This window comes from Streptomyces sp. Da 82-17, assembly GCF_046098215.1.
In the GTDB taxonomy this organism is placed as follows: Bacteria; Actinomycetota; Actinomycetes; order Streptomycetales; family Streptomycetaceae; genus Streptomyces.
In genome coordinates this window covers 57,133-114,803 of record NZ_JBJURH010000001.1, presented here as the reverse complement: position 1 = coordinate 114,803, position 57,671 = coordinate 57,133, and the positions used below count along the sequence as shown (strand labels likewise).

Here is a 57,671-nt window from a genome sequence, read left to right as displayed (position 1 = left end):
TGACCACCTGCGCCCTGAACAACATCCCGATCAAGGTCGCCGTCATCAACAACGGCGCCCTGGGCATGGTCCGCCAGTGGCAGAACCTGTTCTACGACGGCCGGTACTCCAACACCGTCCTGCACGCCGACGACACCGGCCACGAGAACACCGGCTCCCAGGTCGGCGCCAGCACCTCCGCCCGCAAGGGCACCCGCGTCCCGGACTTCGTGAAGCTGTCCGAGGCCATGGGCTGTGTCGCGCTGCGCTGCGAGGACCCGAACGACCTCGACAAGGTCATCGCGGAGGCCAACGCCATCAACGACCGCCCGGTCGTCGTCGACTTCATCGTCCACGAGGACGCCCAGGTGTGGCCGATGGTCGCCGCCGGCACCTCCAACGACGAGGTCATGGCCGCCCGGGGCGTCCGCCCCGACTTCGGCGACATGGCCGACGACTGAGAACCGAGAGAGACGAAGGAACAGACACCATGTCCAAGCACACGCTCTCCGTTCTCGTCGAGAACACCCCTGGCATCCTGGCCCGGATCGCCGCCCTGTTCTCGCGCCGCGGCTTCAACATCGACTCGCTCGCCGTCGGCGTCACCGAGCACCCCGACATCTCCCGCATCACCATCGTGGTCAACGTCGAGGACCTTCCCCTCGAACAGGTCACGAAGCAGCTGAACAAGCTCGTCAACGTCCTGAAGATCGTGGAGCTCGAGCCCGGCCAGGCCGTCCAGCGCGAGCTGGTCCTCGCCAAGGTCCGCGCCGACAACGAGACCCGCTCGCAGATCGTCGAGATCGTCCAGCTGTTCCGCGCCAAGACCGTGGACGTCTCGCCCGAGGCCGTCACCATCGAGGCCACCGGATCCAGCGACAAGCTGGAGGCGATGCTCAAGATGCTGGAGCCGTACGGCATCAAGGAACTCGTCCAGTCCGGCACGATCGCCATCGGCCGCGGCTCGCGCTCCATCACGGACCGCTCGCTGCGCGCGCTCGACCGCTCCGCCTGAGCCCCGGCGCGCACCGCCGCGCCCTCTCGGATACCGAGACCCGCCGACCATCCAACCCACGCCCGCCGTACGGTGGGTCGCACAACCAGCACACCAAGGAGAACCCCAGTGGCCGAGCTGTTCTACGACGACGACGCCGACCTGTCCATCATCCAGGGCCGCAAGGTCGCGGTCATCGGCTACGGCAGCCAGGGCCACGCCCACGCGCTGTCGCTGCGCGACTCGGGCGTCGACGTCCGCGTCGGCCTGCACGAGGGCTCCAAGTCCAAGGCCAAGGCCGAGGAGCAGGGCCTGCGCGTGGTGACCCCGTCCGAGGCCGCCGCCGAGGCCGACGTCATCATGATCCTGGTCCCGGACCCGATCCAGGCCCAGGTCTACGAGGAGCACATCGCCCCCAACCTGAAGGACGGCGACGCGCTGTTCTTCGGCCACGGCCTCAACATCCGCTACGGCTTCATCAAGCCCCCGGCTGGCGTCGACGTCTGCATGGTCGCCCCGAAGGGCCCGGGCCACCTGGTCCGCCGCCAGTACGAGGAGGGCCGCGGCGTCCCGTGCATCGCGGCCGTCGAGCAGGACGCCTCGGGCAACGCCTTCGCCCTGGCCCTGTCGTACGCGAAGGGCATCGGCGGCACCCGCGCCGGCGTCATCAAGACGACCTTCACCGAGGAGACCGAGACCGACCTGTTCGGCGAGCAGGCCGTCCTCTGCGGTGGTACGGCGGCGCTGGTCAAGGCCGGTTTCGAGACCCTGACCGAGGCCGGCTACCAGCCGGAGATCGCGTACTTCGAGTGCCTGCACGAGCTGAAGCTCATCGTGGACCTCATGTACGAGGGCGGCCTGGAGAAGATGCGCTGGTCCATCTCCGAGACCGCCGAGTGGGGCGACTACGTCACCGGCCCGCGGATCATCACCGACGCCACCAAGGCCGAGATGAAGAAGGTCCTCGCGGAGATCCAGGACGGCACGTTCGCCAAGAACTGGATGGACGAGTACCACGGCGGCCTGAAGAAGTACAACGAGTACAAGTCCCAGGACGAGAACCACCTCCTGGAGACCACCGGCAAGGAGCTGCGCAAGCTCATGAGCTGGGTGAACGAGGAGGCGTAAGCCTCAGCGGCACGGGGCCGGACCTTCGGGTCCGGCCCCGTTGTCCACCCCGTCCCACACGGACGGGTGATCCTTCCGCAGAGGCGTAAGACGCCCTCCGCAGCGGCACTACACTGCCGTACTACATACGCGTCAGGCCCACAGCGTCGTGCGTCTTCCACGCGGCTCCGCGACACCGGGAGGGTGCGCTCCCCGGCGCCGCTTCCCCCCTCCACCGCCTGCGGCCGTCGGGACGGCCGTCCGCACTGGACTTGTGAGGACACACGTGAGCTCGAACCCCGCCAAACCCGTCGTACTCATCGCCGAAGAGCTGTCGCCCGCGACCGTGGACGCGCTGGGTCCGGACTTCGAGATCCGGCACTGCAACGGCGCCGACCGCGCCGAGCTGATCCCCGCGATCGCCGATGTCGACGCGATCCTGGTCCGCTCCGCCACCAAGGTGGACGCCGAGGCCATCGCCGCCGCCGGCAAGCTCAAGGTCGTCGCCCGCGCCGGAGTCGGCCTGGACAACGTCGACGTCTCCGCCGCCACCAAGGCCGGCGTGATGGTCGTCAACGCCCCGACGTCCAACATCGTCACCGCCGCCGAGCTCGCCTGCGGCCTCCTCGTCGCCACCGCGCGGAACATCCCGCAGGCCAACACCGCGCTGAAGAACGGCGAGTGGAAGCGGTCCAAGTACACGGGCGTGGAGCTCGCGGAGAAGACCCTCGGCGTCGTCGGCCTCGGCCGCATCGGCGTCCTGGTCGCCCAGCGCATGTCGGCCTTCGGCATGAAGGTCGTGGCGTACGACCCGTACGTCCAGCCCGCGCGGGCCGCGCAGATGGGCGTCAAGCTGCTCTCGCTCGACGAGCTGCTCGAGGTCTCCGACTTCATCACCGTGCACCTGCCCAAGACCCCGGAGACCCTCGGCCTCATCGGGGACGAGGCGCTGCACAAGGTCAAGCCGAGCGTCCGCATCGTCAACGCCGCGCGCGGCGGCATCGTCGACGAGGAGGCGCTGTACTCGGCGCTGAAGGAGGGCCGCGTCGCCGGCGCCGGCCTGGACGTGTACGCCAAGGAGCCCTGCACCGACTCGCCGCTGTTCGAGTTCGACCAGGTGGTCTGCACCCCGCACCTCGGCGCGTCCACCGACGAGGCGCAGGAGAAGGCGGGCATCGCCGTCGCCAAGTCGGTGCGCCTCGCCCTCGCCGGTGAGCTCGTGCCGGACGCGGTCAACGTCCAGGGCGGTGTCATCGCCGAGGACGTCCGCCCCGGCCTGCCGCTCGCCGAGAAGCTCGGCCGGATCTTCACCTCGCTCGCCGGCGAGGTGGCCGTCCGCCTGGACGTCGAGGTCTGCGGCGAGATCACCCAGCACGACGTGAAGGTGCTCGAACTCTCCGCGCTCAAGGGCGTGTTCGAGGACGTCGTCGACGAGACGGTGTCGTACGTGAACGCCCCGCTGTTCGCGCAGGAGCGCGGCGTCGAGGTGCGGCTGACGACCACGTCCGAGTCGCCCGACCACCGCAACGTCGTCACGGTGCGCGGCACGCTCTCCGGCGGCGAGGAGGTCGCGGTGTCCGGCACGCTCGCCGGGCCCAAGCACCTGCAGAAGATCGTCGCGATCGGCGAGCACGACATCGACCTGGCGCTCGCCGACCACATGGTCGTGCTGCGGTACGCGGACCGCCCCGGCGTCGTCGGCACGGTCGGCCGGGTCCTCGGCGAGGGCGGCCTGAACATCGCCGGCATGCAGGTGTCGCGTGCGGCGGCCGGGGGCGAGGCGCTCGCGGTCCTCACCGTCGACGACACGGTTCCGGCGCAGGTCCTGACGGAGCTGGCGGCGGAGATCGGCGCGACGTCGGCCCGCTCGGTCAACCTGGCGGAGTAGTACGGAAGTTGGGCGGGGTCCAGGGTGCGGTTGCGTGCCCCGGGCCCCGCTTTGTGTTCCCCTGCCCGCCCCTTCCCGAGAGCCTGCGGCGCTGTTCGTTCGTCTACCGCGCCGTCGTGGCCGGTCGCGCAGTTCCCCGCGCCCCTTTCGGGGCCCGCAGCGCCCGCGCCGACACCACCGCCGCCCCGGCCAGCACCACCGCCCCCGCCAGCGCGGCGACCTGCATGCCGGACGTGAACGCCTCCCGGGCCGCGCGGGCGAGGGCGGCGCCGCCCTCCCCGTGGGCCAGCGCCAGCGCGCCGCCCAACGTCTCCCGGGCCTGGTCCGGTGCGGACGACGGCAGCTGGGTGCGGTAGACCGCCGTACCGATCGAGCCGAGCAGGGCCATGCCCAGGGCGCCGCCGAACTCCTGGCCCGTCTCCAGAAGTGAGGAGGCGGAACCGGCACGCCCCACCGGTACGGCGCTCAACGCCAGATCGGTGAGCTGCGACATCACGGTGACGATGCCCGCGGCCAGCACCCCGCATCCCGCCAGGACCAGCCACAGCGAGTCGGCGCCGACCGGCACGAGCAGCCCGTACCCGACCGCGGCCGTGCCGAAGCCGCCCGCGACGACGTGCGCGCGCCGTACCCCGCGCTGCACCAGGGCCGTGGCCGCCGGCGCGGCGAAACCGATCAGGACCGAGGGCAGCAGCGCCCACAGCGCGGCCTCGATCGCGCTCTTGCCGAGGACCGACTGCAGGTACTGCGTGGTGAAGTACGCCGAGCCCATCATCCCGAAGGCCGCGACGAGGTTCAGGGCCGCGCCCGAGCCGAAGCCCCGGCCGCGGAACAGCTCGGGGGAGACCATCGGGGACGCGGTCGTGCGCTGCCGGTGCACGAACAGCGCGGCGAAGCACAGGCCGACGGCGACGGCGATCACGTACGACGTCCCGACGCCCTCGGCGGCGGTCTCCTTGACGCCGTAGACGAGCGGAAGCACCGCGGCCATCGACAGCGGCACGCTCAACAGGTCGAATCCGCCCGGGGCTTCGGACCGGGACTCGGGGATGAGCGCCGGGGCGAGGGCGAGCAGTAGCAGCATCGCCGGCAGGTTCACCAGGAAGACCGAACCCCACCAGAAGTGCTCGACGAGGACGCCGCTGAGCACCGAGCCGAGGGCGACGCCGCCGGTCATCACGGCCGACCAGATGCCGATGGCCTTCGCGCGCTGGCCCGCGTCCGTGAACATGCTGCGGACCAGCGCCATCGTCGACGGCATCAGCGTGGCCCCGCCGATGCCGAGCACCGCGCGGGCCGCGATCAGCATCTCGGCGCTCTGCGCGTACGCGGCGGCGAGCGAGGCCGCGCCGAAGGCGGCCGCCCCGAACAGCAGCAGGCGCCGCCGGCCGATCCGGTCGCCGAGCGCGCCCATGGTGAGCAGCAGCCCGGCGAGCACGAAGCCGTAGATGTCGAAGATCCACAGCTGCTGGGTGCTGCTCGGGGCGAGGTCCGCGTTGATCGCCGGGACCGCGAAGTAGAGCACCGAGACGTCCATGGAGACCAGGAGCAGCGGCAGCATCAGCACGCAGAGCGCGGTCCACTCCTTGCGCCCCGCCCGGCCGGACGGGGACGGAGGCGGGGACGCGGCGAGGGTCTTGCTCGTCGGGTTCGTCGTCATGCCGGTGAATGTACGCGCGTATTAAACGGTTGTCTAGAACGGCTGTGTAATACGTGCGTCTAGAACTTCCGTATAAGGTGGGCGCATGGGACATCGCGAGGATCTGCTGGAGGGCGCCAAGCGCTGCCTCCTGGAAAAGGGCTTCGTGCGCACGACCGCGCGCGACATCGTCAAGGAGTCGGGGACCAACCTCGCGTCCATCGGCTACCACTACGGCTCGAAGGACGCCCTGCTCGCGCAGGCCTACGTCGACCTGGCCGAGCACGCCTCCGAGGAGTGGGGCGAACCCGATGAACTCCCGGGCGCGCCGGGCTCGTTGGAGCGGTTCCGGGCCGTGATGGCGGGGATCACCGACAGCCTCGGCAAGCCCGACTCCATCTGGCACCTGAGCGTCGAACTCGTGGCGATGGGCGACAAGCTGCCGGCCGTGCGGGAGTACGTGTCGGCCGCGCAGCGGCGGGCCGGGAGCGGGTTCATCGGCATGGTGATGGGGGAGGAGCCGGCCGACGGCGACCCGAGCGTGGACACCCTCGGCAAGTTCTTCTCGGTCCTCGTCCTCGGCCTGGTCTCCCAGCACACCTTCGACCCCGGCTTCTCGCCGACGGCCGACCAACTCGCCGAGGGACTCCGGGAGTTGGCGGAGGCCGTCACCGGGACGCAGGGCTGAAGGCTGTCACCGGACGCAGGACCGAAGGCTGTCACCGGGGCGAGGGCCGAAGGCCGTCACCGGGGCGAGGGGCCGACCGCTCGCCTCAGAGGCGGGACGCCTTGAGCGCCATGTGCAGCAGCAGCCGGTCCTCGCCGCCGTCCAGGTCGAGCCCGGTGAGCTGCTCCACGCGCGACAGGCGGTAGTAGAGCGTCTGCCGGTGGATGCCGAGCGCCGTCGCCGTACGCCCCGCCTGGCCCGCCTGGTCGAGGAACACCTCGGCGGTGCGGGCCAGTTCGGGCCGCGCCAGCAGCCGCTCCACCACCGGGTCGTGCGCGGCCTCCACCGGCAGCGCGGTCAACAGCCGGTACGGGCCCAACTCGGCCCACTCCGCGACCCGTTCGGCCCCGACCGCCGTACCGCCCGGGCCGCCGCTCGTCGCCGCCGCCCGCCGGGCCGCCGCCGCCCGGGCCGCCGCCGAGGCCTCCCGCCAGGCGGCCGGCAGCTCCGCGAGGCCGGGCCGCGGCACCGCGATCCCCGCCGTGCCCGCACCGCCCACCGCGTCCACGAGCCGGCCCGCCACCGTACGGGCCGGGCCGAGCACCTCCGCCGAGCGCAGCCGCACGAGCGCCGCCAGGGTCTGCGGCGCGGGCGGCGCCCCGGCCGTCGCCCCCGGCGCGCCCGGCACCGTGCACACCGCGACCGTGCCCGGCGCGCGCCGCGCACCCGGCGACGCCGACGCGGGCCACGGCGCCACGCACACCAGGGCGTGCAGCTCGTCGGCCGCGGCGCCGAGCGCGTCCCGCAGCGCCGTCGTCGCCGCCTCGCGCTGCCAGCCTGCCGGTGCGGTGAGCAGGGCGCGCAGCTCGCGGGCCACGTCGTCGCCCGCCGAGGCCTCCGCCGCGAGCAGCACCCCGATCCGTTCCGTCACCTGGAGGGCCGCGTCCAGCTGGGCGGCGGTCGGGCCCGGCTCGGAGTCGAGCAGCCACACATACCCGTGGACCACGCCCCGGTGGCGTACCGGGAGGCAGATGCGGGCCCGCAGCACGCCCGCGTCCGGGGCCGCCGGGATGCGCACCGGGCCCTCCGCGCGGGTGATGCCGAAGCCCTCGAACCAGGCCCGCACCGCCGCCGTGGACTTCCGGGTCAGGATCGACCGCGTACGCACCGGGTCGAGGTCCAGCTCGTCCATGCCGTCGCTGTCCTGCGCGCCGAACGCGATCAGCTCGAAGTCCCGGTTCTCCAAGGTGGCCGGGGCGCCGAGCAGTGCGGAGATCTCGTCGACCAGGTCCTGGTAATCGCCCTTCACGGGGCCATTGTGCGGCACCCGAAGAGGTGTCCCATACAGATGTCTGAGATGCAGGGCACGGATGCGTGACACCTGTCGATGGTTCAGGATCGGAGCGAACCTTAGGTTTCACGGTGGTTCTCCGTGCCGATCCCTGTCGATCCCCGATCGTTCGGGTTCGGACCCCTTCACATCATTTCTGGAGGTGCCCCGTGCTGGCTCCCGTGATTCTCGCCGCGTCGCGCAGCGACAAGATGCGCCGCTTCGTGTCGGCCGCGCCGGGCACCAAGCAGGTCGTCGAGCGGTTCATCCCCGGCGAGACCGTCGACCAGGTCGTGCCGGTCGTGCAGGACGCCGTCGCCAAGGGCCTCGAAGTGACCCTGGACGTCGTCGGCGAGGACATCACCACGCCCGAGCAGGCCGCCGCCGCGCGGGACGCGTACCTGGAGCTGATCGAGCACCTCAAGGGCCTCGGCCTCGGCACCAAGGCCGAGATGTCCGTGAAGCTGTCGATGTTCGGCCAGGCGCTGGAGGGCGGCCACGAGCTGGCCCTCGCCAACGTCCGCCCGGTCGTCGAGGCCGCCGCCGCGATCGGCACCACGGTCACCCTGGACGCGGAGGACCACACCACCCTCGACTCGATGTTCGCCATCCACGAGGAGCTGCGGAAGGACTTCCCGCAGACCGGCTGCGTCATCCAGGCCTACCTGTTCCGCACCGAGGACGACGCCCGCCGCCTCGCCGAGAACGGCAGCCGCGTCCGGATCGTGAAGGGCGCCTACAAGGAGCCGGCCGAGGTCGCGTACCAGGACAAGGCCGAGATCGACAAGGCGTACGTCCGCATCCTGAAGATCCTCATGGACGGCGAGGGCTACCCGATGATCGGGTCCCACGACCCGCGCCTCATCGCCATCAGCCAGGAACTCGCCCGCCGCGCCGGCCGCAAGCTGGACGAGTACGAGTTCCAGATGCTGTACGGCATCCGCAGCGAGGAGCACGTCCGGCTCGCCGCCGAAGGACACCGCATGCGGGTCTACACCGCGTACGGCACCGACTGGTACGGCTACTTCATGCGGCGCCTCGCGGAGAAGCCGGCGAACCTCCTCTTCTTCGGCCGCTCCATCCTCACCAAGGGCTGAGCCCCACCCCGGCAGATACGACACCCCTCACCAAAGGAGTTCAGGAACTCATGGACGCTGTGACCCAGGTCCCCACTCCCGTCAACGAGCCGGTGCACGGCTACGCCCCCGGCTCGCCCGAGCGCACCCGCCTCGAGACCAAGCTCAAGGAGCTGGCCGAGAACCCGATCGACCTGCCCTGTTTCATCGGCGGTGAGCGTCGCATGGGCGGCGGCGAGTCCTTCCAGGTCGTCCAGCCGCACAACCACCAGAAGGTGCTCGGCACCGCCCGCAACGCCACCACCCAGGACGCGCAGGACGCCATCGACGCCGCCCTCGCCGCCGCCCCGGCCTGGCGCGCGATGTCCTTCGACGACCGCGCCGCGATCATCCTGCGCGCCGCCGAGCTGCTCTCCGGCCCGTGGCGCGAGACCATGGCCGCCTCGACGATGCTCGGCCAGTCGAAGACCGCCCAGCAGGCCGAGATCGACACCCCCTGCGAGCTCATCGACTTCTGGCGCTTCAACGTCTCGTACGCCCGCCAGATCCTCGCCGAGCAGCCCCCGGCCAACGCGCCGGGCGTCTGGAACCGCCTGGACCACCGCCCGCTCGAGGGCTTCGTGTACGCGATCACGCCGTTCAACTTCACGGCCATCGCGGGCAACCTGCCGACCGCGCCCGCCCTCATGGGCAACGTCGTCGTGTGGAAGCCGTCCCCGACGCAGACCCACGCCGCCGTGCTGCTCATGCAGCTCCTGGAGGAGGCCGGGCTGCCGAAGGGCGTCATCAACCTGGTCACCGGCGACGGCCTCGCGGTCTCCGAGGTCGCCCTGGAGCACCCGGAGCTCGCCGGCATCCACTTCACCGGCTCGACCAAGACCTTCCAGCACCTGTGGAAGACGGTCGGCAACAACATCGAGAAGTACAAGTCGTACCCGCGCATCGTCGGCGAGACCGGCGGCAAGGACTTCGTCGTCGCCCACCCGTCGGCCGACCCGGCGGTCCTCAAGACGGCGCTGACCCGCGGCTCCTTCGAGTTCCAGGGCCAGAAGTGCTCCGCCTCGTCGCGTGCGTACGTCCCCGCCTCGATCTGGAACAACGGCTTCAAGGAGCAGTTCGCGGCCGAGGTCGACGGCATCAAGATGGGTGACGTCACCGACCTGTCGAACTTCATCGGCGCCGTCATCGACGACCGCTCCTTCGCGAAGAACAAGGCCGCGATCGACCGCGCCAAGGCCGACCCGTCCTGCACGATCATCGCGGGCGGCACCTACGACGACTCGGAGGGCTACTTCGTCCGCCCGACCGTCATCGAGTGCACCGACCCGGAGAACGAGGTCTTCAAGGACGAGTACTTCGGCCCGATCCTCGCGGTGTACGTCTACGAGGACGAGAAGTACGAGGAGATGCTGGCGCAGATGGAGTCCGTCTCGGCGTACGCCCTGACCGGCTCGATCATCGCCGGTGACCGTGCGGCCGCGGCCGACGCGATGGAGAAGCTCCGCTTCGCCGCGGGCAACTTCTACATCAACGACAAGTCGACCGGCGCCGTCGTCGGCCAGCAGCCCTTCGGCGGCGGCCGTGCCTCCGGCACCAACGACAAGGCCGGCGCGCCGCAGAACCTGATGCGCTGGACGCTGACCCGCGCCATCAAGGAGTCCCTGGTCCCGCCGACCGAGTACGGCTACCCGCACATGGGCTGACCCCCACCCGGCCTCAGGGCCACCTGAACACCCGCCCCCGTACGGCCCGTTCGCCGGACGGGGGCGGTGTTTCTTCCCCACCCCGCCCCTTCCCGAAAGCCTGCGGCGCTTATGTGCGTCTGCCGCGCCGTCGTGGCTGGTCGCGCAGTTCCCCGCGCCCCTGTCGGGGCACAATCCAGCCCCTCCGGCGTTCGCAGGACTTTCGGGAAGGGGCGGGTAGGGGAAGAAAACAGCGCGCGGCCAGGACCTAGGCCTCAGACCTCGACGAGCACCTGGTCGAGGGACTTCCGCACCAGGTCCGGGACCTGGCAGTCGGGGGCCGGATAACCGACCGGGATCACCGCGAACGCCTTCTCGTTCTCCGGCCGGTTCAGGACCTGGGACAGGAACCGCATCGGGCTCGGCGTGTGCACGAGCGCCGCGAGCCCCGACAGATGCAGCGCGGACAGCAGCATGCCGACGGCGATGCCGACCGACTCGTCGACGTAGTAGTGCTTGTGCTTGGTGCCGTCCTCGCCGAGCCAGTAGCGCTGTTGGAACACCACCAACAGGGCCGGGGCGTCGGTCAGATGGGCCTTCACCTCGTCCGTGCCGAGCGGCCGGAGGGCGGCCAGCCACTCCTCGCCGAGCCGCCCGTCGTAGCTGATCCGCTCCTCGTGCTCGGCGGCCTCACGGATCCGCCGGCGCACCTCGGGGTCGCGGACGAGCACGAACGTCCACGGCTGCTGATGCGCCCCGGACGGCGCGGTCGACGCGCACGCCACCGCGTCCCGCACGACCTGCTCGGGCACCGGGTCGGGCGCGAACTGCCGTACCGTGCGCCGCTGTTGCATCCGGGCGCGCAGTTCGGCGGCGCGGGTGAGCGACTCGGCGCGCGGCATCCGCGCCGGGCGGTAGGGGACGGGCCGGTAGGGCTCTCCGTGGGCCGGGGCCCAGGCGTCAGCAGTCTCGGTCATACGGCGAGTCTGCCGCCCGGCACGGCACCGGACCAGGCGGTCCTCGGCCGCGTACACCGTTCCCCGGGGGCCGTCGGCGCGGCCTCAACTCGCGTGCGCCGCCCGCACGATGGTCTTGCCGACGTTCGCCCCCCGCAGCATCCCCAGGAACGCCCCCACGATCGACTCGAACCCCACCGTCACCGTCTCGTCCAGGCCGACCCGCCCGCTCTGCAGATGCGGTACGACGAACGCGTACAACTCGTCCTGCGCGTCCCGGTGGTCGCGGACCAGGAAGCCCTCCAGGCGGAGCGACTTCTCCACGACGTCGGCGTGGTTGAACCGGACGGGCGGCGCCGCCGGGTCGTTGTACTGGCTGACCGTGCCGACCCGCACCACCCGGCCGTACTCCCGCAGCCCCGCTATCCCCGCGCCCAGGTGCTCGCCGCCGACGTTGTCGACGAACACGTCGAAGCCGTCCGGCGCCGCCTTCGCCAACTGCTCGGCGACGGGCCCGTCGTGGTAGTCGAAGGCCGCGTCGTACCCGACCTCCGAGGTGAGGTGGGCGACCTTCGCCGCCGAGCCCGCGCTGCCCACGATCCGGCCCGCGCCGAGCAGCCGCGCGAGGCGTGCCGTGGCCGTGCCGACGCCGCCCGCCGCGGCCGAGACGAACAGGTCCTCGCCCTCCTGCAGGCGCGCGATCCGGGTCAGGCCCACGTACGCGGTCAGGCCCGTGCCGCCGAGGATGCCGAGGTGGGCCGAGAGCGGCACCCCGTCGAGGTGCGGCAGCCGGCGGACCTCGTCCGGCGTGACCACGGCGTGCGTGCGCCAGCCCTGCCGGTGGAACACCAACTCGCCCTCCTTCAGGCCGGGTCGGCGCGACTCCACGACCCGCCCGACCGCCCGCCCCTCCAGGGGTGTGTGCAGCGCGTTCCCGCCGGGCACGTCGTCCATCAGCTCGCGGTGGTACGGGTCCACGGACCAGTACAGGTTCTCCACCAGGGCCGTTCCGGGCGCGGGCCGCGGAACCGCCGACTCCACGAACGCGAAGTGGTCGGGGGTGGGGAAGCCGTGCGGGCGGGCGGTCTGGTGGACGGTGAGGGCGGTGTCGTTCGTCATGCCCGGAAACGTAGGAGGGAATCCCCGGGCCGGGCAGAGGGTTGGGCTCATGGAACGCCGCCGGGCATGAACGGTGCTCATAGGCCGAGGTGAGAGGGGTGGGCGACGCGATGGCCGCCGAGCGGGAGAGCGCGCCGCAGGAGCTGGCGCCGCACGAACTGCGGACGCTCGTCGCCGTGGCCGAGGAGGGCGGCTTCTCCGCCGCGGCCGTGGCCCTCGGCCTGACCCAGTCGGCGGTCTCGCACTCGGTGCGCGGCAGCGAACGCAAGCTCGGCGCGGTCCTGTTCACCCGCGGCCGTACGGGAGCGGCGCCGACGGCGGCAGGGGAGCGGGCCGTGGCCTACGCGCGCCGGGTGCTGCACCTGCTGGACGCGATGGCCGCCGAGGTGCGCGGCGCCGAACTCGGCCGTACCGCGGGGCCGTTGCGCATCGCCGCCTTCCGCAGCGCGGCCCTGCATCTGCTGCCCGAGCCGTTGCGCCGGCTCCGCGAACGGCACCCGGACGTCGACGCCCGCGTGAAGGTCGTACGCGAAGTGGGCGCGGGCACGGCCGGGGAGGTGCTGGCCGGGCGGGCGGACGTCGGGATCGCCACGATCGGGCAGACCTCGCCGGTCCCGCCCGGACTCGTCGGGGACGTGCTGCGCGAGGAGCGGTACGCGTTCGTGCACCCGGCCGGGCACCCCGATCCGCGCTCGCTGCCGCTGGTGGACTGGCGGGAGAACTGCGGCTCGTACACCCGGCGCTGGTGGAGCGAGCAGGACTGGATCCCGCAGGCGACCGTCGAGACCGAGGACGACGGAGCAGTGCTCTCGATGGTGAGCGCCGGTCACGGAATGGCGATCATGCCCGAGCTGTCCCTCACCGGAGCACCGCTCTCGGTCGAGATCACCGATCTCGGCCCGGACCGCCCGTTCCGCTCCATCGGCTACGTGACCACCCCAGAGCTCGCCGGAACGGCGCCCGTACGCGCCCTGATCAGGGAGTTGAGGCAGCTCAAGGGCTGAGGGGCGGGAGAGCACGGGTGTGCGGAGAGGCGCCGGAAGTGACTCCCGTCGATGATCGCGTCTCAGATAGTAGGAAGTCCGAGTAATTGTGGAGACAGCAGCTCGATGCTCGCTTAGCTTTGTAGGAGCCGAACGTCTCGCTCGATCCAGCGAATGGCGGTCGTGAGCCGGCCCTCACGCAGGCAACCCCTGCGGGCCCCGGGCTCCCCGCCTGCCTTCCGGCGTCTCGTAGAAAACCCCTCTCCGCACTCCGTCCTGCCTTCAAGGAGTCGATTCCTCATGACCGAGACGACCGTCGCCGCCCGCCGAGTCCGTCGCGCCCCGCGCATCGGTGAGACCGAGCGCAAGAACGCCGCCGCCGCCCTCCAGCGCGCCCTCGACCGCAGGGACAACGGCGGTGAGACGGGCCACTGAGCGCCTGTTCTTCCCCGGCTCCGCCCCGCGTCCCCGAAAGGGGCGCGGGGAACCGCGCAACCAGCCATCGCGGCGCCGCAGACGGCCGACCGACGGGGCAGCCTCCGGCGGTGCGTCCATATAGCGGACGGTTCATGTCACCGGGTAAGACAACCGCGTACCCTCAAAATCATGTCTCGCAGCATCAATCTCGCAGTCATCCCCGGCGACGGCATCGGCCCGGAGGTCGTGGCCCAGGGGCTCAAGGTCCTCTCCGCCGTGCTTCCGCAGGATGTGAAGCTGGAGACGAAGGAGTTCGACTTCGGCGCCAAGCGGTACCACGCCACCGGTGAGACCCTCACCGACGCCGACATCGACGCCCTGAAGCAGCACGACGCGATCCTCCTCGGCGCGATCGGCGACCCGAGCGTCCCGTCCGGCGTCCTGGAGCGCGGCTTCCTCCTGAAGCTCCGCTTCGCCTTCGACCACCACGTCAACCTGCGCCCGAGCAAGCTGCTCCCCGGCGTCGCCACCCCGCTCGCGGGCCAGCCCGAGATCGACTTCATCGTCGTACGCGAGGGCACCGAGGGTCCGTACACCGGCAACGGCGGCACCATCCGCAAGGGCACCGAGCACGAGGTCGCCACCGAGGTCTCCGTGAACACGGCCTTCGGCGTCGAGCGGGTCGTCCGGGACGCGTTCGCCCGCGCCCAGGCCCGCCCGCGCAAGAAGCTGACGCTGGTGCACAAGAACAACGTGCTCGCGTACGCCGGTCACCTGTGGACGGACGTCTTCAACCGCGTGGCCCAGGAGTTCCCCGAGGTCACCACCGAATACATCCACGTCGACGCCGCGACGATCTACCTCGTCACCGACCCGGGCCGCTTCGACGTGGTCGTCACCGACAACCTCTTCGGCGACATCATCACCGACCTCGCCGCGGCCGTCTCCGGCGGCATCGGCGTCGCGGCCTCCGGGAACATCAACCCGAGCCGCGACTACCCGTCCATGTTCGAGCCCGTGCACGGCTCGGCCCCGGACATCGCCGGTCAGGGCAAGGCCGACCCCTCGGCCACGGTCCTCTCCGTCGCGCTCCTGCTGCGCCACCTCGGGTACGAGGCCGAGGCCGTGCGCATCGAGGACGCCGTCTCCGCCGACCTGGGCGAACGCGGCGCCAACTCCCGTACGACGGACGAGATCGGCGACGCGCTCGCCGCGCGAGTAGCCGGCTGACCCGGCCGGTTCCAACCGAGGGAAACCCCCAGCCGCCGGGTCGCATCCGCACCCGGCGGCTTCTCGTATGCGCCGCCGGGTGCCACCATCGACATCCGGACCGCCATCACACCGTTTCAGTCACAGCCCTGCCCGAGCGATAATCGGACCCTGGGCCGCGGAATGCGGGTAAGCGAGTACGAGACAGTCGCCTCAGGGCGGCGTGAGCGCGGTCCGACACACACGAAACGGTGAAGGACAAGCACTCATGACGACGCCCACGATCGAGCTCAAGCCCTCCTCCAGCCCGCTGTCGGACGCGGAGCGAGACGCGATCCTGGCCAACCCCGGGTTCGGCCGCCACTTCACCGACCACATGGTCACGATCAAGTGGACGGAAGGCCGCGGCTGGCACGACGGCCAGCTGGTGCCGTACGGCCCGCTGTCGCTCGACCCGGCGACCAACGTCCTGCACTACGCCCAGGAGATCTTCGAGGGCCTGAAGGCGTACCGCCGGCCCGACGGCACCGTCGCCACGTTCCGCCCCGACGCCAACGCCCGCCGCTTCCAGGCCTCCGCGCGCCGGCTCGCCATGCCGGAGCTGCCCGTCGAGACCTTCGTCGAGGCCTGCGACGTGCTGGTCCAGCACGACAAGGCGTGGGTGCCGGCGCACGGCGGCGAGGAGTCGCTCTACCTGCGGCCGTTCATGATCGCCACGGAGGTCGGCCTCGGCGTGAAGCCGGCGAGCGAGTACCTCTTCGTGGTGATCGCCTCGCCGGCCGGCGCGTACTTCCCGGGCGGCGTGAAGCCCGTCTCCATCTGGGCCTCGCAGGACCGCGTGCGCGCCGTGCCCGGCGGCATGGGCGACGCCAAGACCGGCGGCAACTACGCCGCTTCGCTGCTCGCCCAGGCCGAGGCCGCGGCGCACGGCTGCGACCAGGTCTGCTACCTGGACGCGGTCGAGCACAAGTGGGTCGAGGAACTCGGCGGCATGAACCTGTACTTCGTGTACGGCGCTGCGTCTGATTCGAAGCCCAGGATCGTGACGCCGACCCTGACCGGCTCGATCCTGGAGGGCATCACCCGCGACTCGCTCCTGGAGGTCGCCCGTGACCTCGGCTTCGAGTCCGCGGAGGAGCGCGTCTCCATCGACCAGTGGCGCGAGGACACCGCGAACGGCACGCTCACCGAGGTCTTCGCCTGCGGCACGGCCGCGGTGATCACCCCGGTCGGCACCGTCAAGACCGACGGCACCGAATGGACCCAGGGCAACGGCGAGCCGGGCCCCGTCACCATGAAGCTCCGGGACGCGCTCCTCGACATCCAGCGCGGCAAGTCCGAGGACCGGCACGGCTGGATGCACGTGCTGGGCTAGGGGATCACGCCCGCGCGTACCTCCGCCGTACCCGTGTCAGTGCCCGACTCAGTGCCCGCACCGGACGTCTCCGGTGCGGGCACGGGCGCTTTCAGGGCCAGGTACACCACGCCGCCCACCAGCCCCGACAGCACGAAGCTGCAGTCCACGCCGCCGGTCAGGGGCAGCAGCGGGCCCTCGTACAGCGGGGTCGAGACCGAGGCGAGGCCGACGGCCGCGCCCGCCGCCCAGGCCGCCGTGGCGCGGGGCTCCCAGCCGGCGCGGAACCAGTAGATCCCGCCCCGCGAGCGGCGGTTGAAGACCTGCAGGGCCTCAGGGTCGTACGTGCCGCCGAGCCGTCGGTGGGCGACGAGGGTGATCACCGCCCAGGGCGTGCCGATCGCCGTCAGGAGCAGCACGAAGGACGTCATCGCCGACTGGGCGTCCCAGGCGAAGTGGCCGAGGAAGACGAACGCGGTGGCGACGACGGCGACGATCACCGTGGCCTGCGTACGGCTGGCGCGCGGGACGATCGCGTCCAGGTCGAGGCCCATCGAGTACAGCATCAGGCCCGCGTTGCCGACGGTGCCCGCGGTGGCGGCGAGCAGCAGTGGCACCAGGTACCAGGTGGGCGCCGCGTCGACCAGCGGGCCCGCGTAGTCGAGTCCGGCCCGCGCGGCGAGCGCCGTGAACGTGCCGAACAGCTGCGGCAGGAGCAGTCCGACGGTCAGGCCGAGGCCGGTCGCGCGCAGGACGGTGCGGGGGGTGTGCTTGGTGGGGGAGATGTAGCGGGAGTAGTCGCCGAGCAGGGTGATGAACGCGACCGGTCCGCTGAGCCCGGCGGCGACGGCGGCGAACAGCCAGGTCGGCCAGAACGAGCCGAGCAGATACGGGGTGTCGGGCGGGGCGGAGGTGGTGAAGTCGCCCGCGTACGCGACCAGGCCGAGGGCGAGCAGGACGGTCATGCCGACGGCGAGCGCCTTGCTGAGGCGCAGCAGCAGCTGGTAGCCGAAGACGGCGCCGACGACGGTGGCGCCCGCGAGCAGCGCGTAGACCAGGGTGTGCGCCAGGCCGCCGTCCGGGAGGCCGAGCAGCCGGGTCAGCGTGCCGATGGTGACGTCGCCGCCGATCCACAGGGTCAGGGCGGTGTAGCCGAGGGAGAGCAGCAGGCCGACCACGGAGCCGATGAGGCGGCCGCGGACGCCGAAGGCGGCGCCGCTCGAGGTGGACAGGTTGGTGGCGGTGCGCAGCGAGATCAGGGCGAGCGGCGCGGTGACGAGGACGCCGACGGCGGTGCCCGCGACGATCGCCGTGACGGACGGCCACAGGCCGAGCCCGAAGGACGGCGGCAGCCAGCCGAAGACGATGACGCCGAGGCAGAGGTTGGAGCCGAGCAGGATCGAGACGAGGTCGCGCGGGCCGCTGGTGCGTTCCGCTTCCGGGATGGTGTCTACTCCGCGCTGTTCTATCGGCATGGGCGGTCCCTGTCGGTGGCAGGTGGGCGGGTGGGCGACGAGCGTGGACGGAAGGCACAGTGAGTTTTGAGCAACGCTCTAAACCATCTACCGTGCAGACCGGCGTGGCCGTCAAGGTTTCTGCGTAATCTTTTGCACAGCGCTGAGATGGGTTTAGAGTGCCGTACTAACTGGAAGCGAGGGAGTGCCCGTGCGACTCACCCCCACCGAACGGGACCGGCTGCTGCTGTTCAACGCCGCCGAGCTGGCCCGCGCCCGCCGCGCCCGCGGCCTGAGGCTCAACGTCCCCGAGGCGACCGCCCTGATCGCCGACACCGTCTGCGAGGCCGCCCGCGACGGGCTGCGGCTGAACGAGGCCATCGAGCGGGCCCGCGCCGTGCTCGGCCCCGACGACGTGCTGCCCGGCGTCGCCGACGTCGTCACCGAGGTGCACGTGGAGGCCGTCTTCGACGACGGCTCCCGCCTCGCCGTCGTCTCCGACCCGCTGCAGGGCGGCTCCCTCGGCGACGCCGCCCCCGGCGCCGTGCTCCCCGGCCCGGCGCACACGGAGCCCGAGCCGGCCCTGCACGTCTTCGTGCGGAACACGGCGAGCGTGCCGGTCAGCGTGACCTCGCACTTCCACTTCTTCGAGGCCAACCCGCGGCTCGACTTCGACCGCTCGGCCGCGTACGGCATGCGGCTCGCCATCCCCGCCGGGGCGTCGTTCCGCTTCGACCCGGGCGGCGAGGCGCAGGTCGGGCTCGTGCCCATCGGGGGCGCGCGCGTGGCCATCGGCTTCGCCGGGCTCGTCGACGGGGAACTGGACGCGCCCGGCGCGAAGGAAGAGGCGCTGCGCCGCGCAGCCGCCTGCGGATACCTGGGAGTTGAGCGATGAGCCGGCCCACCAAGCACAGCCCGCACGGAACGCCGCCGAGCGGCGGGCGCATCGACCCGCGCGAGTACGCCTCCGTGCACGGCCCGCGCGCCGGGGACCGGGTCGTGCTCGGCGACTCCGGGCTCGTCGTCCGCGTCGAGTCGGACGCGCAGAAGCACGGGGACGAGTTCCTGGCCGGCTTCGGCAAGACCGCCCGCGACGGACTGCACCTCAAGGCCGCCGCCGTGCGCGAGACCTGCGACGTCGTGATCAGCAACGTGCTCGTGATCGACGCCGTGCAGGGCATCCGGAAGGTGTCCATCGGCATCCGGGAGGGCCGGATCTCCGCGATCGGGCGGGCCGGAAACCCGGACACCCTCGACGGCGTGGACGTCGTCGTCGGCACCGGCACCACCATCGTCTCCGGCGAGGGCATGATCGCCACCGCCGGCGCCGTGGACACCCATGTCCATCTGCTGTCGCCGCGCGTCATGGAGGCCTCCCTCGCCTCCGGCGTCACCACGATCATCGGCCAGGAGTTCGGCCCCGTCTGGGGCGTCGGCGTCAACTCGCCCTGGGCGCTGCGCAACGCCTTCGGCGCCTTCGACGCCTGGCCCGTCAACATCGGCTTCCTGGCGCGGGGTTCGTCCTCCGACGGCGCGCCGCTCGTCGAGGCGCTCGCCGAGGGCGGGGCCTCCGGCTTCAAGGTGCACGAGGACATGGGCGCGCACACCCGCGCCCTGGACACCGCGCTGCGCGTCGCCGAGGAGCACGACGTCCAAGTCGCCCTGCACAGCGACGGGTTGAACGAGTGCCTCTCCGTCGAGGACACCCTCAGCGTCCTCGACGGCCGTACGATCCACGCCTTCCACATCGAGGGCTGCGGCGGCGGGCACGTCCCGAACGTGCTGAAGATGGCGGGCGTCCCGAACGTCATCGGCTCGTCCACCAACCCGACCCTGCCCTTCGGCCGGGACGCGGTCGCCGAGCACTACGGCATGATCGTCTCCGTCCACGACCTGAAGACGGACCTGCCCGGCGACGCCGCCATGGCCCGGGACCGCATCCGCGCCGGCACCATGGGCGCCGAGGACGTCCTGCACGACCTGGGCGCGATCGGCATCACCTCGTCCGACGCGCAGGGCATGGGCCGGGCCGGCGAGACCGTACGCCGTACGTTCGCGATGGCCGGGAAGATGAAGGCCGAGCTGGGCCCGCTGGAGGGCGACGGGGAGCACGACGACAACGCCCGCGTCCTGCGCTACATGGCGAAGCTCACCCTCAACCCGGCGATCGCGCACGGCCTCGCGCACGAGATCGGCTCCCTGGAGGTCGGCAAGCTCGCCGACATCGTGCTGTGGACGCCGCAGTTCTTCGGCGCCAAGCCGCAGCTCGTCCTCAAGTCCGGCTTTCCCGCGTACGGCGTCACCGGCGACCCCAACGCCGCCACCGACACCTGCGAACCCCTCGTCCTGGGGCCGCAGTTCGGGGCGCACGGGGCGACGCCCGCGGAGATCTCCGTCGCGTTCGTCGCGCAGGCCGCCGTCGACCGCGGCCACGACCTGATGCCGACCCGGCGCCGCCGTGTCGCCGTGCGCGGCACCCGCGGCATCGGCCCCGCCGACCTGCGCCTCAACTCCCGGATCGGCGCGGTCGACGTGGACGCGCGCAGCGGCCTCGTCACCCTCGACGGCGAGCCGATGCGCTCCGACCCGGCCGAGTCGACGTCCCTGAACCGCCTGTACTTCCTCTGAGCTCCGCCTCTGACGCTCCCTCAACTCACTGTCGTACGCGAAGGATTCCCCATGACGTTCCGCATGCCCGCCGAGTGGGCCCCGCACGAGCGCACCTGGATGGCCTGGCCCGGCCCCAACACCACGTTCTCCTCCTCCGAGGAGCTGGCCGAGTCCCGGGCCGCCTGGGCCGCCGTGGCCCGTGCCGTGCGCCGCTTCGAGCCGGTCACCGTGGTCCACGGCCCCGGCCAGTCCGCCTCCGCGCGCGCCCTGCTCGGCCCCGACATCGAGCTGGTCGAGCGGGAGCTGGACGACGCCTGGATGCGCGACATCGGCCCGACCTTCGTCACCGACGGCACCCGACTCGCCGCCGTCGACTGGGTGTTCAACGGCTGGGGCGCGCAGGACTGGGCCAGCTGGGAGCACGACTCGAAGATCGCCTCGTACGTGGCCGACCTGGCGGGCGTGCCCGTGCACAGCTCGCCGCTGGTCAACGAGGGCGGCGGCATCCACGTCGACGGCGAGGGCACCGTGCTCCTCACCGAGACCGTGCAGCTCGGCCCGGAGCGCAACCCCGGCTGGACCAAGGAGCGGGTCGAGGCGGAGATACACGCCAAGCTCGGCACGACCAAGGCGATCTGGCTCAAGCGCGGCCTCACCGCCGACTACCCGCCGCACGGCTACGGCACCCTCGGCCACGTCGACATCGTCGCCGCCTTCGCCGGGCCCGGCGTGGTCGTCGCGCACACCCAGCCCGACCCGGAGCACCCGGACCACGAGCCGTGCAAGGAGAACGTCGAGTTCCTGCGCGCCCAGACCGACGCCAGGGGCCGCCGCCTCACGGTCGTCGAGGTCCCGGCGCCCACCAGGATCCGCGAGGAGGACGGCGGCTGGGCCGACTACTCGTACATCAACCACTACCTCTGCAACGGCGGCGTCGTGCTCTGCTCCTTCGACGACCCGCGCGACGAGCTCGCGGCGGGTACGTTCCGCCGGCTCTTCCCGGACCGGACCGTCACCCTGGTGGATGCCCGTACGATCTTCGCGGGAGGCGGTGGCATCCACTGCATCACCCAGCAGCAGCCCAAGGTGTGACCCGAGGAGAGACCCGCATGGCCCCGGCAGCCCGCGCGCGCCGCAACGCACCGCCGCGTGACCAGGTGCTCTCCGCGGCCATGGCGATGATCGCGGACAGCGGGCTCGACCGGCTCACCATGGCGGCGCTCGGCCGCGAGGTCGGCATGAGCAGCGGCCACCTTCTCTACTACTTCAAGACGAAGGACGAGCTGCTCCTGCAGACCCTGGAGTGGAGCGAGGGCCGCCTCGGCGAGGAGCGCCGCGCCCTCCTCGACTCCACCCGCCCGGCCCGCGCCCGCCTGGACGCGTACGTCGACCTGTACGTGCCGGACGCGCCCCGCGACCCGCACTGGACGCTGTGGCTTGAGGTCTGGAACCGCTCGCAGTACGCGGACGCCGAGGCCGAGTCGCGGGTCCGGCAGGCCGCCATCGAGAAGGCCTGGCACCGCGACCTGGTGGCGCTGCTCGCCGAGGGCGTCTCCCGGGGCGAGCTGCGCACGGTCGACCCGGAGCGCTTCGCGGCCCGGCTGCGCGCCCTGCTCGACGGCTTCTCGCTGCATGTGGCGGTGGGCCTGCCGGGCACGGACCGGGCCCAAGTCCTCGCGCACGTACGGGAGTTCCTGGACGACGCGCTGGGGCAGTGACAGCAGAGAGCGGCGCACCCGGCCTCAAGGGGTGCGCCGCTCTCCGTTCTCGGTACGGGATCGGATCAGTAGACGTTGACCCCGTAGGCCGTCAGGGCCTCCTGGACGGGCTGGAACACGGCCGAGCCGACGCCGTTGTCGCAGGTGCCGTTGGAGCCGGAGTGGATGCCGAGGGCCGTGGTGCCCGCGAAGTGCGCGCCGCCGCTGTCGCCGCCGGCCGAGCAGGCGTTGGTGCGCACCATGCCGTACACGTAGTCGCCGTTGCCGTAGTTCACGGTGACGTTGGTCTGCGTGACGGATCCCGTGGTGACCTTGGTGGTCGAGCCGGACTTCTTGATCGCCTGACCGACCACGGCGGTCGCGGCCGAGGTGATGTCCTGGTAGCTGCCGTTGTAGAGGTTCACATGCCCGGCGGGCGTCGAGCCGTCGGTGTACTTGACGATGCCGTAGTCGTTGGTCGGGAAGCTCGAACCGGTGCGCGTGCCGATCACCGGGCCGCCGGAGGAGGCGCTCCAGTTGGCGATCGAGTCGGTGCAGTGCCCGGCCGTGAGGAAGTAGCGGGTCGCGCCGTTGGACACGTTGAACGCGGCCGAGCAGCGGGAGCCGCCGCCGTAGATCGCGTCACCGCCGGCCACCTCCTGCTTGAACTCGCCCGGTACGCGGGTGACTTGGACCGCTCCGTCGAGGCCGACGGCGACCCGCTCGATCCTGGCGAGCTCGGCCTCCGAGACCGTGGAGTCGGCCTCGACGACGACCTGGTTGCGTCTCGGGTCGACGCCCCAGCTGGTGCCGGGGATCTTCGCGTCCTTCTCCAGCGCGGCGGTCGCGGCCGCCAGCTGGGTGCCGCTGCGCTCGACCAGCTTCGGCTTGCCGCCGCGGCTGAGGACCAGCTCGGCGTCCGCCTCCTTGGTGACGGTGGTGACCAGTTCGCCCGTACGGGCGTCCAGATAGCTGCCCGCGCTGCGCCCGCCCAGCTCACGCGCGAGGTCCGCGTTGCGCTGGTACGTGTCGGCGCCGGCGCGGACGCCGGGGGTGGGGGAGGGCTCGTCCGCGGCGGCGGGGGAGCCGGGCAGTAGGAGGGTGAGGGGGAGTGCGACCAGGGTCGCGGCGGTGGCCAGAGTGCGCTTCACGTGCTGCCTCCCGACAGGGTGTGGGGGAGTCGTTCCGGCGGGGCGCCGGGCTGACATCGGTGTCGTGTTCACAACAGAAAGCGCATGCATCATAGGTTCGTACCTGGCCCTGAACACCGCAGCGACGCGTGGAGGTTTTGTGCCCCGACCCAGGTGGGGGCCGCGCGAAGGGTCTCTCGGGGGCTCCCGATGCCGGATCGTTGTATGGGCCAGCTTGTCTCGGAAGCGATCATTCCGGCAGCGTGTGCGGCATGCAGAAACAGCAGTGGAAGAAGATCTGGGTCGGCTCGGCCGGCAACATGGTCGAGTGGTTCGACTGGTTCGTGTACGCCAGCTTCTCGACGTACTTCGCGGCCTCCTTCTTCCCCAGCGGGAACCCCACCGCCCAACTCATGAACACCGCGGGCATCTTCGCGGTCGGCTTCTTCATGCGCCCCGTCGGCGGCTGGCTCCTCGGCCGGGTCGGTGACCGCAAGGGCCGCAAGGCCGCACTCACCCTGACCGTCACCCTGATGTCGGCCTCCGCCGTCCTCATCGCCGTCGCCCCCACCTACGCGGTCGCGGGCTACGGCGGCGCCGCCGTCCTGCTCGTCGCCCGGCTCCTCCAGGGCCTGTCGGTCGGCGGCGAGTACGCGGCCTCCGCGACGTACCTCACCGAGGCCTCCGACCCCAGCCGGCGCGGCTTCGCCTCCAGCTTCCAGTACGTCTCGATGACCGCGGGTCAGATCCTCGGCCTCGGCCTGCAGATCGTGCTGCAGCGCACCATGTCCGAGGACGCGCTGCACAGCTGGGGCTGGCGCATCCCGTTCGTCATCGGCGCCCTCGGCGCGGCCGTGATCTTCTACCTGCGCCGCAACATGCTGGAGACGGACGTCTACGAGGAGTCCGCCGACGACACCGCGGCCGAGGACAAGGGCACCATCAAGGCGCTGCTCCGGCACAAGCGCGAGGCGTTCCTGGTCATCGCCCTCACCATGGGCGGCACGGTCGCGTACTACACGTACACGACCTACCTCACCAAGTACCTCTCCAACTCCGCGGGCCTGCCCAAGCAGACGGCGACCCTCGTCTCCTTCTGCGCCCTGATCGTCTTCGCCTGCCTGCAGCCGCTCGCCGGCATGCTGTCCGACCGCATCGGCCGGCGCCCGCTGCTGATCACCTTCGCGGTGGGCTCGACCTTCCTGACCGTGCCGATCATGACGCTCCTGCAGCACGCGGGCTCCTTCTGGCCGGCCCTCGGCCTCTCGCTCCTCGCCCTCGTGGTGGTCACCGGCTACACGTCGATCAACGCCTGCGTGAAGGCCGAGCTCTTCCCGACCGGCATCCGCGCCCTCGGCGTCGCCCTCCCGTACGCCATCGCCAACGCCCTCTTCGGCGGCACGGCGGAGTACGTGGCCCTCTGGTTCAAGGACGGCGGCATCGAGTCCGGCTTCTACTGGTACGTGGCGGGCTGCGCGGCGGTGAGCCTGGTGGTGTACCTGACGATGCGCGAGACGAAGGACCTGGACCTGAACCGGGTCGGCAAGGGCACGGACACCCCTGCTCCCGCCCCGGTGGACGCCAAGGTCTCCTGATCCGGCCCAGGCGGTCGGCCCGGGGTGACGCACACCACGCCCCCGGGCGACCGCATCGTGAGACCCCCGCCCCAAGAAGGGGCAACTTGTGCAAAGCTCGCCGGGTGTTCCGCAAAGCGATGATTATTCGCAGCGAGCGCGCCGGTCCGCAGTGACCGTCACGTACGAAAAGACCGTACGGGCGGACACCGTCGTCCCAGACCCGCGCGCAGACCTCTCGCACCCGCGAGAGGTTTTTCTGTTTTCCCGGCCCACCGCACACCGGGAGCGGAGCGCGAGGGATCATAGGGGAACGGTGGAACCGGTCATTCCGGTAGGCCGAGATCCGAAAACAGGAGCCAGATCAGCATGACGGCAAGCACGGGGCATCCCGACGACTCGTTCCACGTCTTCGACACCACGCTGCGCGACGGCGCGCAGCGCGAGGGCATCAACCTCACCGTCGCGGACAAGCTGACCATCGCCCGGCACCTGGACGACTTCGGCGTGGGCTTCATCGAGGGCGGCTGGCCCGGCGCCAACCCCCGCGACACCGAGTTCTTCGCCCGCGCCCAGCAGGAGATCAAGTTCAAGCACGCCCAGCTGGTGGCCTTCGGCGCCACCCGCAGGGCCGGTGCGAAGGCCGCCGACGACCCGCAGGTCAAGGCCCTCCTGGACTCCGGCGCCCCGGTCGTCACGCTCGTCGCCAAGTCCCACGACCGGCACGTCGAACTCGCCCTGCGCACCACGCTCGACGAGAACCTCGCGATGATCGGCGACACCGTCTCGTACCTGCGCGAGCAGGGCCGCCGGGTCTTCGTCGACTGCGAGCACTTCTTCGACGGCTACCGCGCCAACCCCACGTACGCGAAGGCCGTCGTCCGCACCGCCGCCGAGGCCGGCGCCGACGTGGTGATCCTCTGCGACACCAACGGCGGCATGCTCCCCGCCCAGGTCCAGGCCGTCGTCGCCACCGTGCTCGCCGACACCGGCGCCCGGCTCGGCATCCACGCCCAGGACGACACCGGCTGCGCGGTCGCCAACACCCTCGCCGCCGTCGACGCGGGCGCGACCCACGTCCAGTGCACCGCGAACGGCTACGGCGAGCGCGTCGGCAACGCCAACCTGTTCCCCGTCGTCGCCGCCCTCCAGCTCAAGTACGGCAAGACCGTCCTGCCCGAGGGCGCGCTCGCCGAGATGACCCGGATCTCGCACGCCATCGCCGAGGTCGTCAACCTCACCCCCTCCACGCACCAGCCGTACGTCGGCGTCTCGGCCTTTGCGCACAAGGCGGGCCTGCACGCCTCCGCGATCAAGGTCGACCCGGACCTGTACCAGCACATCGACCCCGAACTCGTCGGCAACACCATGCGGATGCTGGTCTCCGACATGGCGGGCCGCGCCTCCGTCGAGCTCAAGGGCAAGGAGCTCGGCGTCGACCTGGGCGACGACCGCGCGCTCGTCGGCCGCGTCGTCGAGCGGGTCAAGGAGCGCGAGCTGCAGGGCTACTCGTACGAGGCGGCCGACGCCTCCTTCGAGCTGCTGCTGCGCGAGGAGGCCGAGGGCCGTCCGCGCCGCTACTTCCGCACCGAGTCCTGGCGCGCCATCACCGAGGACCGCCCCGACGGCACCCACGCCAACGAGGCGACCGTGAAGCTGTGGGCCAAGGGCGAGCGGATCGTCTCCACGGCCGAGGGGAACGGCCCGGTCAACGCCCTGGACATGGCGATGCGCGTCGGCCTGGAGCGGTTCTACCCGCAGCTCGCCAAGTTCGAGCTGGTCGACTACAAGGTCCGCATCCTGGAGGGCAAGCACGGCACGTCCTCCACGACCCGCGTCCTCATCTCCACGTCGGACGGCGTCGCCGAGTGGTCCACGGTCGGCGTCGCGGACAACGTCATCGCCGCGTCCTGGCAGGCCCTGGTGGACGCGTACACCTACGGGCTGCTGCGCGCCGGGGTCGAGCCGACGGAATAGCACGCTTCCGGGCCACTCGGATGGACCCGGACAGAGTTACCGTCGAGGTATGAGGCATCTCATATCGGTACGGATCATGGTGCGCGCGTTGCTCGCACTGCTCCTGGCCCTGGGTGCCGCCTTCGCCGTGGCGCCCGGGGCACAGGCCGAGACGCCTGTGTCCGAAGTGGCGCAGGCCCTGCAGAAGAGCCCTGTCTACGTCGACCCGGCCGCCTCCGACCTGCTCTCCGACGCGCAGGCGGACACCCTCGCCACGAAGATCGAGGACGCGGACAAGCCGGTGTTCGTGGCCGTGCTGCCTGAGGACTACCCGAAGACGGACCTCTTCCAGAAGCTGCGCGCCCAGACCGGTGTCACCGGCCTCTACGGCGTCCAGGTCGGCAACGACTTCGACGCGCGGGCGGACGGATCGGTCCTGTCCCGCAGTGCCGTGCAGAACCTGACGGTCGCCATGGAGGGCGACGACCCGGCGGCCCGCCTCGACAGCTTCGTCGGCCTGGCCGTCACCAGCGCCTCCGGCTCCGCCCCCGACTCCTGGGACACCGCCGCCGACGACTTCGACGCCGGTGGCCTGATCGGGCTCGGCGCGGTCGCGCTCGCCGGCGGCGCCGGGGCGTACGCGCTGGTCCGGCGGAACCGGAAGCGGAAGGCCGAGGCCGAGTGGGCGGCGCTCGCCAAGCTGAGGGTCGTCGTCGACGAGGACATCACCGCGTTCGGCGAGGAGCTGGACCGCCTCGACTTCCACCCGGGCGAGCCCGGCGCGACGGACGAGATGCTGGGCGACTACGAGCACGCCCTCGACGCGTACGACCGGGCCAAGTCCCTGATGGGCAAGGCGGAACGGCCCGAGGACGTGCGCGGGGTGACCGAGGCCCTGGAGGACGGCCGGTTCGCGCTCGCCGTCCTGGCCGCGCGCCGCGAGGGCCGTGAACTGCCGGCCCGTCGGCCGCCGTGCTTCTTCGATCCGCGCCACGGCCCCGCCGTAGCGGACGCGTCCTGGGCCCCCGAGGGAGGCACGCCGCGAGACGTGCCGGTCTGTGAGGCGGACCGGGTGCGGATCGAAGAGGGCCAGAGCCCCGACGTCCGCACGGTGGACACCCCGTACGGGCGCCGCCCCTACTACGAGGCGGGCCCGGTGTACGGCCCGTGGGCGGGCGGCTACTTCGGCGGCGGCCTGCTGCCTGGGCTCCTGATGGGCACCATGCTCGGCCACATGATGGCCAGCCCCGCCTACGCGGCCACGGACTACGGCGCGGGCACGGGCGGCATGGAGGGCGGCGACGTCTCCGGCTCCGACTTCGACTCCGGCGACTTCGGCGGCGGCTTCGGCGACGGCGGCGGGTTCGGCGGCGGCGACTTCGGCGGCGGCTTCTAGCCGGGCCGGGGTGCGGCGAGCCCCGGAGGGGTCGGGCGGCGCGGGCGAGCCCCGCAAGGCCCGGCCCCTCCGGTTCTTCGGGTGGTCGGCGGCTGATTGTCAGTGGCGGGTGGCAGGCTCGGTGGCATGACGCAGACCCTGGAATTCGCCGACTTCGCGGCCCTCGACGCCTGGCTGGAGCAGCACCACGGCGTGCCCGAGGGGCTGTGGGTGAAGGTCGCCAAGAAGGGCTCGGGCATCCCGTCGGTGACGGCGGGCGAGGTGAACGACGCGGCGCTGTGCTGGGGCTGGATCACCGGCCAGCGCAAGGGACTTGACGCGTCGTACTACCTGCAGAGGATCACGCCGAGACGCGCCCGCAGCCAGTGGTCGCAGGTCAACGTCCGCAGGGTCGCCGAGCTGGCGGCCGAGGGCCGGATGCGCGCCCCCGGCCTCGCGGAGGTCGCGGCGGCCGAGGCGGACGGCCGCTGGGACGCGGCGTACGCATCGCAGAAGGACGCGACGGTCCCGGACGACCTGCGGGCGGCCCTCGACGCGGACCCGGCGGCGAGACGGGCGTACGAGAAGCTGGGCCGTACGGACGCGTATCTGGTCCTACTCCCGCTGCTCAAGGCTCGTACGTCGGAGGAGCGCGCGTCCGCGCTGCGCAGGGCGATGACCCGGCTCGCGGGGGAAGGGCAGGCGTGACGGAGGGCGGACGGCCATGCATGAGCGCCCGCCCTCCGACGGGGGATTCCGGAGGGCGGGCGCAGCTCATGGGGCGGGGAGGCGTGCTCCCCGAGTGGGCTCCCGGGTCGGGCTCCCCGAGTGGGGCTCCCGGGGCGGGGCCTTACTGCTTGATGGCCGAGATGTCGAAGCTCAGCTTGATCTTGTCGGAGATCAGCACGCCGCCCGTCTCGAGCGCGGCGTTCCAGGTCAGGCCCCAGTCGGAGCGCAGGATCTCCGCCTTGCCCTCGAAGCCGACGCGCTCGTTGCCGAACGGGTCCTTCGCCGAGCCGTTGAACTCCAGGTCGATGGTGACCGGCTTGGTGACGCCCTTGATGGTGAGGTCGCCGGTGATCCGGTAGTCCTCCCCGCCGAGGGCCTCGGCCGAGGTGGAGCGGAACGTCATCATCGGGAACTGCTCGACGTCGAAGAAGTCGGCGCTCGCGAGGTGACCGTCACGGTCCGCGGAGCCGGTGTCGACGCTGTCCATGGCGATGTCCAGGCTCGCCGTGGACGCGGCCGGGTTCGACCCGTCCAGGTGCAGCTTGCCCTCGAACTCCGTGAAGGCGCCCTTCACGTTGGTCACCATGGCGTGCCGCGCGGTGAAGCCGAGCTTGGAGTGCGAGGCGTCGATCGTGTACGCACCGGTCAGCGCGGCGAGCTCGGGGTTGACCGCGGCGGGGGCTGCGGGGGCGGTGGTGTCGTTCTTGCGGCCGAAGATGCCCATGACTGCTCCTGAGGGGGACGGGCTCCGGAAGGCTCCGAAGCAGGAGGTTGAATGTTCAACGAGACTCACTGTAGACCCATCAAGTTCAATTTTCAACCTTTTCTGCGTGGCGGTGCCCCGAAGGTGTGCGCGAGCGGTGCTCCTTGGACTTACGAGCACGCTTCTTGGACTGCCTCACCCAGGAAACCCCCGCGCCGTTGACCCCGCACGCGGTGCGCCGCTACCCACGCACCATGTCGCGAAGATTCCGCGCGGCGTGCGCCGCGCTCGCCGCCGCAACATCCCTCGCCGTGGCCCTCCCGGGCGCCGCTGTCGCCGTGCCCGACGCCCCCGCGCGCCAGGCCGCCCCCGTGCTCTCCTCCCCGCAGCTCGACGTCGAGGTCGCCGCCGACTTCCCCCGCGTCCTCTCGTACACCGACCGGGCGACGGGCGCTCGCCTGCTCGGCTCCACCCGCCCGGTCACCGAGGTCGTGCTCAACGGCAAGGCGTACGCCGTACGGGTCGCGGCGCCGCCCGAGGTCACCGGGGCCACCGCCGCGTACACGCTCGCCTTCCCCGACCTGCCCGGCGTCGAGCTGGACGCCGCGCTCGGCGTGGACGGGCGGGCCACCTCCTTCCGCGTCACCGCCGTCCGCGACACCGAAGCCTTCCGGGTCGGCACGATCGACATCCCCGGGCACGACCTCGTCTCCGTCGGCAGCGCCGACCGGGGTGCCGAGACCGCGTTCACCCGGCTCGACCCCGACTCCACCAGGACCGCCGACGTCTTCGCGAAGGTCGGCGCCGACACCCCGGCCGAGAGCGCCCCGGTCGGCGCCTCGTACGCGATCGTCAACACCGGGCAGCTCGCCGCCGCCGTGGAGTCCAACTCGACGTACGACAGGCCGAGCGGCGCCACCGGCGGGGACGACGCCCGGTTCTGGCACCAGGCGCGCAAGCAGGAGGACGGCGGGACGAGGGTCGGCGTCTGGTCGGGGCAGTGGACGTACCGGGGCGAGGGCGCGCCGGACGTCGGCAAGGACGATCTGCCGTGGGCGAAGGTCGTCGTCACGCCCGACGCCAACGGGGACGGGGCCGTCGACTGGCAGGACGGGGCCGTCGCGTTCCGGAAGATCGCCGTGCAGGCGCCCGGCGGCGAGCAGACGCCGGACCGGGTGATCACCCACATCCCGTTCAACTTCGCCAGCCAGGCCACGCACCCCTTCCTGCGCACCCTCGACGACGTCAAGCGGATCTCGCTCGCCACGGACGGGCTCGGCCAGCTGGCGCTGCTCAAGGGCTACGGCTCCGAGGGCCACGACTCCGCGCACCCCGACTACGGCGGCAACCACAACCAGCGCGCCGGCGGCCTCGCCGACCTCAACAAGCTGCTCAGGGGCGGCAAGAAGTGGGGCGCGACCTTCGGCGTGCACGTCAACGCCACCGAGGCCTACCCGGAGGCCAAGGCCTTCGACGAGCAGCTGGTCGACAAGTCCAAGCCGGGCTGGAACTGGCTCAACCAGAGCTACTACATCGACCAGCGCCGGGACCTCAACAGCGGCCGACTCGCCCGCAGATTCCAGGAGTTGCGGGACGAGACCGACCCGAACCTGTCGCTGCTCTACATCGACGTGTACTACACGCACGGCTGGATCGCCGACCAGACCCTGAAGGCCGTACAGCGGCAGGGCTGGAACGTCGCCACCGAGTGGGCCGACAAGTTCGAGCGCGGCTCCCTCTGGTCGCACTGGGCCAACGACCTGGACTACGGCGGCGCCACCAACAAGGGCCTCAACTCGCAGATCATCCGGTTCATCCGCAACGGCGAGAAGGACGTCTGGAACGACCACCCGATCCTCGGCCAGACCTCCCTCGTCGACTTCGAGGGCTGGACCGGCGAGAACGACTTCACGGCGTTCACCGCCAACGTCTGGCAGAAGAACCTCCCCGCCAAGTACCTCCAGCACCACGCCATCCAGAAGTGGACCAAGGACCGCATCGACTTCTCCGGCGGCGTCCACGGCACCGTCGAGAACGGCACGCGGACGCTGTACGAGGACGGCCGCAAGGTCCTCGACGGGGACGCCTACCTGTTGCCCTGGGACGGCGGCAAGAAGCTGTACCACTACAACAAGGCGGGCGGCACGACGAGTTGGGCCGTGCCCGGCTCCGCGTACACCGTCCACAAGCTCACCGACAACGGCCGCGTCGAGGTCGGCACCGTCACCGCGGCCGACGGCAAGGTGACGCTGACGGCGGACCAGGGCCAGGCGTACGTCCTGTACCCGGCGGGCCGTGCGCCCGAGCGGACCGCACCCGCGTGGGGCGAGGGCACGCCCGTCGCCGACCCCGGCTTCAACGACCGGGGGCTCGACGGCTGGGCCAGAAGCGGCGACGTCGCCCGCGACACCGACGCGCTCGGCCGCACCAGCGGCAGGCTCGACGGACCGGCCGAGGCCTCGATCACCCAGCAGATCAAGGGACTTGAGCCCGGCAAGCGGTACTCCGCCTCCGCCTGGATCGAGGTCGAGCCCGGCCGCACCCGGCCCACCACGCTCACCGCGGGCGGCGAGGACGTCACCGTCGAACGGTCCACCGTCGAGAACACCATCGGCGCGAGCGACTGGCACGGCACGTACTTCCAGCGCGCCAAGGTCGGCTTCACGGCGCCCGCCGACGGCCGTACGACGCTGCGCATCGCCGCCGCCAAGGGCACGGGCACGGTCCGCGTGGACGACGTGCGCGTCGTCGCCAACGATCCGAGCACCGTCCGAGGGGCCGTCGCCCACGAGGACTTCGAGGACGTCGACCAGGGCTGGGGGCCGTTCCTCAAGGGCCCGGCCGGCGGCGCCAACGACCCGCGCACCCACATCGCCCAGAAGCACGCCCCGTACACCCAGTCCGGCTGGAACGGGAAGCTGGTCGACGACGTGCTCGGCGGCGCCGAGTCGCTGAAGACGCACGAGGGCAACCACGGCCTCGTCTACCGCACCGCGCCCGCGACCGTGCCGATGAAGGACGGCCACGCCTACCGCGTCGAGTTCGACTACCAGTCCTCGCACGCCGGGGCCTTCGAATGGGTCACCGGATACGACCAACTCGCCGACGGAAAGCCCGAGTCCGTCGAGACCCGGCGCACCCCCGTCCCGCAGCAGCGCACCACCGGCCACTTCGAGGAGCGCGTCACCGCCGGCTGCGGCGACACCTGGACCGGCCTGAGGATGCGTCAGGACGCCCCGGACGAAGCCGACTTCGTCCTCGACGACTTCACCGTCACCGACCTCGGACCCGCCGCCGAACAGGCCGCCTGCGCCACCCTCGCGGTGCGCCCGAAGGCCGAGGTCCTGGAACCCGGGCAGCCGAACGAGGTCACCGCCACCTTCACCAACCACGAGCAGACCCCCGCCGAGAACGCGCGGCTCGCCCTCACCCTCCCCGAGGGCTGGACCGCCGAGCCCGCCGACCCGGTCGCCCTCGACCCGGTCGCCCCCGGTGCCCGCGCCACCGCGACCTGGCAGGTCACCCCGCCCGCCGACGCCCCGTACCGGACGTACGAGCTCGCAGCTCGCGGCACGTACACGACCGGCGGTGCGACACGGGAACTCGGAGCCACGACCGCCGTGCGCACCCTGCCGCCCCCGCCCGCCGCCGACAGCTGGGCGAGCGACCTGGACTGGGTGAGCGCGGAGAGCGGCTGGGGACCGGTCGAGCGCGACCTGTCCAACGGCGGCACCGGCAGCGGCGACGGCACCCCGCTGAAGATCGGCGGAGTGACGTACGAGAAGGGCCTCGGCACGCACGCACCCGCCAAGGTCCGCTACTACCTCGGCGGCAGGTGCACGTCCTTCACCGCCCAGGTCGGCGTGGACGACGCGCAGGCCACCCGCGGCAGCGTCCAGTTCCGCGTCACCGCCGACGGAACCGCCAGGGCCGAGTCTCCCGTGCTGAAGGCCGCCGACCCGGCACACTCGCTCACGGCCGACGTCACCGGAGCCAAGTACGTCGAACTCCTTGTCGGGGACGGCGGCGACGGCAACGGTAATGACCACGCCGACTGGGGCAACGCCCGTTTCCACTGCGGAGGTTGAGACGTGCCGACCACACGCCGTACGTTCCTGACAGCGACGACCACCGGGGCCGCGCTCACGGTCCTCGGACCCACGAGACCGGCTGCCGCGGCCGTTGGGGGCACCTCCCGGCCGGAGGCCGGGGGAGAGTTCGACACCCTCAGAGCCCGCTGGCTCACCATCCAGCTCGGCACCGGATACGACCCGGCCGCCGAACCCTTCGCCGCCCGCCTCAAGGAGACCGGCGACCTCGCCCGCGGCTTCCGCGCCACCATGGCGCCGACCGCGAACTCCCTCTGGTCCGGCCACCCCTTCGACCCGCCCGCCGGCATCACCCAGAGCTACAGCCGCCTCTGGACCATGACCCGCGCCTGGGCCCAGGAAGGCACCGGGCTCACCGGCGACAGCGGACTCCTCGCCGACATCGTCCGCGGCCTCGACCACCTCTCCGCCACCGTCTACAACCCGTCCACCACCCGCTACGGCAACTGGTGGGAGTGGCAGATCGGCTCCCCGCGCCTGCTCCTCGACATCGTCGCCACCCTCCACGACCAGCTCACCGAGGACCGGCGCGAGGCGGCCTGCGCGGCCGTCGACCACTTCATCCCCGACAGCATGCTCGGCGACTACACCGGCACCTCCACCGGCGCCAACCGCGTCGACCTGTGCCGCTCGGTCGCCCTGCGCGGCGTCGTCGGCCGCAGCCCCGCCAAGCTCGCCCTCGCCCGCGACGCACTCTCCCCGGTCTTCCCGTACGTCACGAAGGGCGACGGGCTCTACGCCGACGGCTCGTTCGTGCAGCACACCTGGGTCGCGTACTCGGGGACGTACGGGCAGGTCCTGATGGACGGGCTCGGGCGGCTCTTCGCCCTGCTCGCCGGGTCCACCTGGGAAGTCGTCGACCCGAAGAAGCAGATCGTCCTGGACAGCGTCGAGCACGCCTTCGCGCCGCTCATCCACGACGGCCTGATGATGGACAGCGTCAACGGCCGTGCCATCAGCCGGGGTTACCTGAAATCCGACGACCGGCAGGTGATGCGCTCCGACCACTTCCACGGCCAGGCCCTGATCGCCGCGATCGCCCTGCTCGCCCAGGGCGCGAGCCCCGCCGAACGGGACCGCTGGCACGGCATGGTCAAGGGCTGGATCGCCCGCGACACGGTCACGCCGATCCTCACCGGCCGCCAGTTCGGCACCGACGACCTGGCCCGGCTGCACGCCGTCCAGGCGGCGCCCGTACCGGCCGCGCCCGAACCCGTCGGGCACAAGCTGTTCACCGCCATGGACCGGGCCGTGCACCGCCGCACCGGCTGGGCCGCCAACATCTCCATGGCCTCGGAACGGATCTCGTACTACGAGTGCGGCAACGGCGAGAACCCGCGCGGCTGGCACACCGGCGCCGGAATGCTCTACTGGTGGGGTCCGGAAGGCAGGACCGACCAGTACACGGACTGGTTCTGGCCGACCGTCGACTTCTACCGGCTGCCCGGAACGACCGTGTCCACCAAGCGACTCGCCGACAAGGCGGGCGGCGAGTGGGGCGTGCCGAAGCCGGCCGTGAAGTGGGTCGGCGGCGCCACCGACGGCGAGTTCGCCGCCGTCGGGCAGCACCTGAAGGGCCTCGGCTCCACCCTGGAGGCCCGCAAGTCGTGGTTCTGCGTGGCCGACGCGGTGATCTGCCTCGGCGCGGGCATCACCGCCCGCGACGGCGTCCCCGTCGAGACGATCGTGGACAACCGCAACCTGGGCGAGTCCGGCACCAACTCCCTCACCGTGGAACCCGGTTGGGCCCACCTGGAAGGACACGGCGGCTGGGTCTTCCCGGCGGGCGCCGCGGGCAGCACGGGCACCACGGACACGGCGGGCTCCGCGGGCGCACGGCTTCGCACGCTCCGCGAGGACCGCACCGGCGCCTGGTCCGACATCAACACCACCAGCTCCACCGAACGCCGCACCCGCCGCTGGCAGACCCTGTGGTTCGACCACGGCACCGACCCCACCGACGCCACGTACGCGTACCTCCTCATGCCCGGCGCCACCCGGCAGCAGCTCGCCGAGCGCGCCGCCGACCGCGGCTGGCTCACCGTCCTCGCCAACGACGCCGACCGCCAGGCCGTCGCCGTACGCTCCCTGGGCCTGACCGCAGCCAACTTCTGGACGCCCGGTACGGTGAAGGACCTCACCGTCACCGGGCCGTCCAGTGTGCTGCTGCGGCAGCGGGACCGCACCGCCGACCTCACCGTCAGCGAGCCGACCCGCACCGGGCGCCCCTTCGAGGTCGTCTGGCACCACCGCGCCGCCCGCGTCACCGCCCACGACCCGTCGGTGGAGGTCCTCGCCACCGGCCGGGAACTGCGCCTGCGGATCACCCCGGGCACCGCCGGCCGCGGCCACCACTGTGAGGTGACTCTCAGCTGAACCGCGGCGCCCATTTGTGGAACCCCCACAAGGGCACGCCCCCCTGAGCAGTCACTTCAGCTGCACGGCAGAAGGGGTGCGCCCCGGTTCTGTCCGGGGGTACCAGGAAAACGGGTCGGAGACTGTGAGGAGTCGACGGCCCGTTTTCCTTGCTCCGCTTCGTAAGGTCGCTACATGACCGTTTTGGACGAAACCCCGGGTGAGCCGGCAGACGCCCGCGGCCGCGTGGCCGAGCTGCACGAGATCCGCGCCCAGGCGACGGCCGGCCCCAGCGAGAAGGCCACCGCCGCCCAGCACGCCAAGGGCAAGCTGACCGCGCGCGAGCGGATCGAGCTCCTCGTCGACCCGGGTTCGTTCAGGGAGGTCGAGCAGCTGCGCCGGCACCGCGCGACCGGCTTCGGCCTGGAGAACAAGAAGCCCCACACCGATGGTGTCATCACCGGCTGGGGCACGGTCGAGGGCCGCACGGTCTTCGTCTACGCGCACGACTTCCGGATCTTCGGCGGCGCCCTCGGCGAGGCCCACGCCACGAAGATCCACAAGATCATGGACATGGCCATCGCGGCCGGCGCCCCGCTGGTCTCCCTCAACGACGGCGCGGGCGCCCGTATCCAGGAGGGCGTCTCGGCGCTCGCCGGGTACGGCGGCATCTTCCAGCGCAACACCAAGGCCAGCGGCGTGATCCCGCAGATCAGCGTCATGCTCGGCCCGTGCGCGGGCGGCGCGGCCTACAGCCCCGCCCTCACCGACTTCGTGTTCATGGTCCGCGAGACCTCGCAGATGTTCATCACCGGCCCGGACGTCGTCAAGGCGGTGACCGGCGAGGAGATCACGCAGAACGGCCTCGGCGGCGCCGACGTCCACGCGGAGACCTCCGGCGTCGCGCACTTCGCGTACGACGACGAGGAGACCTGCATCGCCGAGGTGCGCTACCTCCTGTCGATGCTCCCGCAGAACAACCGCGAGAACCCGCCGGTCGTCCCCTCCGACGACCCCGCCGACCGCCGCTCCGACGTCCTCCTCGACCTCGTCCCGGCGGACGGCAACCGGCCGTACGACATGCACAAGGTCATCGAGGAGCTCGTCGACGACGGCGACTACCTCGAGGTGCACGAGCGCTGGGCCCGCAACATCGTCTGCGCCCTCGCCCGGCTCGACGGCCAGGTCGTCGGCATCGTCGCCAACCAGCCCCAGTCCCTGGCCGGCGTACTCGACATCGAGGCCTCCGAGAAGGCCGCGCGCTTCGTCCAGATGTGCGACGCCTTCAACATCCCGATCGTCACCCTCCTGGACGTGCCGGGCTTCCTCCCCGGCGTCGACCAGGAGCACGGCGGCATCATCCGGCACGGCGCGAAGCTGCTGTACGCGTACTGCAACGCGACGGTCCCGCGGATCTCGCTCATCCTGCGCAAGGCGTACGGCGGTGCTTACATCGTCATGGACTCGCAGTCCATCGGCGCCGACCTGACCTACGCGTGGCCGACCAACGAGATCGCGGTCATGGGCGCCGAGGGCGCCGCGAACGTGATCTTCCGGCGGCAGATCGCCGAGGCCGAGGACCCGGAGGCGATGCGCGCGCGCATGGTCAAGGAGTACAAGGCCGAACTGATGCACCCGTACTACGCGGCCGAGCGCGGCCTCGTCGACGACGTCATCGACCCCGCCGAGACCCGCGAGGTCCTCATCGCCTCGCTGGCGATGCTCAGCAACAAGCACGCGGACCTGCCGTCCCGCAAGCACGGCAACCCGCCGCAGTGACCTCGACTCCGACTTTCCGTCCCGACTCTCACGTTACGGAGACCCCGAACTCATGAGTACTCCCACCGATCATCTGCTGCGGGTGGAGAAGGGCCACGCCGAGCCGGAGGAGCTGGCGGCCATCACCGCCGTCCTGATGGCACGCGCCGCCGCGCAGCCTGCACCCGCTCCTTCCCGTGGTCGTACGAAGGCCGGCTGGCGCCGCCTGGAGCGCACGCCGGGCTTCCGCGCCCCGCACAGCTGGCAGGGCTGAGCGCCGCTCTGAGGCTTCCGAGCCCCCGTCACGCATCGTCGTGGCGGGGGCTCCTGCTTTTCCCCACCCCGCCCCTTCCCGAAAGCCTGCGGCGCTGTTCGTTCGGCTGACCCGCCGTCGTGGTTGCTCGCGCAGTTCCCCGAGCCCCTTTCGGGGCACGTGAATCCAGCCCCTCCGGCGTTTGAGGAGCGGGGTCCGGGGCGGAGCCCCGAAGCGGGGGCCAGGGGCGGCAGCCCCGGGCGGGGGCTGGGGGCGCAGCCCCCAGAGCTGTCCGCTGAGGACTTTCGGGAAGGGGCGGGGAGGGGAAACAAAAGTCCCGCACCCCCAACCAGGGGCGCGGGACCGGAGAACCGAAGCGGAGCGTCTAGCGGAGGCGGGCCATCAGCGCGTGCTCGACGAGCGTGATGAGCGCCGACTTCGCGTCCGCGCGGTGCCGCGCGTCGGTCGTGATGATCGGGGTGTCGGGCCCGATCTGCAGCGCCTCGCGGACCTCGTCCGGGTTGTACGGCTGGTGCCCGTCGAACCCGTTCAGCGCGATGACGAACGGCAGGCCCGAGTTCTCGAAGTAGTCCACGGCCGGGAAGCAGTCCGCGAGCCGACGCGTGTCGACGAGGACCACCGCACCGATCGCACCGCGGACCAGGTCGTCCCACATGAACCAGAACCGGTCCTGACCGGGCGTACCGAACAGGTACAGGATCAGGTCCTGGTCGAGCGTGATGCGGCCGAAGTCCATCGCGACGGTCGTCGTCGTCTTGTCGCCCGTGTGCGTCAGGTCGTCGATGCCCGCCGACGCCGACGTCATCACAGCTTCCGTGCGCAGCGGGTTGATCTCCGAGACGGCGCCGACGAACGTGGTCTTGCCCACGCCGAAGCCGCCCGCCACCACGATCTTCGCGCTGGTGGTAGAGCGGGACGCACCGCTAGAGCTTGCGAAGTCCACTGAGCACCCTTTCGAGCAGTGTCACATCTGGCTGTCCGCCGGCGTTCTCGTCGCCGCCGGGCTGGTGGATGGCCACGAGTCCCGCTTCCGCGAGGTCCGCGACCAGGATCCGGGCCACCCCGAGGGGGATGGAGAGCAGTGCCGAGATCTCCGCGACGGACTTGATCTCCCGGCACAGGTTGCAGATCCGCTGGTGCTCGGGGAGCTGCCCCTGGAGCTGGTGCGGCTGCGCCGTGGTGTGCACCAGCGCCTCGATGGCGAGCTGGTACCGCGGCCTGGTGCGTCCGCCCGTCATGGCGTACGGACGCACGAGCGGGTTGTGCGCGCCCCCGGCCGGCTGCTGCTCCGCGGGGCGCGGCTGCGGCTGCACGGGCTGGATGCGCGGCCCCTGCTGCTGCTCGTACGGCGCGCGCGGCGCCGGCGGGCGCTGCTGGTCGTACGGCTGCTGTGGGCGCTGCGGGGGCGGTGCGTACGGCTGCTGCTGCCGACGGCTGGGCGCGGAGGGGAAGTTGTAGCGGTTCGGCGTGCCCTCGCCGCCCTGGCCGCCCTGGGCCTGGCCGTAAGACCAGTTGGCCGAAGACGAACCCTCTGGGGGTGTTGCGCCACTTGCCACGTGCTTCCTCCTCCGACTGTGCCGGGCATCCATCAAAGTGGTGCCGCGCCCCGAACTTTACGGCCACGGAACGCGAATACGCACTGCCTGTCTGCTAGTTGAGAACTAGTTGAGAAGGCTTCCCTGAAGCTCGGCGCGCAGGTCGGGGGTGAGCACGGTGCCCGCCCGGTCGACGAGCAGCGCCATCTCGTACCCGATGAGACCGATGTCCGCTTCCGGGTGTGCGAGTACGGCGAGAGAAGAGCCGTCGGAAATGGACATGATGAAGAGAAATCCTCGCTCCATCTCCACAACTGTCTGATTCACGCTGCCGCCCTCGAAGATGCGGGACGCGCCCGCGGTCAACGAGGTCAGACCCGACGCGACGGCCGCCAGCTGGTCGGCGCGGTCGCGGGGGAACCCTTCGGACATCGCCAGAAGGAGTCCGTCGGCGGAGACCACCACCGTGTGGGAAACACCGGGGGTGTTCTCCACGAAGTTGGTGATCAACCAGTTCAGGTTCTGCGCCGCCTGGCTCATCGGGCTCACACTAACGCTCCTGGTTGTAGTTGCCACCAGGACCGAAGCCCTGGCCGTTCGAGTCGCTTCCTGCGTCGCGTCCCCGCTGGACACCGCGGCGCAGATTGCTCAGCCTGCCACGGACGTCCTCGGGTGCGCGGGAGACCTGGGGCCCGCCCTGCGGGGTCTGCTCCGCCGTGCCCTCGACCAGGTTGGCCTTGGGGACGCGGCGCGGCAGTCCCGACGAGGTGACCCCGCCGGCACTGGGTCGCCGGAGCTGCTCGGCGCGCTGCCAGCGCACGTCGTTGGCGGACCGCCAAGCGTCGTCACCGGCACCGTCGCCGTCCGCTCCTGCGGGGGCGTCCTCCGCCTGGGGGTGCGGGGGAGTGCTGTCCTGGACCGGCCCCGGCGCCCACTGCTCGCCCGCCGCGTCCCGGTGCCCGTTGCCGGCGGCACCGCTGCCGCGTCGGGGCAGGCCTGCGTCGGTCAGCTCGTGCACCGCGGAAGGCGCAGGTCCCTGACGGTCGAAGCCTACGCGCTCCTGCTCGGCTTCGGGAGCGCTGGGGGCAGATTCCGGTTCCGGCTCGAAGCCATTGCCGAAGGTATCGGGTGACTGGCCCTGATTCTGCCAAGTTCCTTGCTGGGGCTGGCCGTTGAAGTCGGCGTAGCCGTCCTGCGCGAGGTTCTGGGCGGCCGCTGCGCCGTCGAAGCCTGATTCCGCATAGCCGGATTCCGGGTAGCCGTCGGGGGCGCTGTGCGGGGCCGCGTAGCCCTGCTCGTAGCCGCCCTGGCGGGCGTAGCCGTCCTGCTGCTCGTAGCCCTGCTCGTAGCCGCCCTGCTGCTCGTACGCGGCCTGCTGGTCCTCGTACGCGCCCTGCTGCTCGAACGCCTGCTGGTCCTGGCCGTCCTGCTCGCCCTGGTCGTAGGGGTGCGGGGCGACCTCGTCACGGAACAGCGGGCGGTCGGCGGAGCGCTCCTCGAGGGCCGCGCGGCGCTCCTCGCGGAACAGGGAGCGGCCGACGGGGTCGAGGTTCGCGGCGTCCGCGGCGTTCTCGGCGTACCGGCTGTCGTCGAAGCCGAGCTCGGCGGCCGTGCGCAGCGGCGGGGCCTCGAAGGCCGGGGCCTGCGACTGCTCGGGCACGATCCGGGAGACCGTGAACTCGTCCTCCGGCAGGTCGTTGCCGCTGCCACCGTGGGTGATGGCGTCGGGCAGCATCACGAGCGACGTCGTGCCGGCCTGCTCGCCGGAGGGGCGCAGCTGGACCCGGATGCCGTGCCGGTCGGACAGGCGGCCGACCACGAACAGGCCCATGCGCTGCGAGATCGCGGCGTCCACGGTCGGCGGGTTGGCCAGCTTGTGGTTGATGTCCGCGAAGTCCTCGGCGGTGAGGCCGATGCCCTTGTCGTGGATCTCGATCATGACCCGACCGTCGGGGAGACGGGTTGCGGTCACGCGAACCTTGGTCTGCGGGGAGGAGAACGTGGTCGCGTTCTCCAGGAGCTCGGCGAGCAGGTGCACGAGGTCGGTCACGGCCCGGCCGTGGATCTCGGCCTCGGGCACGCCGGACAGCTCGATGCGCTCGTACTGCTCCACCTCGGAGGAGGCGGCGCGGAGCACGTCGACCAGCGGGACCGGCTGGTCCCAGCGGCGGCCGGGCTCCTCGCCGGCGAGGACCAGGAGGTTCTCGCCGTTGCGGCGCATACGGGTCGCGAGGTGGTCCAGCTTGAAGAGGTTCTCCAACTGGTCCGGGTCGGCCTCGTTGTTCTCCAGGTCGGTGATCAGGGTCAACTGGCCCTCGATCAGCGACTGGTTGCGGCGTGACAGGTTGGTGAAGATCGCGTTGACGTTGCCCCGGAGGAGGGCCTGCTCGGCGGCGAGCCGGACGGCCTCGCGGTGCACCTGGTCGAAGGCGCGGGCGACCTCGCCGATCTCGTCCTGCGTGTCGATCGGGATGGGCTGGACGCGGGTGTCGACCCGGCCCGGCTCGGTGCGGGAGAGCTGGTCGACCAGCATCGGCAGCCGCTGCTCGGCGATGCCGAAGGCGGCGGTGCGCAGCCGGCGCATGTTGTTGCTCATCTGGCGGGCCATGAGGCCGGCGATGAGGAAGGCGGCGAGCACGGCGGCGACGACGATCGCGCCGTTGATGTACGCGTCCTGCTCGGCGTCGTCGGCGATCGCGGCGGACTCGTCGACCGCCTTGTCGATCAGCTGGGTCTCGATCTCGCGGTAGCCGTCGAACTTCGCGGTGGTGGCGGCGAACCAGGCCTCGGGCGTGACGCCCTGGGCGCGCAGCGTACTGGGCCGGGCGCCGCTGCCGATCAGCTTGATCATCTTCTCGGGCGACGGCGGCGGGGTGAACTCCAGGCCCTTGGCGCGGGCCTCCTTGGCGGCCGCGGCGAGCTTCTTCTTGCCGTCGGCCTGCTTGCCGCGCAGCACGGACTTGAGGTCCTCGTAGTCCTGCTCGGTACCGGCGGAGACGTACTCGCCGATGGCGATGTTCTCCAGGTACGCGTACGAGCTGAACGCCGTGGCCTGGGCCTCCAGCGTCGCGCGCTCGGAGCTCGGGCGGACGATGAGGTGCGTGCCGATGGAGCGCTGCAGGGAGACGGCGGCCTTGGCGAGCGAGACGGCGTAGACGGTCCGGCCGTAGCTGGTGATGTTGCCGGTGCCGAGGCCGAGCTCGTTGGCGAACTCCATCAGGGAGTGCTGGACCTGGACGTAGCCCTCTTCGGTCTTCACCGGGTCCATGGCCCGGGTGTAGGCCGTCTTGCGCAGGCCCGCGAGCTTGGACTCGTTCTCCTTGAAGAGGTCGAGGCGACGCTCCAGGCCCTGCTTCTCCGGCATGTCCTCGACGGCCTCGTCGAACGCGGCCTTCGCGGCGTCCGTGGCGTCGCGGGCCTTGTCGACCGCGCCGCCGTCGCCCTTGCCGCTGAGCAGCGGGGCGGCGGACAGGTCGCGCTCGTTGAGCAGCGCCTGGCCGTAGTTCTCGGCGGCGCGCACGATGAGGGCGGTCTTCTCCGCGTCCTCGGCCTCGCTCCACGTGTCAATGGAGCCCTTGACCTGGAACGTCCCCATCACGATGGCGACGACCACGGGTATGAGGAGGATCGCGTTCAGGCGCGTGGGCACACGCCAGTTGCGGGGCGAGAGCTTGCTGCCGCTGCCGGCGGGCGGCGGCACGTCGGCCACCGGCGCCGGGGCGGGTGCTGCTGCAGCTCCGCGCGACGGCGGGGTGAAGTTGCCCCGCTCCTGCGGCTCGGGGCTGTTCTTGCTTCGCCTCACTCGACCAACAACCTCTCGGCGAGGGCACCTGCGTCGTGCCGCTTCGTCTGCTTGCCCTGAGCTACTGGGCAGTTCAGCGAATTTCAGCACGTCAGCGGTGGCTCTTCCAAACAGTAGGGAGAGCTTGTTTCCGGTGACCTGAGCCGCAGATAAAACGGGCATAAATAGAGGGGCCCGGCAAATGGTGAGCGCGATATGAGCGCAGTGATATCGCTTGAACGCAAGCCGTGTTGGCCGCGGAGGAATTCTCTGTCGAAACGTTATGAACACCCGGGCGGGCCGTGTCAAAGGACACAGCCCGCTCCGTGACGGCTACGGCAACTTCCTTACGCCGTATCCGACTTGAGGCGTACGTGACTAGCGGAGGCGCGCCATCAGCGCGTGCTCGACCAGGGTGATGAGGGCCGACTTCGCGTCCGCGCGGTGCCGGGCGTCGGTCGTGATGATCGGGGTGTCGGGCCCGATCTGCAGCGCCTCGCGGACCTCGTCGGGCTGGTACGGCTGGTGTCCGTCGAAGCCGTTGAGGGCGATGACGAACGGCAGGCCCGAGTTCTCGAAGTAGTCCACGGCCGGGAAGCAGTCCGCGAGCCGGCGGGTGTCGACGAGGACGACGGCGCCGATCGCACCGCGGACCAGGTCGTCCCACATGAACCAGAACCGGTCCTGACCGGGCGTACCGAAGAGGTACAGGATCAGGTCCTGGTCGAGCGTGATGCGGCCGAAGTCCATGGCCACCGTGGTGGTGGTCTTGTCGCCGGTGTGCGTCAGGTCGTCGATGCCGGCCGACGCGGACGTCATCACGGCCTCGGTGCGCAGCGGGTTGATCTCCGAGACGGCGCCGACGAACGTGGTCTTGCCCACGCCGAAGCCGCCCGCCACCACGATCTTCGCGGACGTGGTGGAACGACCCGACGAGACGGGGTCGTTAGAGCTTGCGAAGTCCACTGAGCACCCTTTCGAGCAGTGTCACATCTGGCTGTCCGCCGGCGTTCTCGTCGCCGCCGGGCTGGTGGATGGCCACGAGTCCCGCTTCCGCGAGGTCCGCGACCAGGATCCGCGCCACCCCGAGCGGCATACCCAGAAGTGCGGAGACCTCTGCCACCGACTTCACCTCACGGCACAGGTGGCAGATCCGCTGGTGCTCGGGGAGCAGCCCCATCAGCTGGGCCGGGTCGGCCGTCGTGCTGACCAGCGCCTCGATGGCGAGCTGGTAGCGCGGCCGGGTCCGGCCACCGGTCATCGCGTACGGACGCACCAGTGGCTGGTCGCCCTCCGGTCCGTACGTGGACTGGGCTCCGTACGGATCGTGAGGGGCGGTGGGCGGGGTCATGGATCCTCCGGGCTGGACAGCAAGTGGTCGGCTAGCCGTCTGACGTGGCCGGTGGGGGACGGGCCGGACGGGTGGGCGGGGCGCGCTGCGCGGTGGCGGCTAGTGCAGCAGGCTCCCCTGGAGCTCGGCGCGCAGGTCCGGGGTGAGCACGGTGCCCGCCCGGTCGACGAGCAGCGCCATCTCGTATCCGACGAGGCCGATGTCGCACTCGGGGTGCGCCAGTACGGCGAGGGAGGAACCGTCGGAGACGGACATGATGAAGAGGAAGCCGCGTTCCATCTCCACCACGGTCTGGTTGACCGGGCCGCCCTCGAAGATGCGGGAGGCGCCCGCGGTGAGGGAGGTCAGGCCGGACGCGACCGCCGCCAGCTGGTCGGCGCGGTCACGCGGGAAGCCGTCGGACATCGCGAGCAGCAGCCCGTCGGCCGACACCACCACCGTGTGGGACACCCCGGGGGTGTTGTCCACGAAGTTGGTGATCAACCAGTTCAGGTTCTGCGCCGCCTGGCTCATCGGACTCAACTAACGCTCCTGCGGGTGAGAGGGGCTGCGGAAGGTGCCGGTCTGGCCCGAGCCGGCCTCGCGGCCCTGCTGGATTCCGCGGCGGAGGTTGGTCAGCCGGCCGCGCACGTCGTCGGGCGCGCGCGACACCTGGGGGCCGCCCTGCTGCTGTTGCTGCTGCTGTGCCGTTCCGGCCACGAGGTTCGCTCGCGGCACCCGGCGCGGCAGGCCGGACGTGGTGATCCCGCCCGCCGAAGGCTGCTTGACGCGCTCGGCCTGGCGGCCCAGCTCGTCGTTGGGGGACGTACGCCAGTTGCTCGGCCCGGCCGGGGGCGCGGGCGGCATCGGCGGCGCCTGCTGCTCGGGACGCCCGCCGGGTGCGGCCTGGCGGGCGCCGTTCTGCGCGTCGTCCCGCGGGGCCTGCTGGGCCTGACGGCCCTGCTGCTGGCCGTGGAACCAGTTGGTCTCGAGGGTGTCGTACAGCGGCGTGCGGCCGTCGTCCGGCGGCAGGTCGACCGGGCCCGTCAGCGCGTCGTGCTGCTGCTGCGGGGCCGGTCGGCGCGGGGCCTCGGGCTGCTGCTGGGGGGCGCGCGGCACGTGGTGCTCGCCGGTGTCCCGGGCGCCGTTGCGCGCACCGCCGCCGAGCGGACCCTGCGGCAGCTCGGGCCGCGCGAACTGCCCGGTGGAACCGGCGCCTTCGGCGGCACGCGCGTCGGGCTGCTGCGGTACGGAACGGGGGCCCGCCGCCTCCGGACGCGGGGCGTCGAAGTCCGGGCGGGCGAACTCGGCGGTGGAGCCGGGTCCCTGGCGGTCGTCGGCCTCGACCCGGGCGAGCTGCGCGGTGGAGTCGACGGCGGGCGCCGAGTCGTGGCGTAGCGCCGAGTCGTGGCGCTCGCGCGCGGCGTCGACGGACGGGCGCAGCTCGGCCTTGCCCCACGAGGTGGTCTGCGGCTGCGAACTGCCCCCGGGCAGCTCGGCGCGCGGGCCGCCGCGCGGCGGCAGCTGCGGCGCACCGGCCTCGGGCCGGCCGCCCTGCCCCTGGTCGCCGCGCTGCCGCGGCGCCGTGGGGCCACCGGCCGGACCGCCGACGGGGCCACCGGCCGGACCGGCGCCCGCGGCACCGGTCGGCTGCGCGGTACGCGGACCGCCGAAGACGTCGGAGCGCTGGCCGCCGTTGAGCGCGTCGCCCACGCCGGGCCGGCCCTGCGGGTCGCCCGGACGCTGCGGCGGCTCACCGGCGCCGGGCCGCGTGGGCAGCCCGGGGGCACCCTGCGCGCCACGCGAGGGGCCGGCCTGCGGCTGCCCGGCAGGGGCGCCCTGCGGCTGACCCGCACCGGGACCGCCCTGCGGCTGTCCGGCACCGGGACCGCCCTGACCGGGACCGCCCTGCGGGCCGCCGGCGCCGGGACCGTTGCCCCGGCTCGGCAGCGCGGCACGCGGGCCCGACCCGGCGGCCAGACCGCCCTGGCCGCGGCCCGGAGCCGTACCGAGACGGCCTGCGGCGCCGCCGCCCTGCGCACCGCGGCGCGCGGCGGCGACACCCGCGGCGGCCTGGGCCGCGGCGGGACCGCCGGACGGCGCGGGCGCACCGCCCTTGCCCGGAACCTTCTTGCCGCCCTGCGCGACGTCGACGGGCAGCATGACGAGCGCCGTCGTACCGCCGGAGTCGGAGGGGCGGAGCTGGATGCGGATGCCGTGGCGCTGCGAGAGGCGGCCGACCACGAACAGACCCATGCGGCGCGAGACCGAGACGTCCACGGTGGGCGGCGAGGCGAGCCGCTCGTTGATGGAGGCGAGGTCCTCGGGGGAGAGGCCGATGCCGGTGTCGTGGATCTCGATCAGGACGCGGCCGTCGGGCAGCGCGTGACCGGTGACCTTGACCTTGGTCTGCGGCGAGGAGAACGAGGTGGCGTTCTCGAGCAGCTCGGCGAGGAGGTGCACGAGGTCGTTGACGACGCGACCGGCGACCTCGGTGCTCGGCACCGCGGCCAGTTCGATCCGCTCGTACTGCTCCACCTCGGACGCGGCGGCGCGGAGCACGTCGACCAGCGGGACCGGGCGGGTCCAGCGGCGGCCGGGCTCCTCACCGGCGAGGACGAGGAGGTTCTCGCCGTTCCGGCGCATGCGGGTCGCGAGGTGGTCGAGCTTGAACAGCGACGACAGCTGGTCCGGGTCGGCCTCGCGGGACTCCAGCTCGGAGATGAGCGAGAGCTGACGCTGGATGAGGCCCTGGGAACGCCGCGAGAGGTTGGTGAACATCGCGTTGACGTTGCCCCGGAGCAGGGCCTGCTCGGCGGCGAGGCGGACGGCCTCGCGGTGCACGTCGTCGAAGGCCGTGGCCACCTGGCCGATCTCGTCCCGGGAGTGCACACCGACGGACTCGACGGAGGTGTCGACGTCCTGCGGGTCGGACTCGGAGAGCTGCTTGACCAGGTCGGGCAGGCGGTCCTGGGCGACCTTGGTGGCGGTGTCCTGCAGCCGGCGCAGCGAGCGGATCATGGACCGGGCCACGACGAACGCGCCGACGAGCGAGACGCCGAGGACGAGCAGGATCAGCGCACCGTTGATGATCGCCTCGCGCTGCGACTCGTCGCGCAGGTTGCGGGCCTCCTGCTCCATGTCGTTCAGGAGCGTGGTCTCGATCAGCGCCATCTGCCGCAGCTTGGTGGTGGCCGCGTCGTTCCAGTCCGGGTACGAGCGCTTCTCGCGGTTCTTCAGTCCGCTGGGGCTCTCCAGGACGCGGGCCGCGTAGTCGTTGGCGTCCTTGATGACGGCGTTGGAGTCGTCGAGCGGCTTCATCAGCTCGGCCGCGTTGCCGCCGGTGCCCTCGTACGCCCGCTGGAAGCTGGTGAGTTCGGCCTCTTCGTTGCGCAGCGCGGAGAGGGCGTACAGCCGGTCGTTGTCGGAGAGCTTGCCGAATTCGGTCTTGTTCGGCGGGAGCGCGGCGGAGATCACGGCGCGCTGCACCGACGCGTACTCCTTGGCGGACGAGAACGCCGCGAGGGTACGGGTGCGCTGGATCATCTCCGGGTTGCTGGTGGCGAGCGCCATGTCCCGGGAGAGGCCGAGCAGCTGCTCGATCAGCTGGTTGTAGCTGGAGACGGTCTGCGAGGTCGGCAGGCCCTGCTTGTACGCGTCGCGCCGGATGTCCTTGAGGACGCGCAGCTGGGTGGAGATCTGGACGACGTTCTCGCGGATGCTGTCGATCGCCTGGTCGCCGCGGGCGTCGTCGATGTCCGAGGTGCCCTGCAGGAACGAGTCGCGGGCGCGGTCGGTCTTGCTGCGGGCGCCCTTGACGGTGAAGTCGGAGGCCTTGGCGCCGTGCGTGAGCGGGCCCGCCGACTGGTCGCGCTCGTCCTGCAGCGCGGCGGCCAGCTCGGTGGCCTCCTTCGTCATGTCGGTGAGCAGCTTCATCCGGTCCAGCTGCTCCATCTCGTCGACGGAGTCGCTGATGCGGATGGCGCCGAGCGAGGTCGCGGCGACCACGGGGAGCGCGAGCAGGGAGACCAGACGCGTGGAGATGCGCCAGTTGCGCAGGGCTATTCGCGAGCCGGCCGACGAGGGCTTCTTCGCGCTCGCGGGAGCTGCTGTCGGAGCGCCGCCGGGCACACCGGTGCCCTTGCCGCGGCCGCCGCCGTCGGAGCCCGCGGCGTCGGTCGGTGAGGAGTTGCCGGGCACGGGGCCAGTACCGCCGCGCAGCTCCGGCTCCGCCGCGGCGCTGCCTTCCCTCTTGAAACGTCCCTGCACTAGCGTCGCAACCTCTGGACCAGGCGTCCCCTCGCGCATGACGATGGGACGGTGTCGGCGTCGTGGAGCCCGTCCGGGCTCCTGGTGGTCGTGAGTGACCGGCGCGTCTCCCCCTCTCCCACCGCCAACTCGACGCTGCGTTGCGCCCGTGCGCGCCGGTTCATACCTGCGGCGGTTCCGGGAATTCCAGCACAGTGCCGGATCTCCAACAAGCCCTGCCGCCCGGCTGTGACGTCTGTGACAGCCGGTGACGAGGGTGTTACGAGGTGTCGAGCAGCATCTCGTCCATAACGGACTTTTCCCTACGTACGAGTTGTGGGCGAGCGGTGTCCCAGTCGCCATGATCGGGAGCGGAATCGAACCTTCGGTGGCGGAATGTCCGTTCCGGCCGAACCCGCAACTCGTCCGTTCTGCCCGCTTCGTCCGCTCGCTCGTGAGCAAACTCACATGAAGATCAAGGGGAGTTCCCGCCTTTGCGGGGAATTCGAATGTTTAGCCTGACGCTTTACAGGGATGGCTCAGCCGTCAACCCCCGGTCAACAGAGAGCACAAGAGGTCGAAGCCGCCGTGAAGACGACGATGATGTTCCGCAACATAGCCAACCCGCGGCGCACCACCCTGGCGCACCTGAAGGACGCCGAAGAACTGCAGGCGGCCCCCGAGCAGCCGCAGGCCGACCTCGCGGAGCTCCCGACCAACACGGCCAACCCGCGCCGCACGGTCCTCATGGAAGCCCCCGTCACGGCGGCCGCGGAGTAATACCGCGAGGTCGCACCAGGGCCCAGCGCGTTAGCCTGGAGCGTCAGTCTCCGCCTGGAGGCGTGAGTCTCCAGGCTAAGCAAGCAGAGGGGCCCGCATTCCGTGCGCATCGCCAGGTTCTCCATCGACGGCAATGTCGCCTTCGGCGCGGTCGAGGGCGACAGTTCCACCGCGACGGACGAACTCGTCCTCGACATCATCAAGGGCATTCCGTACGCCGACTTCGAGCTCAGCGGCGTCAAGGTCCCGCTCAGCAAGGTCCGCCTCCTGCCCCCGGTGCTCGGCAACAAGATCGTCGCCTTCGGCCGGAACTACGCCGACCACGCCAAGGAGCTGGGCAACGAGGTCCCCGAGACCCCCTTCGCCTTCCTCAAGCCGACCACGTCGATGATCGGCTCCGGCGACCCCATCGTGTACCCCGGGTTCACCCAGGAACTCCACCACGAGGCCGAACTCGCCGTCGTCATCGGCCGCATGTGCCGCGAAGTCCCGCGCGAGCGCGTCAAGGACGTCATCTACGGCTACACCTGCGCCAACGACATCACCGCACGCGACGTCCAGCGCCGCGAGAAGCAGTGGGCCAGGGCCAAGGGCTTCGACGGGGCCTGCCCCATCGGCCCCTGGGTCGAGACCGAACTCGACCCGAGCGACCTCGCGATCCAGTGCACGGTCAACGGCGAACAGCGCCAACTCGGCTCCACGAGCCAGATGATCCACTCCATCGAGGACCTGATCGTCAACGTCACCGAGGCGATGACGCTCCTCCCCGGAGACGTGATCCTCACCGGCACCCCCGCAGGCGTCGGCCCCCTCAACGTCGGCGACGAGGTCGCCGTCACCATCCAAGGCATCGGCACTCTCACCAACAAGGTGATCAAGCGTGGCTAACGCAGACGTCCGCGTCCGTTTCTGTCCCTCCCCGACCGGCAACCCCCACGTGGGCCTGGTCCGCACCGCCCTGTTCAACTGGGCCTACGCCCGGCACACCGGCGGCAAGCTGGTCTTCCGCATCGAGGACACGGACGCGGCCCGCGACTCCGAGGAGTCGTACCAGCAGCTCCTCGACTCCTTCCACTGGCTCGGCTTCGACTGGGACGAGGGCCCCGAGGTCGGCGGCCCCAACGCCCCGTACCGCCAGTCCGAGCGGATGGACATCTACAAGGACGTCGCGCAGAAGCTGGTCGACGGCGGCTACGCCTACCCCTGCTACTGCACCACCGAAGAGCTGGACGCCCGCCGCGAGGCCGCCCGCGCCGCCGGCAAGCCCTCCGGCTACGACGGCAAGTGCCGCACGCTGACCGCCGAGCAGAAGCAGGCGTACGAGGCCGAGGGCCGCAGCCACATCATCCGCTTCCGCATGCCCGACGAGCCGATCACCTTCGACGACGCGGTCCGCGGCGAGCTCACCTTCACCCCGGACAACGTCCCGGACTACGGCATCGTCCGCGCCAACGGCGCCCCGCTGTACACCCTGGTGAACCCGGTCGACGACGCGCTCATGGGCATCACGCACGTCCTCCGCGGCGAGGACCTGCTCTCCTCCACCCCGCGCCAGATCGCCCTCTACAAGGCCCTCATCGAGCTCGGCGTCGCCAAGGAGATCCCCACCTTCGGCCACCTCCCGTACGTGATGGGCGAGGGCAACAAGAAGCTGTCCAAGCGCGACCCGCAGGCCAGCCTCAACCTCTACCGCGAGCGCGGCTTCCTGCCCGAGGGACTGCTCAACTACCTGTCCCTGCTCGGCTGGTCGTTCTCCGCCGACCAGGACGTCTTCACGATCAAGGAGATGATCGAGAAGTTCGACCTGGCCGACGTGAACTCCAACCCGGCCCGCTTCGACCTCAAGAAGGCGGAGGCGATCAACGCCGACCACATCCGCATGCTGGACGTGAAGGACTTCGCCGCCGCCTGCGAGCCCTGGCTCCAGGCCCCGCACGCCAACTGGGCGCCCGAGGACTTCGACCGCACCAAGTGGGAGGCCATCGCCCCGCACGCCCAGACCCGCCTCACGGTCCTCTCCGACATCACGGCCAACGTCGACTTCCTGTTCCTCAAGGAGCCGGTCGAGGACGAGGCCAGCTGGACCAAGGCCATGGGCAAGGGCGACCCGGTGGCCCTCCTCACCACCGCCCGCGCCAAGCTGGAGACCGCCGACTGGAGCTCGCCCGAGGCCCTCAAGGAGGCCGTCCTGGCCGCCGGCGAGGAGCACGGCCTGAAGCTCGGCAAGGCCCAGGCCCCGGTCCGCGTCGCCGTCACCGGCCGCACGGTCGGCCTGCCCCTCTTCGAGTCCCTGGAAATCCTGGGCAAGGACAAGTCCCTGGCCCGCATCGACGCCGCGCTGGCGAAGCTCACCGCCTGAGCCTTCTCCGCGTACGCCCCGAAGGGCCCGGAAGCCACCCGGCTGCCGGGCCCTTCGTCGTACCGTCGCCCCATGCCCATCAGAGCCGTCCTCTGGGACATCGACGACACGATCTTCGACTACGCGAGCGCGGACACGGCCGGCATGCGGGCGCATCTCGCAGCCGAAGGGGCGCTCGCGCGATACGGGACCGCCGAGGCCGCGCTCGCCCGCTGGAAGGCCGCCACAGAGCGCCACTGGGCCCGTTTCAGCCGCGGCGAGGCGGACTTCCTCACCCAGCGCCGCGACCGCGTACGGGACTTCCTGGACGACCCGGCCCTCACGGACCCCGAGTCCGACGCCTGGTTCCACCGTTACATCGGTCACTACGAAGCCGCCTGGGCCCTCTTCCCCGACACCCTGCCCGCCCTCGACGCCCTCGCCGACGGCTACCGGCACGCGGTCCTCTCCAACTCCCACGCCGACCAGCAGGAGCGGAAGCTGCGCCTCCTGGGCGTGCGCGACCGCTTCGAGGTGCTGCTGTGCGCGGCCCAACTCGGCGTCGCCAAGCCCGCACCCGAGGCCTTCCACGCCGCCTGCACGGCCCTCGCCCTCGCCCCCGCCGAAGTCGCGTACGTGGGCGACCAACCCGAGATCGACGCCCGCGGCGCCCACGACGCGGGCCTCCTCGGCATCTGGCTCGACCGCAGCGCAGCCGAGCCCCCGAGCACCGAAGTCCCGCCCGGCGTACGGCGGATCACGGGCCTCGCGGAGCTGCCCGAGCTGCTGGCCGGGGATACCCGTTTTGGAGCGCCGTCCACCTTCGGGTAATGTTCTTTCTGCGCCGCCCGCCGGACCAACGGTCCGAACGGAAAGCGCAAGCCGAACAAAGATCCCCTCGGGGGTTGCGTTTTGGTGGCCTATGGTGTAATTGGCAGCACGACTGATTCTGGTTCAGTTAGTCTAGGTTCGAGTCCTGGTAGGCCAGCTCGCAGAGCTCATCTGCAAAGCCCCCGTTGTGTAGCGGCCTAGCACGCTGCCCTCTCAAGGCAGTAGCGCCGGTTCGAATCCGGTCGGGGGTACAGATCCTTCCCGCGGGAACAGATCGGGTCGCACCCACTGTTCCTGATGCAGGATCGCTAGGGCCCCCGTTGTGTAGCGGCCTAGCACGCCGCCCTCTCAAGGCGGTAGCGCCGGTTCGAATCCGGTCGGGGGTACCAACTGGTCTAGACAACCAGTGGCCTATGGTGTAATTGGCAGCACGACTGATTCTGGTTCAGTTAGTTTAGGTTCGAGTCCTGGTAGGCCAGCTGATCACGTGGAAACACGCGATCATGCCCCCGTTGTGTAGCGGCCTAGCACGCCGCCCTCTCAAGGCGGTAGCGCCGGTTCGAATCCGGTCGGGGGTACGCGAGGAAGAGGCCCTCCGCAGAAATGCGGAGGGCCTCTTCGCGTTGCCACAGGTGAAGCAGAAGCAGTGACACGGCCAACTTCCGTCCGGCCCCGGGACGTTCGCGTACGAAGACGCCAACTCCCGGAGCACGGCAGGTCGTTGAAGGGCGCGCGATGGACAGCGTGCGCGCCCTGCCGACCGGACCCGCCGCGGCGTTGAGGCGGGTCCGGCAACGCGTACCAAGCTTGCGTACAAAGGGAGTTCAGCTCGTGCGGCGCAGCGCCTCGGAGAGGCGGCCCGCCGCGTCGATCACGGCCTGGGCGTGCATCCGGCCCGGGTGCCGCGTCAGGCGCTCGATCGGCCCGGAGACCGAGACGGCCGCCACCACGCGGTTCGACGGGCCGCGCACCGGCGCCGACACCGAGGCCACGCCCGGCTCCCGCTCGCCGATCGACTGGGCCCAGCCACGGCGCCGTACGCCGGACAGGGCCGTGGCCGTGAAGCGGGCGCCCTGGAGGCCGCGGTGCAGGCGCTCCGGCTCCTCCCAGGCCATCAGGATCTGCGCCGACGAACCGGCCTTCATGGTGAGCGTCGAGCCCACCGGAACCGTGTCCCGCAGTCCGGACAGCCGCTCCGCCGCGGCGACGCAGATGCGCATGTCGCCCTGGCGGCGGTAGAGCTGCGCGCTCTCGCCGGTCACGTCACGGAGATGGGTCAGAACCGGGCCCGCCGTGGCGAGCAGGCGGTCCTCGCCGGCCGCGGCCGCCAGCTCGGCGAGCCGCGGGCCGAGGATGAACCGGCCCTGCATGTCCCTCGCCACCATGCGGTGGTGCTCGAGGGCCACAGCGAGACGATGTGCAGTAGGTCGTGCGAGCCCGGTGGCCGCGACCAGACCCGCGAGGGTGGCCGGACCGGACTCCAGGGCGCCCAGGACAAGGGCTGCCTTGTCCAGGACGCCGACGCCGCTAGAGTTGTCCATGCGTCGATACTCGCGTCTCACTCTGTGAAACGCAAGTTCAATTTACCGGGGAACTTGTCACCCTGTACGGACAGCGGCCCGAAGACCAACGGGCCCAGCGGACCACGTTCGGTACGAGGGGTACGGACGTTTCCGCTCAATCTCTAGTTGTGGCCGGGCGCACACCTGCCGGCCGGAGGGAAAGCGATGGGTAGGACACTCGCGGAGAAGGTCTGGGACGACCACGTCGTCCGGCGCGCCGAGGGCGAGCCCGACCTCCTCTTCATCGATCTGCACCTGCTGCACGAGGTGACCAGCCCGCAGGCCTTCGACGGCCTCCGCAAGAGCGGCCGCAAGGTGCGCAGGCTCGACCTCACCATCGCCACCGAGGACCACAACACCCCGACCCTCGACATCGACAAGCCCATCGCGGACCCCGTCTCGCGGGCCCAGCTGGAGACGCTGCGCAAGAACTGCGCGGACTTCGGCGTACGGCTGCACCCGCTGGGCGACGTCGAGCAGGGCGTCGTCCACGTGGTGGGACCGCAGCTGGGACTGACCCAGCCCGGCACCACCGTGGTCTGCGGCGACTCGCACACCTCCACGCACGGCGCGTTCGGCGCCCTGGCCTTCGGCATCGGCACCTCGCAGGTCGAGCACGTGCTGGCCACCCAGACGCTGCCGATGGCCCGCCCGAAGACCATGGCCATCACGGTCGACGGCGAACTCCCCGAGGGCGTGACGGCCAAGGACCTGATCCTGGCGATCATCGCGAAGATCGGCACCGGCGGCGGCCAGGGCTACATCCTGGAATACCGCGGCCCCGCCATCGAGAAGCTCTCGATGGAGGCCCGGATGACCATCTGCAACATGTCGATCGAGGCCGGCGCCCGCGCGGGCATGATCGCCCCCGACGAGACCACCTTCGAGTACATCAAGGGCCGCGCCCACGCCCCGCAGGGTGCGGACTGGGACGAGGCCGTCGCGTACTGGAAGACGCTGAAGACCGACGACGACGCCGAGTTCGACGCCGAGGTCGTCATCGACGCCGACTCCCTGTCGCCGTTCGTGACTTGGGGCACCAACCCCGGCCAGGGCGCGCCCCTGTCGCAGAACGTCCCCGACCCTGCTTCGTACGAAGACGCTTCGGAGCGCCTGGCCGCCGAGAAGGCCCTGGAATACATGGGTCTTGAGGCCGGGCAGCCGCTGCGGGACATCAAGGTCGACACCGTCTTCGTCGGCTCCTGCACCAACGGCCGCATCGAGGACCTGCGCGCCGCCGCCGAGATCGTGAAGGGCCGCAAAGTCGCCGACGGCGTACGGATGCTGGTCGTTCCCGGCTCCGCCCGGGTCGGTCTGCAGGCCGTCGAGGAGGGCCTGGACAAGGTCTTCAAGGAGGCCGGCGCCGAATGGCGGCACGCGGGCTGCTCGATGTGCCTCGGCATGAACCCCGACCAACTGGCGCCCGGTGAGCGCTCCGCGTCCACCTCCAACCGCAACTTCGAAGGCCGGCAGGGCAAGGGCGGTCGTACGCACCTGGTCTCGCCGCAGGTCGCCGCCGCCACCGCGGTCACCGGCCACCTGGCAGCGCCCGCCGACCTGACCGACGCCGCCCCGACGCCCGCTGGAGTCTGAACAGCCATGGAAGCATTCACCACGCACACCGGCCGGGCCGTCCCGCTGCGCCGCAGCAACGTCGACACCGACCAGATCATCCCGGCCCACTGGTTGAAGAAGGTCACCCGCGACGGCTTCGAGGACGGGCTCTTCGAGGCCTGGCGCAAGGACGAGTCGTTCGTCCTCAACAGGCCTGAGCGGCAAGGCGCCACGGTCCTGGTGGCGGGCCCCGACTTCGGCACCGGCTCCTCCCGCGAGCACGCCGTGTGGGCGCTGCAGAACTACGGCTTCAAGGCCGTCATCTCGTCCCGCTTCGCCGACATCTTCCGCGGCAACTCGCTGAAGAACGGCCTCCTGACGGTCGTCCTCGACCAGAAGGTCGTCGACCGGCTGTGGGAGCTCACCGAGCAGGACCCGCAGGCCGAGATCACGGTCGACCTGGAGGCCCGCGAGGTGCGCGCCGAGGGCGTCACCGCCGCGTTCGAGCTGGACGAGAACTCCCGTTGGCGGCTGCTGAACGGCCTTGACGACATCAGCATCACGCTGCAGAACGAAGCCGACATCGCGGCCTACGAGACCAAGCGCCCTGCACACAAGCCGCGCACCGTCCAGGTCTGAATCGGCCATTCGAGCAACTGAATCCACCACCTCATCCGAACCGCGGTCTGCTTGCAGGCCGCGGTTCGCGCGTTCGCCCCCGACCAGCGCTGACAAGCCCCAACACGCCGACGACGTATACGAGTTGGGGTTCTGGGAAGGAGACGGTCACAAGCGCGTGGCCAGCACGACTTAAGGGTCGCGAGGAGCCCGAAAACCCCATTTGGGCGGCACGCTGAGACCTCGCGAGGCGACAACTCGCCCTAGATGGCACAATCAGTGCATGGACCGCGACAGCCAACTCGAGCTCTACGGGCTCGTCGCGGACCGGCTGAAAGAAGCGCACGCGAAGGTGCGCACACTGCAAGTCCCGGAGGGCGTACGGATGGCGCTGACCCGGAAGCTGCTGGTCATTACGGCCGCGGCCAAACACGACCTCACCGACGCGGCCAAGCGTCTGGACCAGTTCATGATCGAACTGGACTCGGAGCGCCTTTCCGCGGATGCCGAACAGGGCCGAACTGACGGAACTCACTGAAGCTCCCGGTTCGTTGCGGCACAAGGGTGATTAGCCCGTTTCGTGTTTGATTTGCGGTATACATCTGCCTAACGTGCGAAAAAGCTTGAACACATTGGTTCTGGCAATGTCTCCGAAGGGGAAGACGTGAACAAGGCGCAGCTCGTAGAAGCGATTGCCGACAAGGTCGGTGGCCGTCAGCAGGCCGCCGACGCCGTCGACGCGGTCCTGGACGCGATCGTCCGCGCAGTCGTCAGTGGCGACCGGGTCTCGGTCACCGGCTTCGGCTCGTTCGAGAAGGTCGACCGTCCGGCCCGCTACGCACGCAACCCCCAGACCGGGGAGCGCGTGCGGGTGAAGAAGACCTCGGTTCCGCGCTTCCGTGCGGGGCAGGGCTTCAAGGACCTGGTGAGCGGCTCGAAGAAGCTCCCGAAGAACGATGTCGCGGTGAAG

At 71.1% G+C, this 57,671-nt stretch carries 47 protein-coding genes and 5 tRNA genes (2 of these 52 only partly in view); 36 read left to right on the top strand and 16 right to left on the bottom strand.

What is annotated here, in order from left to right; translation table 11 throughout:
- The 4 genes from ACIDOF_RS00535 to serA form a co-directional block, all read left to right on the top strand.
- On the top strand, positions 1–440 hold the final stretch of the coding sequence (locus tag ACIDOF_RS00535; protein WP_409003569.1) for an acetolactate synthase large subunit. Its footprint begins 1,453 nt before the window's first position; the window shows 440 of its 1,893 coding nt (coding positions 1,454–1,893); its start codon lies off the left edge, out of view; the stop codon is at positions 438–440.
- Between the two features lie 29 nt (positions 441–469).
- Positions 470–994, top strand: coding sequence for an acetolactate synthase small subunit (ilvN, locus tag ACIDOF_RS00530; protein ID WP_409003568.1), 525 nt, complete (start codon positions 470–472; stop codon positions 992–994).
- 108 nt (positions 995–1,102) lie between these two features.
- Entirely contained in the window at positions 1,103–2,101 is a 999-nt protein-coding gene (gene ilvC / locus ACIDOF_RS00525; protein WP_409003567.1) for a ketol-acid reductoisomerase, read from the top strand.
- Between the two features lie 265 nt (positions 2,102–2,366).
- Positions 2,367–3,968 (top strand): phosphoglycerate dehydrogenase, encoded by a 1,602-nt coding sequence (gene serA / locus ACIDOF_RS00520; RefSeq protein WP_409003566.1) that lies wholly within the window; start codon positions 2,367–2,369, stop codon positions 3,966–3,968.
- 103 nt (positions 3,969–4,071) lie between these two features.
- On the opposite strand, the gene ACIDOF_RS00515 is transcribed toward serA, so the two are convergent.
- Positions 4,072–5,628, bottom strand: coding sequence for an MFS transporter (locus ACIDOF_RS00515; RefSeq protein WP_409003565.1), 1,557 nt, complete (start codon positions 5,626–5,628; stop codon positions 4,072–4,074).
- Positions 5,629–5,713: 85 nt separating this feature from the next.
- Between ACIDOF_RS00515 and ACIDOF_RS00510 the strand changes: the two genes are divergently transcribed.
- Positions 5,714–6,295, top strand: coding sequence for a TetR/AcrR family transcriptional regulator (locus ACIDOF_RS00510; protein ID WP_409003564.1), 582 nt, complete (start codon positions 5,714–5,716; stop codon positions 6,293–6,295).
- A gap of 85 nt (positions 6,296–6,380) precedes the next feature.
- On the opposite strand, the gene ACIDOF_RS00505 is transcribed toward ACIDOF_RS00510, so the two are convergent.
- Positions 6,381–7,583: a PucR family transcriptional regulator gene (locus tag ACIDOF_RS00505; RefSeq protein WP_409003563.1), complete on the bottom strand. Its 1,203-nt coding sequence runs from the start codon at positions 7,581–7,583 to the stop codon at positions 6,381–6,383.
- A gap of 191 nt (positions 7,584–7,774) precedes the next feature.
- Here ACIDOF_RS00505 and ACIDOF_RS00500 point away from each other — a divergent pair, with 191 nt between their 5' ends.
- Positions 7,775–8,701 carry a proline dehydrogenase family protein gene (locus ACIDOF_RS00500; RefSeq protein WP_409003562.1) on the top strand — a complete coding sequence of 309 codons (927 nt, stop codon included), beginning with the start codon at positions 7,775–7,777 and terminating at the stop codon, positions 8,699–8,701.
- A 50-nt stretch (positions 8,702–8,751) separates the two neighbouring features.
- The gene (pruA, locus tag ACIDOF_RS00495) at positions 8,752–10,383 is read left to right on the top strand and encodes an L-glutamate gamma-semialdehyde dehydrogenase (protein WP_409003561.1); all 1,632 of its coding nucleotides are present in this window, start codon (positions 8,752–8,754) and stop codon (positions 10,381–10,383) included.
- 254 nt (positions 10,384–10,637) lie between these two features.
- On the opposite strand, the gene ACIDOF_RS00490 is transcribed toward pruA, so the two are convergent.
- Entirely contained in the window at positions 10,638–11,339 is a 702-nt protein-coding gene (locus ACIDOF_RS00490) for a nitroreductase family protein (RefSeq protein WP_409003560.1), read from the bottom strand.
- A gap of 84 nt (positions 11,340–11,423) precedes the next feature.
- Positions 11,424–12,437: an NADP-dependent oxidoreductase gene (locus ACIDOF_RS00485; protein WP_409003559.1), complete on the bottom strand. Its 1,014-nt coding sequence runs from the start codon at positions 12,435–12,437 to the stop codon at positions 11,424–11,426.
- A 110-nt stretch (positions 12,438–12,547) separates the two neighbouring features.
- Here ACIDOF_RS00485 and ACIDOF_RS00480 point away from each other — a divergent pair, with 110 nt between their 5' ends.
- The 4 genes from ACIDOF_RS00480 (at position 12,548) to ACIDOF_RS00465 (ending at position 16,421) form a co-directional block, all read left to right on the top strand.
- Positions 12,548–13,441 (top strand): LysR family transcriptional regulator, encoded by an 894-nt coding sequence (locus tag ACIDOF_RS00480; protein ID WP_409004003.1) that lies wholly within the window; start codon positions 12,548–12,550, stop codon positions 13,439–13,441.
- 279 nt (positions 13,442–13,720) lie between these two features.
- Complete coding sequence (locus tag ACIDOF_RS00475) at positions 13,721–13,855, top strand: hypothetical protein (protein ID WP_282539081.1); 135 nt, start codon at positions 13,721–13,723, stop codon at positions 13,853–13,855.
- Between the two features lie 171 nt (positions 13,856–14,026).
- Entirely contained in the window at positions 14,027–15,067 is a 1,041-nt protein-coding gene (locus ACIDOF_RS00470; RefSeq protein WP_409003558.1) for a 3-isopropylmalate dehydrogenase, read from the top strand.
- A 247-nt stretch (positions 15,068–15,314) separates the two neighbouring features.
- Entirely contained in the window at positions 15,315–16,421 is a 1,107-nt protein-coding gene (locus ACIDOF_RS00465; RefSeq protein WP_409003557.1) for a branched-chain amino acid aminotransferase, read from the top strand.
- Here the strand turns inward: ACIDOF_RS00465 and ACIDOF_RS00460 are convergent.
- A complete protein-coding gene (locus ACIDOF_RS00460) occupies positions 16,418–17,875 on the bottom strand; it encodes a cytosine permease (protein WP_409003556.1) in 1,458 nt (485 codons plus the stop codon). The genes ACIDOF_RS00465 and ACIDOF_RS00460 overlap by 4 nt on opposite strands.
- Positions 17,876–18,065: 190 nt before the next feature.
- Here ACIDOF_RS00460 and ureA point away from each other — a divergent pair, with 190 nt between their 5' ends.
- The 4 genes from ureA to ACIDOF_RS00440 are packed head-to-tail and all read left to right on the top strand — an operon-like array spanning position 18,066 to position 22,182.
- On the top strand, positions 18,066–18,749 hold the full coding sequence (gene ureA / locus ACIDOF_RS00455) for an urease subunit gamma (protein WP_409003555.1): 684 nt from the start codon (positions 18,066–18,068) through the stop codon (positions 18,747–18,749).
- Positions 18,746–20,482, top strand: a complete 1,737-nt coding sequence (locus ACIDOF_RS00450; RefSeq protein ID WP_409003554.1) for an urease subunit alpha — start codon at positions 18,746–18,748, stop codon at positions 20,480–20,482. The genes ureA and ACIDOF_RS00450 overlap by 4 nt, the downstream gene beginning before the upstream one ends.
- A gap of 51 nt (positions 20,483–20,533) precedes the next feature.
- Entirely contained in the window at positions 20,534–21,556 is a 1,023-nt protein-coding gene (locus tag ACIDOF_RS00445) for an agmatine/peptidylarginine deiminase (protein ID WP_409003553.1), read from the top strand.
- Positions 21,557–21,573: 17 nt separating this feature from the next.
- Positions 21,574–22,182, top strand: a complete 609-nt coding sequence (locus ACIDOF_RS00440; RefSeq protein ID WP_409003552.1) for a TetR/AcrR family transcriptional regulator — start codon at positions 21,574–21,576, stop codon at positions 22,180–22,182.
- A 65-nt stretch (positions 22,183–22,247) separates the two neighbouring features.
- On the opposite strand, the gene ACIDOF_RS00435 is transcribed toward ACIDOF_RS00440, so the two are convergent.
- On the bottom strand, positions 22,248–23,369 hold the full coding sequence (locus ACIDOF_RS00435) for a S1 family peptidase (protein ID WP_409003551.1): 1,122 nt from the start codon (positions 23,367–23,369) through the stop codon (positions 22,248–22,250).
- Between the two features lie 194 nt (positions 23,370–23,563).
- Here ACIDOF_RS00435 and ACIDOF_RS00430 point away from each other — a divergent pair, with 194 nt between their 5' ends.
- The 4 genes from ACIDOF_RS00430 to ACIDOF_RS00415 all read left to right on the top strand — a co-directional run bounded on the left by ACIDOF_RS00430 (position 23,564) and on the right by ACIDOF_RS00415 (position 28,904).
- A complete protein-coding gene (locus ACIDOF_RS00430; protein ID WP_409003550.1) occupies positions 23,564–24,886 on the top strand; it encodes an MFS transporter in 1,323 nt (440 codons plus the stop codon).
- A 348-nt stretch (positions 24,887–25,234) separates the two neighbouring features.
- Positions 25,235–26,842 (top strand): citramalate synthase, encoded by a 1,608-nt coding sequence (gene cimA, locus ACIDOF_RS00425; protein WP_409003549.1) that lies wholly within the window; start codon positions 25,235–25,237, stop codon positions 26,840–26,842.
- A 49-nt stretch (positions 26,843–26,891) separates the two neighbouring features.
- On the top strand, positions 26,892–28,217 hold the full coding sequence (locus ACIDOF_RS00420) for a hypothetical protein (RefSeq protein ID WP_409003548.1): 1,326 nt from the start codon (positions 26,892–26,894) through the stop codon (positions 28,215–28,217).
- Positions 28,218–28,343: 126 nt separating this feature from the next.
- On the top strand, positions 28,344–28,904 hold the full coding sequence (locus tag ACIDOF_RS00415; RefSeq protein WP_409003547.1) for a YdeI/OmpD-associated family protein: 561 nt from the start codon (positions 28,344–28,346) through the stop codon (positions 28,902–28,904).
- A 142-nt stretch (positions 28,905–29,046) separates the two neighbouring features.
- Here the strand turns inward: ACIDOF_RS00415 and ACIDOF_RS00410 are convergent, their stop codons facing one another.
- Positions 29,047–29,649: a YceI family protein gene (locus ACIDOF_RS00410; protein ID WP_409003546.1), complete on the bottom strand. Its 603-nt coding sequence runs from the start codon at positions 29,647–29,649 to the stop codon at positions 29,047–29,049.
- Positions 29,650–29,882: 233 nt separating this feature from the next.
- On the opposite strand from ACIDOF_RS00410, the gene ACIDOF_RS00405 reads away from it, so the two are divergent.
- The 4 genes from ACIDOF_RS00405 to ACIDOF_RS00390 all read left to right on the top strand — a co-directional run bounded on the left by ACIDOF_RS00405 (position 29,883) and on the right by ACIDOF_RS00390 (position 38,124).
- Positions 29,883–33,716, top strand: a complete 3,834-nt coding sequence (locus tag ACIDOF_RS00405) for an endo-alpha-N-acetylgalactosaminidase family protein (RefSeq protein WP_409003545.1) — start codon at positions 29,883–29,885, stop codon at positions 33,714–33,716.
- A 3-nt stretch (positions 33,717–33,719) separates the two neighbouring features.
- Positions 33,720–36,113 carry a polysaccharide lyase 8 family protein gene (locus ACIDOF_RS00400; protein ID WP_409003544.1) on the top strand — a complete coding sequence of 798 codons (2,394 nt, stop codon included), beginning with the start codon at positions 33,720–33,722 and terminating at the stop codon, positions 36,111–36,113.
- A gap of 174 nt (positions 36,114–36,287) precedes the next feature.
- Positions 36,288–37,871 carry an acyl-CoA carboxylase subunit beta gene (locus tag ACIDOF_RS00395; protein ID WP_409003543.1) on the top strand — a complete coding sequence of 528 codons (1,584 nt, stop codon included), beginning with the start codon at positions 36,288–36,290 and terminating at the stop codon, positions 37,869–37,871.
- A 52-nt stretch (positions 37,872–37,923) separates the two neighbouring features.
- Positions 37,924–38,124: an acyl-CoA carboxylase subunit epsilon gene (locus tag ACIDOF_RS00390; RefSeq protein WP_409003542.1), complete on the top strand. Its 201-nt coding sequence runs from the start codon at positions 37,924–37,926 to the stop codon at positions 38,122–38,124.
- A 364-nt stretch (positions 38,125–38,488) separates the two neighbouring features.
- Here ACIDOF_RS00390 and ACIDOF_RS00385 read toward each other — a convergent pair whose 3' ends face one another.
- The 8 genes from ACIDOF_RS00385 to ACIDOF_RS00350 form a co-directional block, all read right to left on the bottom strand.
- Positions 38,489–39,067, bottom strand: a complete 579-nt coding sequence (locus ACIDOF_RS00385) for a GTP-binding protein (protein WP_409003541.1) — start codon at positions 39,065–39,067, stop codon at positions 38,489–38,491.
- Positions 39,048–39,680, bottom strand: a complete 633-nt coding sequence (locus ACIDOF_RS00380) for a DUF742 domain-containing protein (RefSeq protein WP_409003540.1) — start codon at positions 39,678–39,680, stop codon at positions 39,048–39,050. Before ACIDOF_RS00380 ends, ACIDOF_RS00385 begins: the two co-directional genes overlap by 20 nt.
- Positions 39,681–39,785: 105 nt before the next feature.
- Positions 39,786–40,199, bottom strand: coding sequence for a roadblock/LC7 domain-containing protein (locus tag ACIDOF_RS00375; protein WP_055421938.1), 414 nt, complete (start codon positions 40,197–40,199; stop codon positions 39,786–39,788).
- A 10-nt stretch (positions 40,200–40,209) separates the two neighbouring features.
- The gene (locus ACIDOF_RS00370; protein ID WP_409003539.1) at positions 40,210–43,461 is read right to left on the bottom strand and encodes a nitrate- and nitrite sensing domain-containing protein; all 3,252 of its coding nucleotides are present in this window, start codon (positions 43,459–43,461) and stop codon (positions 40,210–40,212) included.
- Between the two features lie 357 nt (positions 43,462–43,818).
- On the bottom strand, positions 43,819–44,406 hold the full coding sequence (locus ACIDOF_RS00365; protein ID WP_282538964.1) for an ATP/GTP-binding protein: 588 nt from the start codon (positions 44,404–44,406) through the stop codon (positions 43,819–43,821).
- Entirely contained in the window at positions 44,387–44,791 is a 405-nt protein-coding gene (locus ACIDOF_RS00360; protein WP_409003538.1) for a DUF742 domain-containing protein, read from the bottom strand. The genes ACIDOF_RS00365 and ACIDOF_RS00360 overlap by 20 nt, the downstream gene beginning before the upstream one ends.
- Before the next feature lie 99 nt (positions 44,792–44,890).
- A complete protein-coding gene (locus ACIDOF_RS00355) occupies positions 44,891–45,304 on the bottom strand; it encodes a roadblock/LC7 domain-containing protein (RefSeq protein WP_409004002.1) in 414 nt (137 codons plus the stop codon).
- A 9-nt stretch (positions 45,305–45,313) separates the two neighbouring features.
- A complete protein-coding gene (locus tag ACIDOF_RS00350) occupies positions 45,314–49,039 on the bottom strand; it encodes a nitrate- and nitrite sensing domain-containing protein (RefSeq protein ID WP_409003537.1) in 3,726 nt (1,241 codons plus the stop codon).
- A 567-nt stretch (positions 49,040–49,606) separates the two neighbouring features.
- Here ACIDOF_RS00350 and ACIDOF_RS00345 point away from each other — a divergent pair.
- From ACIDOF_RS00345 to ACIDOF_RS00305, 9 genes are all read left to right on the top strand, one after another.
- Positions 49,607–49,798 (top strand): hypothetical protein, encoded by a 192-nt coding sequence (locus ACIDOF_RS00345; RefSeq protein WP_409003536.1) that lies wholly within the window; start codon positions 49,607–49,609, stop codon positions 49,796–49,798.
- A gap of 102 nt (positions 49,799–49,900) precedes the next feature.
- Complete coding sequence (locus ACIDOF_RS00340; protein ID WP_409003535.1) at positions 49,901–50,686, top strand: fumarylacetoacetate hydrolase family protein; 786 nt, start codon at positions 49,901–49,903, stop codon at positions 50,684–50,686.
- Positions 50,679–52,157 (top strand): glutamate--tRNA ligase, encoded by a 1,479-nt coding sequence (gene gltX / locus ACIDOF_RS00335; protein WP_409003534.1) that lies wholly within the window; start codon positions 50,679–50,681, stop codon positions 52,155–52,157. Before ACIDOF_RS00340 ends, gltX begins: the two co-directional genes overlap by 8 nt.
- Positions 52,158–52,229: 72 nt before the next feature.
- On the top strand, positions 52,230–52,967 hold the full coding sequence (locus ACIDOF_RS00330; protein WP_409003533.1) for an HAD family hydrolase: 738 nt from the start codon (positions 52,230–52,232) through the stop codon (positions 52,965–52,967).
- An 85-nt stretch (positions 52,968–53,052) separates the two neighbouring features.
- Positions 53,053–53,124, top strand: a tRNA-Gln gene (locus ACIDOF_RS00325).
- Between the two features lie 21 nt (positions 53,125–53,145).
- Positions 53,146–53,218 (top strand) — tRNA-Glu (locus ACIDOF_RS00320).
- A gap of 62 nt (positions 53,219–53,280) precedes the next feature.
- Positions 53,281–53,356, top strand: a tRNA-Glu gene (locus ACIDOF_RS00315).
- Between the two features lie 18 nt (positions 53,357–53,374).
- Positions 53,375–53,446: transfer RNA gene (locus tag ACIDOF_RS00310), tRNA-Gln, on the top strand.
- Positions 53,447–53,472: 26 nt separating this feature from the next.
- Positions 53,473–53,545: transfer RNA gene (locus tag ACIDOF_RS00305), tRNA-Glu, on the top strand.
- 246 nt (positions 53,546–53,791) lie between these two features.
- Here ACIDOF_RS00305 and ndgR read toward each other — a convergent pair.
- Entirely contained in the window at positions 53,792–54,508 is a 717-nt protein-coding gene (ndgR, locus tag ACIDOF_RS00300; RefSeq protein WP_058847491.1) for an IclR family transcriptional regulator NdgR, read from the bottom strand.
- A gap of 186 nt (positions 54,509–54,694) precedes the next feature.
- Here ndgR and leuC point away from each other — a divergent pair, with 186 nt between their 5' ends.
- The 4 genes from leuC to ACIDOF_RS00280 form a co-directional block, all read left to right on the top strand.
- Positions 54,695–56,122: a 3-isopropylmalate dehydratase large subunit gene (gene leuC / locus ACIDOF_RS00295; RefSeq protein WP_409003532.1), complete on the top strand. Its 1,428-nt coding sequence runs from the start codon at positions 54,695–54,697 to the stop codon at positions 56,120–56,122.
- Positions 56,123–56,128: 6 nt separating this feature from the next.
- Entirely contained in the window at positions 56,129–56,722 is a 594-nt protein-coding gene (leuD, locus tag ACIDOF_RS00290; RefSeq protein ID WP_409003531.1) for a 3-isopropylmalate dehydratase small subunit, read from the top strand.
- A 262-nt stretch (positions 56,723–56,984) separates the two neighbouring features.
- Positions 56,985–57,239: a hypothetical protein gene (locus tag ACIDOF_RS00285; protein ID WP_409003530.1), complete on the top strand. Its 255-nt coding sequence runs from the start codon at positions 56,985–56,987 to the stop codon at positions 57,237–57,239.
- Between the two features lie 126 nt (positions 57,240–57,365).
- A protein-coding gene (locus ACIDOF_RS00280; protein ID WP_409003529.1) for an HU family DNA-binding protein crosses the window boundary here: on the top strand, positions 57,366–57,671 show its start. The gene runs 357 nt beyond the window's last position; 306 of the gene's 663 nt are visible here — the first part of the coding sequence; its start codon is at positions 57,366–57,368; its stop codon lies off the right edge, out of view.

What these genes read in the sequence shown, in the direction of transcription:
- pruA (WP_409003561.1), top strand. Translation starts at nt 8,752, where the DNA reads ATGGACGCTGTGACCCAGGTCCCCACTCCCGTCAACGAGCCGGTGCAC.
- ACIDOF_RS00450 (WP_409003554.1), top strand. Translation starts at nt 18,746, where the DNA reads ATGAGCCGGCCCACCAAGCACAGCCCGCACGGAACGCCGCCGAGCGGC.
- ACIDOF_RS00390 (WP_409003542.1), top strand. Translation starts at nt 37,924, where the DNA reads ATGAGTACTCCCACCGATCATCTGCTGCGGGTGGAGAAGGGCCACGCC.
- ACIDOF_RS00430 (WP_409003550.1), top strand. Translation starts at nt 23,564, where the DNA reads ATGCAGAAACAGCAGTGGAAGAAGATCTGGGTCGGCTCGGCCGGCAAC.
- ACIDOF_RS00480 (WP_409004003.1), top strand. Translation starts at nt 12,548, where the DNA reads ATGGCCGCCGAGCGGGAGAGCGCGCCGCAGGAGCTGGCGCCGCACGAA.
- leuD (WP_409003531.1), top strand. Translation starts at nt 56,129, where the DNA reads ATGGAAGCATTCACCACGCACACCGGCCGGGCCGTCCCGCTGCGCCGC.
- ndgR (WP_058847491.1), bottom strand. Translation starts at nt 54,508, where the DNA reads ATGGACAACTCTAGCGGCGTCGGCGTCCTGGACAAGGCAGCCCTTGTC.
- ACIDOF_RS00460 (WP_409003556.1), bottom strand. Translation starts at nt 17,875, where the DNA reads ATGCCGATAGAACAGCGCGGAGTAGACACCATCCCGGAAGCGGAACGC.
- ACIDOF_RS00445 (WP_409003553.1), top strand. Translation starts at nt 20,534, where the DNA reads ATGACGTTCCGCATGCCCGCCGAGTGGGCCCCGCACGAGCGCACCTGG.
- ACIDOF_RS00515 (WP_409003565.1), bottom strand. Translation starts at nt 5,628, where the DNA reads ATGACGACGAACCCGACGAGCAAGACCCTCGCCGCGTCCCCGCCTCCG.
- ACIDOF_RS00410 (WP_409003546.1), bottom strand. Translation starts at nt 29,649, where the DNA reads ATGGGCATCTTCGGCCGCAAGAACGACACCACCGCCCCCGCAGCCCCC.
- ACIDOF_RS00405 (WP_409003545.1), top strand. Translation starts at nt 29,883, where the DNA reads ATGTCGCGAAGATTCCGCGCGGCGTGCGCCGCGCTCGCCGCCGCAACA.
- ACIDOF_RS00285 (WP_409003530.1), top strand. Translation starts at nt 56,985, where the DNA reads ATGGACCGCGACAGCCAACTCGAGCTCTACGGGCTCGTCGCGGACCGG.
- ACIDOF_RS00415 (WP_409003547.1), top strand. Translation starts at nt 28,344, where the DNA reads ATGACGCAGACCCTGGAATTCGCCGACTTCGCGGCCCTCGACGCCTGG.
- ilvN (WP_409003568.1), top strand. Translation starts at nt 470, where the DNA reads ATGTCCAAGCACACGCTCTCCGTTCTCGTCGAGAACACCCCTGGCATC.
- ACIDOF_RS00470 (WP_409003558.1), top strand. Translation starts at nt 14,027, where the DNA reads ATGTCTCGCAGCATCAATCTCGCAGTCATCCCCGGCGACGGCATCGGC.
- ACIDOF_RS00510 (WP_409003564.1), top strand. Translation starts at nt 5,714, where the DNA reads ATGGGACATCGCGAGGATCTGCTGGAGGGCGCCAAGCGCTGCCTCCTG.
- ACIDOF_RS00490 (WP_409003560.1), bottom strand. Translation starts at nt 11,339, where the DNA reads ATGACCGAGACTGCTGACGCCTGGGCCCCGGCCCACGGAGAGCCCTAC.
- ACIDOF_RS00475 (WP_282539081.1), top strand. Translation starts at nt 13,721, where the DNA reads ATGACCGAGACGACCGTCGCCGCCCGCCGAGTCCGTCGCGCCCCGCGC.
- ACIDOF_RS00465 (WP_409003557.1), top strand. Translation starts at nt 15,315, where the DNA reads ATGACGACGCCCACGATCGAGCTCAAGCCCTCCTCCAGCCCGCTGTCG.
- ACIDOF_RS00360 (WP_409003538.1), bottom strand. Translation starts at nt 44,791, where the DNA reads ATGACCCCGCCCACCGCCCCTCACGATCCGTACGGAGCCCAGTCCACG.
- ACIDOF_RS00355 (WP_409004002.1), bottom strand. Translation starts at nt 45,304, where the DNA reads ATGAGCCAGGCGGCGCAGAACCTGAACTGGTTGATCACCAACTTCGTG.
- cimA (WP_409003549.1), top strand. Translation starts at nt 25,235, where the DNA reads ATGACGGCAAGCACGGGGCATCCCGACGACTCGTTCCACGTCTTCGAC.
- leuC (WP_409003532.1), top strand. Translation starts at nt 54,695, where the DNA reads ATGGGTAGGACACTCGCGGAGAAGGTCTGGGACGACCACGTCGTCCGG.
- ACIDOF_RS00330 (WP_409003533.1), top strand. Translation starts at nt 52,230, where the DNA reads ATGCCCATCAGAGCCGTCCTCTGGGACATCGACGACACGATCTTCGAC.
- ACIDOF_RS00395 (WP_409003543.1), top strand. Translation starts at nt 36,288, where the DNA reads ATGACCGTTTTGGACGAAACCCCGGGTGAGCCGGCAGACGCCCGCGGC.
- ACIDOF_RS00485 (WP_409003559.1), bottom strand. Translation starts at nt 12,437, where the DNA reads ATGACGAACGACACCGCCCTCACCGTCCACCAGACCGCCCGCCCGCAC.
- ACIDOF_RS00440 (WP_409003552.1), top strand. Translation starts at nt 21,574, where the DNA reads ATGGCCCCGGCAGCCCGCGCGCGCCGCAACGCACCGCCGCGTGACCAG.
- ACIDOF_RS00420 (WP_409003548.1), top strand. Translation starts at nt 26,892, where the DNA reads ATGAGGCATCTCATATCGGTACGGATCATGGTGCGCGCGTTGCTCGCA.
- ACIDOF_RS00375 (WP_055421938.1), bottom strand. Translation starts at nt 40,199, where the DNA reads ATGAGCCAGGCGGCGCAGAACCTGAACTGGTTGATCACCAACTTCGTG.
- ACIDOF_RS00435 (WP_409003551.1), bottom strand. Translation starts at nt 23,369, where the DNA reads ATGTCAGCCCGGCGCCCCGCCGGAACGACTCCCCCACACCCTGTCGGG.